The sequence below is a fragment of the Kutzneria buriramensis genome (assembly GCF_003387475.1).
GTDB lineage: Bacteria > Actinomycetota > Actinomycetes > Mycobacteriales > Pseudonocardiaceae > Kutzneria > Kutzneria buriramensis.
In genome coordinates this window covers 1-54,058 of the sequence record NZ_QUNO01000008.1, presented here as the reverse complement: position 1 = coordinate 54,058, position 54,058 = coordinate 1, and the positions used below count along the sequence as shown (strand labels likewise).

Genomic DNA, 54,058 nt, shown 5'->3' with positions numbered 1-54,058 from the left:
CAACGTCAGCGAGGCCACCCGGTCGGCGTGTTCGAGGCCGATGTACTGGGCGATCGCGCCGCCCATCGAGATGCCGACGATGTGCCCGCGCCGCGCGCCGAAGTGGTCCAGCAGCGCCACCGCGTCCTCGGCGAGGTCGCGGAAGGTGTAGTCCGGCTTGCCCACCGGGTAGGTCGTGGACTGGCCCGTGTCGCGCATGTCGTAGCGGATGACCTGGCCCACCTGCTCGGCCAGGCGCCGGCAGAACTCCGGCTGCCAGAAGTCCTTCGAGCTCGCCGAACCCGACAGCAGCAGCACCGGCGGCCGGCCCGGCTCACCGAAGGTGTCCGCCTCGATCTCGACGCCGTTGACGTGAACGATCATGTTTCCCCCTTGTCGGCCTTCGACCCTATCGCGTGACCTCCGCCACCGCCCGTCGAACACTTGTTCGATCCCGTGCTAGACTAGCCCCCGAGGCCCGGCGAGCCGTGAGGGGAAGTCACGGCTCACCGGGCCTCCCTCGTGCGCTCCACCTCGGTCCCAGCAGGATGTCCCCGTGGACATCGACACCGGCAACCTCCGCGAGCTCGCGCGCGTCATCGCGTCCCACCTGCACGCCAACGGCTTTCCCGCCGAGGGCGGCGCCAACCGCCAGGTGCTGGCCCTCGCCGAGGAGTGCGGGGAGTTCGTCGGCGCCTACCGCCGCTGGTCCGGCCAGGCCCGTCGCTCCGGCACCGCCGAGGAGATGCACGCCGAACTCGCCGACGTGGTGATCACCGCCTTCGTCGCCGCCGAGGAGCTGGGCATCGACCTGGACAAGGTCATCACCGACAAGGCCGGCGTGGTCCTCACCCGCGGCTGGCGAACCCCGTGACATCCGTGTCAGCCACCGACAGGCCTGACACCCGTCGCAACCCCACGCCGGCCACCGGTCGCGACCTCAGCGTCAGACCGCCGAAGACCGACCCCCGCGACCCTCGCACCCGTCCACCAGCGGCTGGCACCTGGTGACACTTCCGTCAGTCACTGACCACTGCCACGACCATCACACCGTTCGCCGTCTCCGCGACCTCCGGCCGGTCGGCAGCCAAGGCCGCCACCCCGTGGCCTCGCGTCAGTCACTGACAAGTTCGGCACCCGCCGCCACACTCCACAGCACGCCGACGCCCCGACACAAAACTGAAGGATTTCCACATTTCGTCACAGCGCCGCGACGCCGGAAAGTTGAATGTGAGACAACTCGAGCGGGGAGGGTGACTCACCCCCAGCGGGCCACCCTCCGCCAGCTCGTTTTCATCCATGAAACGCTTTTCTGCGATTTCCACGCAAGTGTAACCCAGCGTCGGTCGGCCTACTACCGACGATCGTCGCACCACCCACACCCTGGGACGATGCCCGATCCGGCAACCCTGTCGACACCGCGCCGGAATCCGCGACGCCGTTTCCCTACCACCGACAATTCGCCAGGTCGAGGCCCTATTTCCCGCACCCCACCCGGCGATCCGGTCAAGGCCGCCGCACGGTATTTCCGTCACACGCCAAAAGAGGAATCACCGTTCCGCCCGGGCACGACAGTGCGGGCAGGGCCTGGGCGGCTGCCGGCACTGCCGGGACCACGGCTCGGGCGCATGCGACCCGCTCCAGGCAGAGATCGGAGACTCGCACGATCGAACCTCCCACGGGGCGGCAGGCGACCACCGACACGGCGGCAACCCACTGTTCAGCGGACGCCACAGGGGCGTAGGCGACCGTCGACAGCGCCTCTCCGCGGTCCCCGATCGCCTTACGACTGGCGGGCCTTGGCGCGGGCGCGGTGGGCGCGGAGGTTCTCGAGGTTGCCGCAGACCTTGGTCTCGTGCCACACGCCGCTGTTGTTCTTGGAGCGGTCGTAGAAGGCGACCTGGCAGCGGGGGTTGCGACACACCTTGAGCCGCCGCCAGGTGTCGGCGCGCTGCGAGGTGAGCATCTCGATCAGCACGAGGGAGGAAACCAGGCGCGCGCCGGTGCCGCGCGGCTCGATGGCGACACGGCCGTCGGCGTCGAGCCGGAGGGTGGCGGTCTCGTGGGTAGGGACGGCGCCACCGCCGAGGGCGGCCTTGACGTCGGAGCGGAGGCCGCGGAGCTGGTCGAGGTCGCGGACGGTGAGCGTGACGGGAGGCGCGGGCTGGCCGGTCTCGATGGCCCAGGTGGCCAGGGCGCCGTCGAGCCAACGCTGGGCGTCGCCGAGGTCGGCCAGCAGGTCGGGCTCGGGCGGCCGGCCGGCCGGGATGGTGTTCAGCAGGTCGTGCACGAAGCCCAGGCCGGCCGGCGCGAGCTCCATCGCGTAACGTCCGCTCGCCATGCGACCACCTCTCGACGTGAAATAATCATCAATACTACAGTTCTTACGCCCTGTTGTGCCGACGGCGAACCGAACGGCGGTGGCGGCGAATACGCGCGCAGAATCGCCGTCATGGCGACGATCACGGAGCAACGGGGGCCGTCCACGTGGCGCGGCGACGAGATCACGGGCTGGCAGCTCCCGCTGTCCTCAACCGACAAAACAGAACTGCTGGCGGCCGTGGACGCGTCCACCGGAATCGACGCCAAGGACATCACCAGAGGGAACTTCCCCCTGCCCGGCCTGGCCACAACGCTGGCGGAGCTGTCGACGGAACTGCTGCACGGGCGCGGATTCGCACTGTTGCAAGGAGTTCCAACCGAAGGCCTCGAACCGGAGCAGGCCGAGCGGCTAGCGGTGGGCATCGGCGCGCACGTGGGAACCGTGATGCCGCAAGGATCATCGGTGCTCGAACATGTTCGGGACCGCGGTGTCGACCCGGCGGCGGCGACCAGCCGGAGCTTCCAGCACAGCGGCAAGCTCGGCTTCCATTCCGACCCATACGATTTCGTGGCACTGCTGTGCCTGCGGCCGGCGCTGTCCGGCGGACTCAGCACGATCGTCAGCTCTCCGGCCGTGCACAACGAAATCCTGCGGGGTCATCCCGAACTGGCCGAGGCACTGTACGAACCGTGGTGGCGCGACCGCCGAACCGGCGACGGCCCGGACAGCTTCTACACCGAGCCGGTCTACACCCTGACCCCCGACGGCCGGCTCCGCACCAACTACGGCCCCGACTACATCCGCTCCGCCCAGCGCGGCGAGCACGTGCCGCCGCTGACCGAGACCCAGCAGGCGGCCATGGGCGCCCTCGACCGCATCACCAACGATCCCCGGCTCGTGCTGGGCATGGATCTACGGCCCGGTGACATGCAGTTCCTCAACAACCACGTCACCATGCACAGCCGCACCGCCTTCCGGGACCACCCCGATCCGGCGCTGCGCCGCGACCTGATTCGCCTGTGGCTGGCGGCATGACCTCGAATCAGCCGGCCAGGTCCTCAGGCAGCGGCAATCCCAGCGCAGCAAGGAAACGGGCCGTCTTCACCTCGACGAAGACCTCGGCGTCGTCCAGCTCCGCACCGATCTCGGCGGCGTCGACGTCCTCGTCGGCGGAGATGTCCTCGGCGAGGTAACCCGCCAGCTCCTGCTGCTTGGCCGCCACCTCGGCGTCGGAAGCGGACGAGCGCAACCGCCACCAAGCGGCCAGCCCGGCGGCCTCCCGTGCGACGTCCGTCGGCGCGGAGGCGGCGTCGTCCTCGAAATAACTCCGAGGCGTGAAGCCGAGATAGGCGACGCCGCTGCCCGGCCCAGCCGGCCGGTACACGATCGTGGCGATGTCGCTGTCGTGGATGTCCACCAGCAGCGACGGTTCGCCGACGCGCTTCTCCGCACCCGGCTCGGTCAGCCACGCGCTGCCGTCGAAGACGAACGTCCCGAAGAACCCCATCGGCGCAGATTACCGTGCGGGGGAACCCCGGCTCCCCCGCACGGCAAACGGTCACGGATAGTCGTTCACGAAGACCGGCTGACCGATCTTGGTGGTGTCGGCCGGCCCGCCCACGCCGTTCACGACGTGGTCGATGGTGCCGGCGCTGAGGTTGACGGTCATGATGTGGTGCAGCCTCACCCCGGGCGTGTTCGGGGCCTCGAAGCCGTTCGCGGTGTGGATCGACGGGTTGTTCTGGTTGAACACGTACACCCCGGCGCCGTAGAGGTGGTGCGTCTTGACCTTGTCGCCCACCTTGTAACCGCCGTAGCCCAGCACGCTGCCGTTCATCCAGTCCGCCTGCGTCGGCGGGTCGTACGGCAGCTCGTTCTGGTACATGATCGTGGTGCCGTCGTTGCCGTTCCAGACGGTGTTGTACGTCTGGAAGTGCTCCACGAACATGCCGGTCGCGGTGACGTGATCGCCGTTGATGACCGCGCCCACGCGCCCGATGTTGGTGTTCCAGCGCTGGGTGTCGGTGAGGTTCTCCACGCCGTGGTCGGCGCGCCACACCCAGGTGTTGTCGATGATCACGTTGTCGCTGTTGACCTGCAACGCGGTGTCGGCGCTGCCGACGTGCGGGCCGCCCACCCGGAAGTACACATCGGACAGTGTGGTCGGGTCGTTCGCCGAGCTGAAGCCGAAGCCGTGCTGCTGGCCGACGCGCAGCAGCACCGGCGCCTTCTGCGCCCCGGCGTCGAAGGTGACGCCGGCGACGATCACGCCCGGCACGCTGGCGATGTCCAGCGGGATGGCACCGTGGTCGGAGGTGAGCGTGGCCTGGCCGAGCCCCAGCACGACGGTGTCGGGCCGGAACACGTGGATGCTCTGGGCGATGTCGTACACGCCCGGCGTGAGCAGTAGGTTCTTGCCCAGCAACAGTTCCGCGTTGATCAGCCACACCGGGTCGCCCGGCTTGGCCACGAAGAAGTCGGACAGCGGCACGGTGCGGCCGGGCGTCGTGCCGTTGGCCCAGGTGACGCCCTTGCTGTTGTGCTGCACGGACGGCACGCGCACGTTGTAGTCGCCGCGCGAGTCGACGAACAGGTACGACTTCTCGCGGCTGGCCGGCGTGGTGTCGAGCGTGGTGTACGGCGGATTCGGGAAGCCGGTCTCGGCCGGGGCGCCGACGACGCCGGAGAACACCTGGTTCCACACGCCGTTGGACCAGCCGGCGATCTCGCTGTTGCGGATCAGCCACTGCTGCTGCGAGCCGTTGACGACCGACGGCAGCTTGGAGTCGGCGATGAAGCCGCCGCTGGCGTACTGCGGGCCGGCGGTGCAGTAGTCCATCAGCGAGAGCCCGCCGCCGGTGATGTTCACCCTGCGGATGGACGCGGCCTGGGACACCGCCCAGAAGTCGGCGCTGGCGCGGCAGCCGTCCTGGCCGGTCGCGTTGACGTCGAGCGTGAGGTTGCCGACGGTGCGCCAGAAGTTGACCAGCGCCAGGCAGTTGCTGGTGCCCCCGCCGGCCAGGCAGCGGTTGTACGCCTCGATCTTGCCGTTGATCACGACGTCGTTGGGCGACGCGCCGAGGCCGGCGACCTCGGTGTAGTAGCCGACCTTGATCTGCAACGGCTGGGTGGCCGTGCCGTACGTGCCGGGCTTGAACAGGAACGCGAAGCGCTGCGTGCCCATCTCGTTGTCGACCTGTTGCGCGTTGGCCGCGTCCAGCTTGGCCTGGATCTGGCTGACCGGCATGCTCGGGTCGAACACCGTGACGTTCGCACCGAGGTCGGCGGCGCCGGGGTGGTACTGCGGCGCGGGGGCCGCCGTCGCCGCGGCCGGTGCGGCCGCCACCAGCGCGAGGCCGAGCACCAGCGCCCGGCCGAGTCTTCGGGCCGTGATCATGAGTTTCGTCCTGTCGTCTGCGGGACTGTCATTGGCCTGCCTGTCGTTCCGGACGACCGGGTCCACTCTGTGAGAGCGCTCTCGCGAACCCGGGTTGGCTAGTTCTACCCCGTGGATCGGTCCAGCGCTACGGTCCGCGGCGTTTTCCGGTGCGGACGGCCCGCCTGCGACGTTCGAGTGACCTCGGACCGCGGGCGGCCCGCGGCCGCTAGGGTCTGGGGCCGGCAAACCGACCGCGAGCGCCCCGGAGGACCAGGTGACCGACCTGCTGACCGCCAAGATCAGCCACGGCTTCGACCATCTGGACGTGGACGGCGACGGCCTGCTCACCGAGCACGACCACGTGCTGTACGGGCAGCGGGTGGCGGCGTCGCTGGGGCTCAGGCCCGGCACGGCCGGCGAGCGCCGGATCATCGACGCCTACCTGGCGATCTGGCGGAACCTGCACCTGCCGCACATCCCCGACGGCGGCACGGCGATCACCAAGGAGCACTTCGTGTCGTCCACCCGCACGCTGGCCGGGAACCCGGCGGCCGCGGCGGCGACGGTCGGCGCGCTGGCGGAGGCGTTCCTCGCGATCGCCGACACCGACGAGGACGGCCGGGTCGGGCCGAAGGAGTTCTTCCTGTTCCAGCGCGGGCACTTCCCCGGCATGACCGAGGAGTCGGCCGATCAGGCGTTCGGCCACCTGGACGCGGACGGCGACGGATACCTGTCGGCCGACGAGTTCGTGCGGGCGATCGTCGAGTTCTGGTCCAGCTCCGACCCGGCGGCGCCGGGCAACTGGTGGATGGGCGAGCCGCACTTCCTCGACTGAATTCTCCGCTCAGAGCCGCGAGACCTGGTAGTGCCGGATCTTCTCGCCCTCGACGACCAGGCTCAGCAGCACGTTCAGCGGGGGCCGGTCGGTGAATCCGAATTCGACGGCCATGTAGCCGAGGACCAGGTTCTCGCCGAGACGGCGCGTTTCCACGATCTCGTACGCGGCGGTCATGCCCAGCGGCTGGGAATCGTAGTACTCGGCGACTCCCTTCGGGCCGACCGTGTACGGGTGCAGCCCCTGGAAAATGGCGTCCTCGGTGAAGTTCTCGGCCACCCGCTCCGGATCGTGCGCGTCGACCGCGTCCTTCCACCGGTCCAGGACCGTCGTCAGGATCCGCTCGCCCGAATCGATTTCCGCTGCGCTCATCTTCAGTGCCCCGCGCTCTGGCCGCCGTCGACGTGCAGGACCTCGCCAGTGACGAACCGATTGTTCTCCAGGTACAGAATGGCGTCCACGACCTCGTCGATCTCGCCCAGCCTACCGACCGGGTGCAACGCCGCCAGGAACTCGTGCGTCTCCGGCGCGTGCATCGGCGTGCGGATGACGCCCAGCGACACCGTGTTGACCCGCACGTTCCGGCTCGCGTACTCCACGGCCAGGGACTTCGTCACCGCGTTCAGGCCGCCCTTGGTCAGCGACGCCAGCGCCGACGGGACCTGCGTCAGCGCGTGGTCGACCAGCGTCGTGGACACCGACACCACGTGCCCGCCGCCCTGCTCGACCATCGCCGCCACCGCGCCGCGGGAGATGTCGAAGAATCCGCGCAGGTTGATGCCGGTCACCGCGTCGTAGTCCTCGTCGTTGTAGTCCGTGAACGGCTTCGCGACGAAGATTCCGGCATTGTTGACCAGGGTGTCGATACGCCCGAAGCGCGCCAGCGTCTCGTGCACGACCCGCACACCCTCACCCTTTCGGGAAAGGTCGGCCTGGATCGTGAACACCTCCGGATCGTCCGATTCCTCGATACTCCGGGAAACCGCAACCACGCGGTATCCCAGCTTTCGATACGCCACCACCAGACCCTCGCCGATACCCTGCGATGCACCCGTGACAATGGCGACCCGTTGCGTTGTAGTCATAGTTCGATGGTGCTCCGACAAGCGAGCGGTTGCCACGACCGCTTTCCTCCCCTGTGGTAGGCCGCGCCTACCAGTACAGTCCGGCCATGCCTCAGCCTCGCAAGGACCTCAGCGGCTCCCGGTTCGACCGCGTCGACCTGTCCGGATCCGAGTTCCGCAACGTCGACATGTCCGGCGTGCGGTTCCGGGGCATCCTGATGCGCGACGCCTCGCTGCGCGGGCTCGAGATGCAGAACGTCGAGCTCAACGGCGAGTTCGTCAACGTCACGGTGAACGGCGTGGACATCGGCCCGTTGGTCGAGGCCGAACTGAACCGCCGCCACCCCGAGCGCGCCAAGATGCGGCCGACCGACCCCGACGGCTTCCGCGAGGCATGGGACGTCGTGGAACGGCTCTGGGACGGCACCCTGCAGCGCGCCCGCACGCTGGATCCATTGCTGCTGCACGAATCCGTCGGCGGCGAGTGGTCGTTCACCGAGACGCTGCGGCACCTGGCGTTCGCCACCGACAGCTGGATCCGGCGGTGCATCCTCGGCGATCCCGCGCCGTGGCACGAGCTGAGCCTGCCGTGGGACGAGATGCCCGACACGCCCGGCGTGCCGCGCGACCGGGCGGCGCGGCCGTCGCTGGACGAGGTGCTGGAGCTGCGGCGGGACCGGATGGCCACCATGCGCCGGGTCGTTGACGGCCTGACGGACGAGTTCCTGTGCAGCGACACCACTCCCGTCGAGGGGCCCGGCTGGCCGCCGGCGGTCAGCTTCCCGGTGCGGGAGTGCCTGCTGGTCATCCTCAACGAGGAGTGGGAGCACCGCCTGTACGCGGAGCGGGACCTGAATGAGCTATTCCGGAAGGAGAACGTCCGGAATGGGTCGTAACGTGGGCCGCATGCCCGACGAACTGCTCACCGAACCGCCGGTCGCCGGCAGCGAGTTGGACACGCTGCTCGGCACGCTCGAACGCAACCGCAGGACGCTGGCCTGGAAGTGCGCCGACCTGGACGCCGCCGCGATGGCGACGAGGATCGGCAGGTCGGCGATCACGCTGGGCGGGCTGCTTCGGCACCTCACCCGCTGCGAGGCGTCGTCGTTCGTGTGGAAACTGAACGGCGGCCCCGGAATCACCGCGGCGGAGTGGGACTCCGACTGGGAGTGGACCGCCGACAGCGACGTGGACAAGACATGGCGGGACTGGGAGGAGGCGATGGCCCGGTCGCGCAAGCTGGTCGCCGAGGCGCTGGCCGACGGCGGCCTCGACCGGGCCAAGGGGCACGAGTTCCCCGGCTGGGGCACGCCGAGCCTGCGCCGGATCCTCACCGACATGATCGAGGAGTACGCGCGGCACCTCGGCCACGCCGACCTGATCCGGGAGGCGATCGACGGTCGGGTGGGCGAGGACGCGCCGTGATGGAGCTGCGTTTCAGCGGCGAGGTCTGGTACTGGCGGGGGCCGTCGCCGTTCTACTTCGTGACGGTGCCGGAGCCGCAGTGCCGGGACCTCCGGGAGGTGTCCGCGGCCCTGACCTACGGCTGGGGCTGCCTGCCGGTGACCGTGACGCTGGGCGACAGCACGTGGAAGACGTCCATGTTTCCCAAGGACGGCGGCTACATCGTGCCGGTGAAGGCGAAGGTGCGCCGCGCCGAGGACATCGACGAGGGCATGGTCGTGGATCTCCGGCTAGCGGTCGACGCCCACTGACGGCTTGAGCACGTCCTCGCACCACTGGCGGAAACTGGTCGGCGTGGTGGATTCCGCGGTGCGGGGCTCGGCGTCGTCAAGGCCGTCCCGCTTGGCCATCATCATGTCGTAGAAGCCGTGGACCATCGCGTCGGACATGCCGGACGCCTTGGCCCGGGCCAGAAAGGCGTCGGGCGGCACCTCCTCGTGCCGGACGGGCCGGCCGAGCACGTCGGCCATGATCGCCGCCATGTCGTTGCCGGACAGGTCTTCCGGGCCGAGCACGGCGACGCGGCCCTGCCCGGTCCAGGTGTCGTCGAGCAGCAGCCGGGCGGCCGTGGCGGCGATGTCCTTGGTGGCACAGGTGGGATGCTTGGCGTCGCCGGGGAACGGTGAGCGGTACACGCCTTCGTTGACGATCTCCGGAATGTCGCGGAGGACGTTGTCCATGAAGCCGGGCAGGGCGAGTTCCCGGAAGGGCACGCCGGTGTCGGCGATCAGGTCGCACATCGCGAACGAGGCGGTGACGAGGCCGGCGCGGTGCTCCATCGGCGTGCCGCGGCCGGTCGCCGAGACGGCGACGACGCGCTGGGTGGTCAGCTTTTCGGCCGCCGGGCGGGTGAATTCGCGGTAGGCGGCGTCGAGGGTCTCGGTGCGGGGGTTGGGCGGCGCGAGCCAGAAGACGGCGTCCGCGCCGTCGAACGCGGTGGCGACGACGTCTCGGTCGCCGTGCGTGCCGGCCACGACCTCGACCCGGTCCCGCACGTCCGCGGGGAGGCGGGCCGGGTCGCGCACGATCACCCTGACCTTGGCGTTTTCGTCGAGAAGGTGCTGCACGAGCTGGCCGCCGATGGCGCCGGTGGGTGTGGTCACAACGATCATGGCTCTCAGTGAAGTCGGGTTCCGACCTAAACGGAATGACCAATCCGGTTCACATTGATACCCTGACGGTATGGGTGAGCCGCACAACTGACGGTCCCGAAACGCGCCTGCGTTCCGGGACCGTTCCAAACACCGCTAGATCAGCAGTCGATCTTCAGCGAGTAGATGTGATGCTTGATGCTCGGCGCGGCCGTCCTGAGATTCGACACGCGTTCGCCCGCCGGCAGCACATATCGCGCCCCACGGAATCGAACCTTCTCGTACAGGGTGACAGTGCAGTCGGTGTTGTTGTAGACCGACTCGGCGCTCGTGAAGAAAACTTCATGCTCCGGCTCGTCCGTCAGGTCGGGGTCGGTCACCCTGGTGAAACTCAGGTCGCCGAAGAGCTCCTCCTCGGAGTACGCGCACACGGCGTTGTCAGGACAGACCCCCGGAGGTTGGCGCAGGGAGTTGGCCGCCACGGCCGAACTCTCCCCCGCCAGGGCGAGGCCGGCCGCGAGAACGCCGGAAATGATCAGTGCCATACCGCGAAACGTGCCATTCATTAGACCACCCTTTCGCTCGAATCCCTTTCCGTTGACAGGACCCTGAATTCGCGGGCGCACGTGAGCGCGCCACAGGTCCCAATGGATTGCGTGCGCTATCCTGTTCGCCTCCCGCGAACAGCTTCCGCAGATTTCGCCTGTATTCAGTGATACTCGGACAACCGGCGGACGCAAGAGGCCAGCCGGCCGGCCTCGGCCGCGCAGCCCCCGGGTGGTCGTGGACGTCCGCGAGGCCGCGCCCAGCTGTGCTGCCCGGCGGCGTCGCACGGCAGGATGGGAGTGGCGGAGCAGCCGCGCGTGCACGAGTGATCGTTTCGCCCGTGCCGGCTGGCCGCGACGGGTCCAGGAGGGGCTGTGACGGATTACAGCAGGCCGACGCTCGATCTGGAGCGCGTGCGGAAGTTCGTGGTCGTCGCCGAGGAGTTGCACTTCGGGCGGGCGGCCGAGCGGCTCGGCATGGCGCAGCCGCCGCTGTCCCGCGCGATCCGCGACCTCGAGCGGCAGCTCGGCGTGCAGCTGTTGGAGCGCACCACGCGGCAGGTCGCGCTCACGCGTGCCGGCGAGGTCCTGCTCCGTGACGGCCGGGCCGCGCTGGACGCCGTCGCGGCCGCCGGTCGCCGCGCGCAGCATGCCGGCCGGGCCGAGCCGGGGCTGCGGCTCGCGCTCAAGGCGGACTACGACGCCGGGCTGCTGCCGCAGATCTTGGCTCTGTACGAGGAAGATGAGGCCGCTGTGCCGGTTTCCGTGCAGCTCGGCGGGCGCAACGACCAGGCGCCGGCGCTGCGGGAGGGGCGGGCCGACGTGGCGTTGATCCCGGTGGGTTTCGACGACCACGATCTGGACTTCGAGCCGCTGGTGACCGAGCCCCGGCTGGTCGCGCTGGCCGCCTCAGATCCGTTGGCGGCCAGGGAAAGTCTGTGTGTGGGCGATCTGGAGGGGTTGCCGCGGCCGGAGGATTTCGATCCCTCGGCGCGGTTGGATCTCGCGCAGATCTTCAGCCTCGTGGAGCTCGGGAGACTGGTGTGGTTCCCGCCCGTTTCGGTGGCACTTCGTCATGCGCGGCCGGGGATCGCCTACCGGCCGGTGGTGGACCTCGAACCCACCACGTTGACCGTCGCCTGGCCGCGGGAGGCGCGTTCGGCCGCGGTGGCGGCGTTTGTGCGGGCGGCCGGGACGGTGGCGAAGGCCGACCTGCGGGCGGCCACGGGCTAGGCTGGCGCGCATGTCCGACCGTCTTGACGTCGACGAGCTGGCCGCCGCGTTGCAGGACGGCATCGGCCTGCTGGCGCGGCGGCTGCGCCAGGCCCCGACGCCGGGCGAGCTGACCCTGCCGGAGCGGTCCGCACTGTCGCGTTTGGACCGTGGTGGGCCGGCGACGTCGGCGGAACTGGCGCGTGCGGAGCAGATCACGCCGCAGGCGATGGCGACGACGCTCGGCGGCTTGGAGCAGCGGGGGCTGGTGCGGCGGCACAACGACCCGCACGACGGGCGGCGGATCATCATGTCGCTGACGGAGGACGGGCGGGAGATGTTGCGGCGCAAGCGGGCGGCCCGCGCGCGACAGCTGGCGGCGACGCTCGCAACTGGATTCACGGGCGACGAGCTGGCGGCGCTGGCGGTCGCGGCGCCGCTGCTGGAACGGCTCGCGGAACGGATCTAGGGCGTCAGGACGATCTTGCCGAGGTTGGCGCGGGCCTCGATGACACGGTGCGCCTCGGCTGCGTCGGTGAGGTCGAGGACGGCGTGGACGGCCGGCCTGAGCTTCCCCTGCACGTTCAGGTCCCACAGTTCCCGGCGGTGCCGGGCGTAGACCTCGGGACGGCGCGAGGCGAAGTGCGCCATGGCGAAACCGATCACGCTGCGGGCGTGGAAACGCAGCTCGTTGACGTCGACGGGCTCGCCGGCGGCGTTGAAGCTCACGAACCGGCCGAACGGCGCCAGCAGTGGCAGGGTCGCGGTCTGGGCCTGGCCGCCCACCCCGTCCAGCACGATGTCGACGGGATCGGTGTCGGGCTTGTCGTAGCGAATGACCTCGTTCGCGCCGATTTCGCGGACGAAGGCGGCCTTCGTGTCATCGCCGACCGCGGCCACCACCCGGCTCGCGCCGAAGGCCTGCGCCAGCTGGACGGCGAGATGGCCGACCCCACCGGCGGCCGCGGTGACCAGCACGCTCTCCCCCGGCCGCATGGCCGCCGCCCACAGGGTGCCGAGCGCGACCTGGCCGCCACGGACCAGCGCGACCGCCGCGGCGTCGTCGACCTCGTCCGGAACGGGCGCGGCGAAGGGCGTCGCCACGGTCGCGAACTCGGCGTATGCGCCGGTGAAGGCCAGGCCGGCGACCCGCTGGCCGATCTCCCAGCCCGTGACGTCCGGGCCGGTCGCCGCGACGCGGCCCACGACGTCGCCGCCCGGCACCTCGCCGTTCGTCCCCTTCAGACGCACCACCGGCAGGCTGACGCCGATCGCGTCCACCTCGATCAGCAGTTCGCCCTGCCCCGGCGTCGGCCGCGGCGCCTCCTCCAGCTCCAGCCCGTGCTGGCGACAGGCGATTCGACGCACGTCCCCACCCCCTTCAACACTGTTCAACTTCAACGGCGTTGAACTTTGCGGCATACTGGTGCCTCACGTCAACTGGAGGTGCCGTGCGGATCAACCGCGAGCAGGTGCTCACCGCCGCGCTCGACCTGCTCGACGAGGTCGGCCTCGACCACCTCACGATGCGGCGGCTGGCCACCGCGCTGGGCGTCCAGAACGGGGCCACGTACTGGCATTTCCGCAGCAAGCAGGCCCTGTTGGAGGCGATGGCCGACGCCATGCTCGCCGGCGTTGCGACCGTCGCGCCGGGCCCGTGGGACGTCCGCGTGGCGGAGCTCGCGACCCGCCTCCGCCGCGCCCTCCTCGCCCGCCGCGACGGCGCGCGCGTCTTCTCCGGCGTCTTCTTCCCCCTGCCCAACGCCCTCGCCTACGGCGACGCCCTCATCGGCTCGCTGCTGGACGCCGGCCTCTCCCCCCGCGACGCCGCCTGGACCGCCGACACCATCACGTACCACGTCGTCGCGCACACCATCGAGCACCAGCTCGCGGCGTCCACTCCGGACACGGGCCGCCTCGCCGCCGCCGTCGATCCCTCGGCGCACCCCCACCTGCACGCCGCCCTCCCCCACGTGCCCTCGCCCCACCCCGACGAACACTTCCAGCACGGCCTCAACCTCATCCTCGCCGGCACCAAAGTTGCCGTTGCGGGCGGATCCGGTCACGTCGCCAGCATCCAACGGTGAGAGTGCTCGGACCTGGGCGTGCGTGGTGACGATCGCCGCCGGCCTGCCTTACCTTGTGCTGAAAGGGATCTGGCTGGCCGGGATGCCGGTCGGGGCCAGCACGCCGGGCGGCGCGGCGGAGCTCCTCGACACCCGGCACCTGCTCGGCGACGTGATCACCGTTGGCGTGCCGATCGGCCTCGTCGCGCAGGCCCTGGCCGGCGGGTCGCCCGCGCCCGCCGACAGCGGGCTCCAGGGCTGGGTGTGCGCCTGTGTCGACGGCGGATTCGTGGCGCAGGGACTGGCTTTGCTGGTCGCCTTCGTCGGTTACGCCCGTGAGCGCTGGCGATTCGTCGTCGGTGACGCCAGGCCACCGGGCATCGCCTCGGCGGTGGCCATTGTGTACGGCGTCGCGATGGTGTTGTGGTCCATCGGCGGCGAAGCCCGGGGCGGCCCGGGCGGCTTCGAGACCGTGACGCAGCGGAGGTTCCTCGCCGCGACCGGTCGTCGCCGGCCTGGTCCTCGGCGGCTCGGCGCTGCGGGCCTGTGGGCCGGCCGAGGCCGGCCCACCAGCCCCCGTCAGCCCTGCTGGAAGTCCTCGAACTCGACGACCTGGCGCACCTCGACCTCGATCTCGGTGAACAGGGCGGCGTACTCCTCGGCGTAGGCGACGGCCTGCTCGCGGCTCTCGGCGTTGATCAGCGCGAAGCCGCCGATGACCTCCTTGGCCTCGGTGAACGGGCCGTCGGTGGCGGTCGTCGCGCCGCTGCTGGTCTTGCGCACCAGCGCGCCCTTCGCCGACGGGTGCACGCCCTCCGCGGTGATCAGGATGCCGCGGGCGGTCCAGTCCCCGATCTTGGCGCCCATCTTCTCGATGAACTCCGGGCTGGGGTTCCACGCCTCGGGCAGGCTCTCGTCCATCCGGTGCATCATGAGAAACCGCATGACCAGCTCCCTCACGTCTCGAGGCCGATCCCTGTGACCGGCCTTCACCAGGGCGTCGAACGGATCCGCGCCGGATCGACACGTCCCCTGGACGAGATCTCATCAGACGACGCGCTGTAGCGGCCGGGCGCCACCGCCGATGATGGGGTGGGAGGTGGGCACTGTGGGGGATCGTGTGCCGTCGTTGCAGGAGCTGATCCGACGCCGTCAGGCCGGCGGATTCGTCGGGCGCGTCGAGCAGTTGGCCCAGTTCAAGGCCAATCTGGCGCTGCCGGACGAGCTCCGCCGGTTCGTGTTCTCGGTGCACGGCTCGGCCGGCGTCGGCAAGACGTTCCTGGTGCGGCAGTTCGTGCGGATGGCCCGTGACCGCGAGGTGCTCACCGGGTACGTCGACGAGTCCGCGTACGACGTGTTCACCGCCGTCGAGGCGGTGGTCGCCGACCTCGCCGGCCAGGGCGGGCGGTGCCGGGAGTTCCCCGGGCTGCTGGAGGAGTACCGGCAGCGGCGGCACGAGCTGGAGTCCGACCCGGCCGTGCCCGAGGAGGTGTCGTCGGCCCTGACCCGCACCGTCGCGCGGGTGGGCCTTCGCGTCGCCGGCGACATCCCCGTGGTCGGGGCGGTCGCCAAGGAGATCGACGGCGACACCGTCGCCCGGCAGCTCGACCGGGCGCGGGCATTCCTCGGCCGCAAGTTCCGCAGCCAGGAGGACGTGCGGCTGATCCTCACCCCCGTCGAGGTGCTGACCTCGGCGTTCGTCCGGGACCTGAGCGCCATCGCCGCCAGCCGGCCCATCGCGCTGTTCTTCGACACGTACGAGCGCACCGGGTCGTTCCTCGACGCGTGGCTGCTGGACCTGCTCGCCGGTCGGTACGGGGCGCTGCCCGGCAACCTGATCTTCGTCGTCGCCGGTCAGCGGCCGCTGGACGCCAACCGGTGGGGCGAGTACCTGCCCGTACGGACCGACTTCCCGCTGGAGATCTTCACCGACGCCGAGGCCCGGCAGCTGCTCGCCACCCATGGCGTGACCGATCCCCAGGTCGTCGAGGTCATCCTCGAGCTGTCCGGCCGCCTGCCGGTCTGGGTGGCCACGCTCGTCAGCACCCGCCCCGACAGCGCCGACGACGTCGGCGACCCCAGTGGCAGCGCCGTCGAGCGGTTCCTCAAGTGGGAGACCGACCCCCTGCGCCGCGCCGCCGCCCGCCACGGCGCCCTCCCCCGTCAGGTCGACCGCGACGTGCTGGCGGTCGTCGACCCCGACGCCGACCACTTCGACTGGCTCACCCGCCTGCCGTTCGTCGTCGAACACGCCACCAGCTACCGCTACCACGACGTCGTCCGCACCGCGATGCTCCGCGTCCTGCGCCGTGACTCTCCCACCGAGTGGCAACGCCTGCACCGAGCATTGGCCGAGCACTACGGCGCGGCCAAAGACGCGCTCGGTCTGACCCGACGGGACAATGTCGAATCCAAGGCGTGGCAACTACTCGCGTTGGAAGAGCGATACCACGACCTCTGCGGCCGAACGACCGCCGCGTTGCCCGCAGCACTCTGCGCGCTGGTCGACGCGATCGGCTGGAATTCCTCGTTGGTCCCGTCATGGCTCCAGACGATCAAGCAGGCCGGCAGGGACGCGGGCAGCATGGAGATCACCGCCCGGGCGGAGGAACTGGGCGATGGGAAGGACTTGGTCGACCTGCTCACGCAGCTGCTCGCCGGCCCCGGACTCGACCTCGAGCATCGGATGATCGCGCTGGCCGAACGCGGCAGTGAGTACCGCGAAGGCGACAGATGCGAGGACTCCGTCAGGGACCTGTCCGCGGCGGTCGCCATTCACGCCGCCAACGCATTTGAACTCAAACACTCCTGGGTCTTCGGCTACCGCGGCGAGACGTACCAGAAAATGAAACGGTTCGACGAAGCGATCGCAGACTTCAACAAGGCGGTCGAACTCAATCCAAAATATCAATGGGCGTTCGCCATGCGCGGCGAAACGTATCGAATAATGAAGCGATTCGACGACGCCATTGCCGACTTCAACAAGGCCGTCGAACTCAATCCAAAATATGGCTGGGCGTACGGCAGCCGCGGTCAGGCATATCAGGCGACGGGACGGAACGATGAAGCCATCGCCGACTTCACCAGGGCCATTGAATGCACCCCAAACTATGCATGGGCCTTCGCCATGCGCGGCGAGACGTACCGGTTAATGAAACGCTACAACGAAGCATTAACCGATTTCGACAAGGCAATCGAACATGACCCCATGTTCGCCTGGCCCGTCGTCGGCCGCGGCGTCACACACCGATCGCTCGAGCGACACGAGGAAGCCATCGCAGAATTCACCAGAGCAATCGAGTTGTTCCCCGAATACTCCTGGGCTTTCGTCGAGCGCGGCGAAACATACCATAAAACCACGCGCACCGCCGAAGCGATTGCCGATTTCACCAAGGCCATCGAGCTGACCCCCGACTACTACAGAGCCTTCGTCCGCCGCGGTCGCACCTACGGATGGCTCGGAAGGCACGAAGAAGCACTGGCCGACTTCAACAAGGCCATCGAACTCGCACCTGAGTCGTCGTGGGCGATCACCAGTCGTGGATGGACACTGCGACAAATGGGACAGTACGTCAGAGCGCTGGCCGACTTCAATGGCGCCATCGAACTAAACCCCGACTACGCCTGGGCCATCTCGGGCCGCGGCCAGGTGCACAGGCTGATGAACCAACACCACGAAGCGTTGACCGATTTGAACCGAGCCATCGAGCTCAATCCTTCGGACGGGTTTGCGAGTTACGAATCGGGGCTCGCTCTACAGGGACTCGACCGCCCAGATGAGGCGAAACGCCGAATCCGCAGCGCGATCGAGCACGATCGAGAAACTCTCAGAAATAATCCGAGGGCAACATATCAGGCCTTCAACATCGCCGTTTATCTCATCGCCCTCGGGGAGACGATGGAAGGACGGACTCAGCTCGAACAGAACTTGCGGCAAGGCGTTTCCACCCATGCCGTCCGAGTGGCCATCGGCGACTTCCGGGAGCTGGAGGAGTTCAGCGGGCAGGACCTGAGCGAGTTCATCGAGCTGCTGACGTCGTATCTGTGACACGGCGGAACAGGGCCGTCCACAGGAAGGGGACGCCGAACTGTGGGGAGTCGGCGGGCTGCTCGCGCATGGGCCGTATCTCCACCTCCGCCAGGTCGGCGAAGATGTGACGGAGGGAGTCGGGGGTGTAGCCGACGCCGCCGTCCAGGGTGAGAGTGCGATAGAAGTCGGCATCGGGACGGCTGGAGCCCTCGTCGGTGGTGAAACAGGTGAGGGCGAGGTGGCCGCCGGGGGCGAGGGCCCGGGCGACCAGGGCGAGGTAGCTGATCCGGCGGTGCGGCGGCAGGTGGTGGAAGCAGCCGGAGTCGTAGATCAGGTCGTACGTGCCGTCGACGGCGAAGACGTCGCCGCAGCGGAAGTGGACCTCGACGCCGGCCTCGCGGGCGCGGGAGGAGGCCCAGGAGATGGCCTCGGGCGACAGGTCGACGGCATCGACGGTGAAACCGGCGCGAGCGAGGTGGAGGGCGTTGCGACCGGGACCGCAGCCGACGTCCAGGGCCCGGCCGGGCCGGATGAGGCCGCGGTCGAGGTAGGAGACGAGGTTCTCGTCGGGTTTCAGGGCGAAGAACGGCACGGGGCGCGAGCGGTCGGCGTAGAAGCGGTCCCACCAGCCGGCGTCGGTGGTGTCGAACAAGCCGTCCAGCAGGCGCAGCAGGTCCTCGACGGAACGCACGTCCCGGTCCATGGAATCCCCCTCGCGAAGCCCCTTGATCTTATCATTTCCGCTGGTTGGATGGGGTGTGTGAGCGGATTCGCGATAGTCGGGACGGGCTGGCGGGCGGAGTACTTCTGGCGGCTGGCGGCGGAGCTGGACGGCCTGGACTGCACGGGCGTGGTGTCCCGGAGCAAGGACGGCCTCCCGGTGCCGGTGTACCGCACGCTGGACGAATGCCTGGCGACGAAGCCGGACTTCGTGGTGACGGCGACGCCCTGGGCGGTGACGCCGTCGCTGGTGGCGGAGCTGGCGGAGCGAGGTGTGCCGGTGTTGGCGGAGACACCGCCGGCGCCGGATCTGCTGGGGCTGCGGGAGTTGTGGGCGAAGGTGGGCCCGGGCAAGGCGCAGGTGGCGGAGCAGTACAGCCGGATGCCGGCGCACGCGGCGAGGGTGGCGTTGGTGCACAAAGGGGTGCTCGGCGAGCCGAAGCGAGTGGACGTCTCCTCCACGCACCAGTACCACGCGGTGTCGCTGATCCGGACGTTGCTGGGTGTCGGGCGCGGTCGGGCGGACGTGCGGGCGGTGCGGACGATCGCGCGGCTGGCGGATCCGTTGAGCCGCGACGGTTGGGCGGAGCCGGCAGAGATCAAGGACGCGACCACGACGATCGCGACCATCGAGTTCGACGGCGGCGGGCTCGGCCTGTACGACTTCACCGACAACCAGTGGCACAACCAGCTGCTGATGCGGCGACTCCTGGTCCGCGGCACGCTGGGTGAGTTGCGGGACAACGAGGTCGTGCGGTTGACGGCGCCGAAGACCATTGTCCGCACGGAGATCGTGCGCCGGCAGACCGGCTACGACCTCGACCTGGACGGCTACGACACCGACCACATCACCTTCGGCGACGAGGTGCTGTACCGCAACCCGTACCAGGGGAAGCGGTGGAACGACGAGGAGATCGCCATCGCCACCCTGTTGCAGGACATGGGGAACTGGGTGCGCGGCGACGGCCCGGAGCCGTACCCCCTGGCCGACGGCATCCAGGACCACCGCATCGCACTGGCGATCGAGGAGGCCGCCGACAGCGGTCTCCCCGTCCGAGTAGACGACGAACCCTGGCACTAACCCCCGCGAGTCGCGCTCACAGACATACCGAATGTACGTTTCAGGCAGAACTGAGATCCCGAGGCTCGTTTCTGCACGAAACCTACATTCAGTGTGTCGCTGAGCGCGACTCGCGGGGGTTCAGTAGACGTTGTGGAGGAGTTCCAGGACTTCGGGCTCGGTGGGGAGGCGGGGGGTGTTCTTGGTGACGGCGTCGGCCACGGCGGCGGCGGCCATGGACGGGAGGAGGTCCGTCGTGGCGCCGAGATCCCGCAGCGGGCGCCGGACGTCCACCACGCCGCAGAGGAACTGCACGGAGTCGATGGCGGCATCGGCGGCGGGCTCGACGCCCATGGCCCGGGCGGCCTCGGCGTACGCGTCGGCGGCCTCGGTGAGGCTGAACCGCATGACGTCCTCGAACACGGCGGCCAGCGCGATGCCGTGGGGCGTGCCGGTGTGGGCGGTGATGGCGTGCCCGATGCCGTGCACGAGACCGAGGCCGGAGATGGTCAGGGCCCGCCCGGCAAGGTGGGCGCCGAGCATGAGCTGGGACCGGGCCTCCAGGTCGGAGCCGTCCCGGTACGCGGTGGGCAGCCACCGGCTGACCAGGCTCACGGCCTGGAAGGCGTACGCCCGCGAGAACGCATTGGCGCCACGGGAAGCCAGCGACTCGACGCCGTGCACGAGGGCGTCGATACCGGTCGCGGCGGTGACCCGAGCCGGCAGGCAAAGCGTCAGCTCCGGGTCCAGCACGGCGATCCGCGGCCGCACCGACGAGTGTCCGATGTAGACCTTGCGGCAGGCATGGGCGTCCTCGATGACACCGAACCCGTTGGTCTCCGCGCCGGTGCCGGACGTCGTCGGCACGGCGATCAGCGGCAGTCCCGGCGCGGCGTCCCACAGGCTGTCGGCGTCGGCGGCGACCGAGGAGGCGTTGCCCACCAACAAGGAGATGCCCTTGGCGGCGTCGAGGGGAGAGCCGCCGCCAAGGGCGATGATCACCGCGGAGCCGAACTCGCGGGCACCCGCCGCACCCCGGTCGATCTCCACAGTGGACGGATTGGGGCTGATGTCCTCGTACACGGCGGTTTCCACGCCGGCGGGGTCGAGCACCTTCACCACGCGATCCACGATGCCGGCGGCCCGCAGCCCTCGGTCGGTGACGACAAACGCACGGGAGAAGCCGAGGTCCGCCACGAACTCGGGCAGCCGCTGCACGACACCGGGGCCGAACTCCACCCGAGCGGTGGGCTCGATGCTCAGACTGCCGACACCAGACACGGCGCGCCTCCCTCCGTGAGCCGGAACTCCTTGCCGGCAAGGGTTTCGTACAGCCGGACGGGACTCATCTCGCCGGCCAGGTCGCCGTACTGCGCCCGCGCCCGCCGGTAGATCTGCTCCACCAGCGCGGACAGCTCGGTGGACACGCCGAGGTCCCGCCCGAGGTCCACAGCCAGCCCGAGATCCTTGCACGCCAAGGCCATCGCGAAGGAGTCGTCGTAGTCGCCGTCGTTGAGCACGCACAACACGTCGCTGTCGAGGAAGTGGGACGCGGCCGGGCTGGCCAACAGCGAATCGCGCAGCACGCTGAGGTTGACGCCGGCCTTGACGCCCATCGCCAGCACCTCGGAGGTGGCGACCAGGTGGCAGAACCACAGCAGGTTGATCATGAGCTTCACGGTGTAGCCGGCGCCGAGGCCACCGACGTGCAGGACCTTCGACGGGTCGCCCATGACATGGAACAACGGCCGGGCGCGCTCGAAGTCCTCGGCCGCGCCGCCGACGAAGATCTGCAACATGCCGGCCTCGGCGCCGCGAGCCATGCCGCTGACCGGGGCGTCCAGCCGGCGGATGCCGACGTGCTCGGCGGCCGCCGGCGTGGAGGTGGACATGTCGATCCACAGCGCGCCTTCCGGCAGCGCGGCGGCGGCGCCGGCCCGCAGCATGACGTCCTCGACGACGCGCGGCGTCGGCACCATGGTGATGAAAACGTCGGCCGCGGCGGCGCATTCGGCCGGCGTGGCGGCCCAGGTCGCGCCCAGCGCGAGGTGTTCGGCGGCAGCCTTCTGGCGCACGTCGTGCACGGTCACCTGATACCCAGCCAGGATCAGGTGCCGGGCCATGTGTCGCCCCATGTTGCCCAGGCCGACGAAGCCGATTCTCATCTGCGAGCCTCTCAGGTCAGGTCGATCCAGGTGGTCTTGACGGCGGTGTAGGCGTCCAGTGCGTGCAGGGACTTGTCCCGGCCCGCGCCGGTTGCCTTGAAACCGCCGAACGGTGTGATCACGTCGCTGGCGTCGAAGGTGTTGACCCACACGGTGCCGGCGCGCAGCCGCCGTGCGACCTTGTGCGCCACCGAAATGTCCCGGGTCCACACCGACGCGGCCAGCCCGAAGTCGGTGTCGTTGGCCAGCCGGGTGCCCTCCTCGGCGTCCCCGTCGAAGCCGATCACGGCCAGCACCGGGCCGAAGACCTCCTCGCGGGCCACGGTGTCCGAATTGGACACGTCGGCGAGCACGGTCGGCGCCATGTAGTTGCCGTCCAGCACATCCCCGCCGAGCACGACCTTTGCTCCCTGCGCGACCCCGGTGCGCACGTAGCCGAGAACCTTGGCCAGCTGGGCGGAATCGACGATCGGTCCCATCACGGTGTCCGGATCGAGCGGGTCGCCGACCTTGAACGTGTCCCGCGTGACCTTGACGATCTCGTCGATCAGCTCGTCCCGCACCGAGTTGTGCACGATCACCCGCGAGCCCGCGTTGCAGGTCTGGCCGGCGTTGTAGAAGATGCCCCAGGCGATCGCCGACGCCGCCGCCGACAGGTCCGCGTCCGGCAGCACCAGCTGGGGCGATTTGCCGCCGGCCTCGACCGCGACCTGCTTGCCGTTGGACTCCCCCGCGTACACCTGGAACAGCCGCGCCACCTCGGCGGAGCCGGTGAACGCGATCTTGTCCACGTCCGGGTGCCGCCCCAGCGCCTGCCCGGCGACCTCGCCCAGGCCCGGCACCACGTTGAGCACTCCGTCCGGCAGCCCGGCCTCGGTTGCCAAGCGGGACAACACAAGCGCCGCCAGCGACGTCTGCTCGGCCGGCTTGAGCACCACCGAGTTGCCGGTCGCGATGGCCGGCGCGAGCTTCCAGGACGCGATCAGCAGCGCGTAGTTCCACGGCACCACCGCGCCGATCACGCCCAGCGGCTCGCGGGTGATCAATGCCAGCGCGTCGCGAGGCGCCGGCGCGATCTCGTCGTACGTCTTGTCGATCGCCTCGGCGTACCAGGTGATCGTCTCCGCCGCCTTGGTCACGTCCACGCGGATGGCCTCGCCGATCGGCTTGCCCATCTCCAGCGTGTCCAGCAGCGCCAGCTCCTCGGCGTTCTCCATGATCAGCGAGGACCAACGCAGCATGATCCGCTTGCGCTCCTTGGGCGGCAGCTCCCGCCACACCCCGCTGTCGAACGCCGCCCGCGCGGCGCGCACCGCCTCGTCGACATCCTCCTTGCCGCAGGCGGAAACGCTGGCCACCACGCTGCCGTCACGCGGCGACACGCTGTCGAACGTCCGCCCGGACCGGGCGTCGACGAACCGGCCGGCGATGTGCGGGCGGGTCTCCGGCTCGATCTTCGCGGCGGCGGTCAGCCAGTACTCGTGGTTCATCCGATCCTCCAGCGCCGCACGGCGTCCTCGTCCAGCTCGATGCCCAACCCCGGAGTCTGCGGCACTTCCAGCTCGCCCGCACGGTTGACCATGACCGGTTCGGCCAGCATGAAGTCGCGGCGCTGCGGGGTCCAGCCCGGCGGGTCGAACGGGAACTCGAAGTACGGGCCGCCGCCGACCCCCGCCGCGACGTGCAGGTTCGCCAGCACGCCGATGCCGTTGGTCCAGCTGTGCGGGGTGAACTGCCGGTGCTTGAGCTGGGCCAGCTCGGCCAGCGTGCGGGCGCGGTGCATGCCGATCGCCAGCACCACGTCCATCTGGTAGATGTCCAGCACGTCGTGCTCCAGGTAGCGGAGCAGCTCGGGCAGCGAATGCTGCATCTCCCCCGCCGCGATGCGCACACCGGGATTCTCCGCGCGCAGCACCTTGAAGCCGTCGAGATCGTTGTAAGGCAACGGCTCCTCGACCCAGAACACGTCGTGTTCGGCCAGCCGGCGGACGATCCTGCGCGTGGTGACCAGGTCGGAGGCGGTCGCGGTGTCGCCGGCCATCCGCCAGGACTGGTTGAGGTCCACCATGATCTCGAAGCCAGGGCCCAGCGCTTCCCGCACGGCGGCGACCGTGGCGATGCCGTCCTCGACGCGGTCGCGGTCGATCCGGATCTTCATCGCCCGGAAGCCGAGCTCCCTGGCGTGCAGCGCGACCTCGACACGCTCGGCCGGCGGCTTGAGCTCGGCCGACGACGCGTACGCGGGCACGGCCCGGGCGGCGTTGCCCAGCAGGGTGGCGACCGGCAGGCGCGCGACCTTGCCGATGATGTCCCACAGCGCGACCTCCAGCGGCCAGTAGTAGCCGCCGTGGAAGTTGGCCGTCTCGATCGCTTTGACGTGCCGGACGATGTCCAGCGGGTCCTGGCCGAGGAAGAGGTCCCTGAACGCGTCGAAGCCGTCCATGGTGTCGCCGGAGCCGATGCCGGTGACGCCCTCGTCGGTGTGCACGCGCACGATCGTGGCGTCGAAGCTGGTCCGCGGCTCGGGGTCCCAGGCCGCGCGCAGCGGCGGGTCGAGCTGGAGTCGCAGGCGGTCCAGCGTGATGTCGGTGATCTTCATCGGCTGTCCCCGGGGTTGTAGAACGGGTTGTACGCGCCTTGTTCGGCGGCCTGGAGCACGTCCTGGACGGTCGGCGTGCCGTCGATGGCCGCCTTGATCGCGCCGTGCGCGGCGTCCCGCTGGTTGCGGTACGACTCGTCCAGGTCGTCGACCGCCGGATTCACCCAGACCGCCGCGATGATCAGCAGGTCGTCGGGGTCTTGCAGCAGGTTCTTCGCGACGGCGTCGGCCACGCCCTGCGCCAGTCCCGCCTGCGCCGAGCCCCAGATCGCCCGCTCGTGCAGCTCGCCGGCCGGCGCGGCCTTGCTGACGAACAGCGTGAACGGCTTCACCGGCACCGACGGCCGCAGCACCGTCATGAACGGCACGTGGCCGGCGCTGGGCGTGGCCAGCGCGGTCGCCCACGCGGCCGCCACCGGGCCGTCCTTGCGGCCGAGCACGATGTTGGTGTGCGCGGCATTCGCGCCGTCGCCGACAAATGATTCGCCGATGAGAATCATGAATCCGAATTTAGGTCGCGGCGGTTCGCCGGGCAAGGAATCGCAACGACGGTTGCGCTCCCGACAACTCGGCTTAGTCTGACCGGATGGAACGCCACCAGGGCCACGGGCTGCGCCGGGACATCGAGCTGCTGGAGGCGCTCGGCTCCGCCGAGGCCCAGCGCGCCGGCGGGCTCGGCGTGGTGCGGCTGGGGCAGCTGGTCGGCCGGGAGAAGAGCCAGGTGTCGCGGGCGCTGCGGGCGCTGGCCGAGGAGGGACTGGTCGAGCGGGACCCCGACACCCTCGAGTACCGGCTCGGCTGGCGGCTGTTCGCGCTGGTCGCGCGGTCCGGGGAGAACCGGCTGGTGCGGGTCGCGGACCCGATCATGCGCGGGCTGTCCACCGACCTGGAGGAGACCGTGCACCTGTGCGTGCTGCGGGACCGGCAGGTGCTGACTCTGCTATCCGTGTCCGGGCACTCGTTCCGTGCTCACGGGTGGGAGGGGCGCGGCGTGCCCGTGCCGTGCACGTCCGCCGGGCGGGTGCTGCTGCTCGACTCCACCCCCGACGACCTGTACGTGCGCTTTCCCGCCGGCGTGGACCTGTCGGCCGGGCACCCGAACTCGACGGTGCGGACGCTGTCGGATCTGTGGGCGCGGATCCAGGAGGTCCGGCGCGACGGGTACGCGCGGGTGCGGGAGGAGTTCGAGGACGCCCTGGTCGGGGTGTCCGCGCCGATCCGGGACTTCCGGGGGCGGGTGGTGGCGGCGCTGAACGTGTCGGCGCCGGCGGAGCGGCTCGGTGCGCGGTTGGACGAGGCGGGGCGGGTGACGGCGGCGGCCGCGGCGACGGTGTCGGCGCACCTCGGGTGGGAGGGGCGGCCGGTGCGGCAGGCCCAGGCGCGGTTGACCTGAGGCCGGTTGTCCACAGGGGCCGAGTTGTCCACAGGCGACCCCGGTTCAAGATCGACAAAGCATCGCCGCGGGTAGGATGGGCTCGGGGCGGCCACCCCGGGAGTGGTGGGGGATGAAACCCGGTACCGGTTGCCCTGATCGCAACTCAGGTGTCGAATTCGTGCGATTCCTTGTTCGTATAGTTTTCCGGGTCGACAATTCCGGCCCATGGACGTGGACGGAATCGCCAAGGCCTCGGGAAGCGGTGACCTATTCATCGGCGGCCGGTGGCGCCCGGCCGCCGACGGGCGGACCTATCCGGTGTCCGATCCGGCGACGGGGACCGTGATCCGCGAGGTCTCCGCCGCCGGCCCGGCCGACTCGGCGGCGGCGGTCGACGCGGCGGCCGAGGCCCTGGACGGCTGGCGGTCGACGGCGCCGCGCCGCCGGTCCGAGATCCTGCACGACATGTTCGCGGCGATGCGGGACCACGCCGGCGAACTCGCCCGGCTGATCACCCTGGAGAACGGCAAGGCCCTCCGCGACGCCAGAGCCGAGGTGTTCTACGCGGCGGAGTTCTTCCGCTGGTTCGCGGAGGAGGCCGTCCGGATCGGGTCCAGCTTCGGCGACGCGCCGGCGGGCGGCTTCCGGCACCTGGTCCGCCGGCAACCCGTTGGCGTGACGGCATTCGTGACGCCCTGGAACTTCCCGGCGGCGATGGCCACCCGCAAGATCGCCCCGGCGCTCGCCGCCGGCTGCCCGGTGGTGCTCAAGCCGGCGCCGGACACGCCGCTGACCGCGCTGGCGGTCGCGGGCCTGCTGGCCGAGGTCGGTCTGCCGGATGGTGTATGCAATGTGCTGCCGACCGATCGCGCCGCCGAGGTGGCCGACGTCTGGTTCCGGGACGACCGGGTGCGCAAGTTCTCGTTCACGGGATCGACGGCGACCGGCCGCGTCCTGCTGCGGCAGGCCGCCGACCACGTCGTGAACGTGACGATGGAGCTCGGCGGCAACGCCCCGTTCATCGTCTGCCCGGACGCCGACGTCGACGCCGCCGTGCGTGGCGCGATGGACGCCAAGATGCGCGGCGGCGGCGAGGTGTGCATCGCCGCCAACCGCTTCTACGTGCACGAGGACGTCGCCGAGGAGTTCACCGCCAAGTTCGGCGCGGCGATGGCGTCCGTCCACATCGGCGCCGGCCTGGACGAGGGCGTGACGCTCGGGCCGATGGTGAACGAGGCGGCGGTGACCAAGATCCAGGGCCTCGTCGACGACGCTCTGGACAAGGGCGCGAAGATCGCCGCCCAGGGGCCGACGCCGGAAGGCCCCGGCTGGTACTTCCCGGCGACCGTGCTCACCGATGTGCCCGACGACGCCGAGATGCTGCACACCGAGGTGTTCGGGCCGGTGGCGCCGATCGTGACGTACCGGGACGAGGACGAGATGCTGGCCCGGGCCAACGACTCCGAGCACGGCCTGGCGTCCTATGTGTACTCCGGCAGCCTATCGCGCGGGCTGCGGATCTCCGACCGGCTGGAGGCCGGCATGGTCGGGCTGAACCGGGGGCTGATCTCCGACCCCGCCGCCCCGTTCGGCGGCGTGAAGCAGTCGGGACTGGGGAGAGAGGGCGGGCGCGAGGGCATCGACGCCTTCCTCGAGACGAAGTACATCGCTGTCGACTGGCCGAACATCCCCTGACAGAACAGGATCTCCAAGATGGCAACGAAGCCCGACAGATCCACCGCGAGCGTCCGCTTCCGGCTCACCCTGGCCACCCAGGTCGGCGAGGGCATCGACGGGTACATCCTGGGCGGCCTGGGCGCGGTGGTGCCGGCCGTGACGACCGCGCTGAACATGTCCGCGTGGATGGTCGGGCTGATCGGCTCGTCCGCGCTGGTCGGCATCTTCGTCGGCGGCCCGCTGTTCGGCTGGTTCGCCGACCGCTACGGCCGGCGCATCGTGTTCCTCACCGACATGCTGATCTTCCTGGTCGGCTCGATCGCGCAGTTCTTCGTGCAGGACGCGTGGCAGCTGTTCATCATCCGGCTGCTGATGGGCATCGCGATCGGCGGCGAGTACGCGATCGGCGCGCCGCTGCTGTCCGAGTACGCGCCGAAGGCCAACCGCGGCCGGCTGCTGGCCAGCCTCGAGGTCAGCTGGTACGTCGGATACATGGTGGCCTTCGCGGTCGGCTACGCGCTGGTCGACGTGCCCGACGGCTGGCGCTGGACGTTGGCCAGCAGCACCGTGATCGCGGTGGCCTGCGTGTCGCTGCGGGGCGGCATCCCGGAGTCCGCGCGGTGGCTGCTGAGCAAGGGCCGGCGGGCCGAGGCGCAGGCGCTGATCGAGCGTTTCGACATGGACGTCGACGTGGACGCCGAGGTGGCGGATGCCGAGCCCCGCAACAGTCTGCGGGCGCTGTTCACCCGGGAACACCTGCGCAGCACCATCTTCGCCAGCACCTTCTGGGCCGCGCTCGTGCTGCCGTACTTCGCGATCAGCACCTTCTACCCGCAGGTCCTCGGCGCGCTCGGACTCGGCGACGACGCGCTGGCGGGTTCCTTGGCCAGCAACGGTTTCGCGGTGCTGGGCGTCGCCGTCGGCTGCCTGCTGGTGGAGCGGATCGGCCGGCGCAGGCTGCTCATCCCGCCGTTCTGGATCACCGCCGTGGCGCTGGCCGTCGTCGGGATCTGGCCGAACGCGCCGATCGCCGTCGTGGTGATCTGCTTCCTGGTGTTCTCGTTCCTCAACGCCGCCTCCAGCGCGCTCACCGCCGTGTACCCCCTGGAGGTGTTCCCCACGTCCATCCGCACCACCGGCGTCGGCTTCGCCACCGCGATGAGCCGGGTCGGCGCGGCGATCGGCACCTTCCTGCTGCCCATCGCGCTGACCTACGTCGGCGTCGGGTTCACCCTGTTGATCGGCGCCGCCGTGCTGGCGCTGGGCGGTGTGGTGTCGCAGTTCCTGGCGCCGGAGACCACCGGGCTCGACCTCAGCCACGCGGTGCGCGCCGCGCACAAGGCGACCGTCAGCGCCAGTTGACGCCCTCGGCGATGAGGATCTTGCGGAGCTGGCCCGTGCCGAGGTCGACGCCCTCGGCGCGGACCGCCTCCGCCAGGGTTTCCAGCGTCCACCGGCCGCGGCGGGCGAACGCGACGATCCGGTCGCGGTCGTCCTCGGTCACGTTGGAACGCCGCCCCGAGCCCGGCTGCGCCATCAGTCCCGGCACGCCGTGCTCGTCGAAGGCCGTCAGCCAGCGCTTCACCGTGTGTGGGGTCAGTCCCGCCCGCGCCGCGATCGACGTCACCGACTCTCCGCGCCAGGCCGCCAGCACCAGTTGGGCGCGGCGGGCCCACGCGTTGGTGCCCGCGCCGTCGGCCAGCGACCGCACCGCGTGCTCCTCCCAGGCTCCCACCGGCGGCCTCATGGCATCCGGGCCTCCTCTCCCGGACACACCGTAACCCCGCGGTGCCGTTCGATAGGGTCTGCCGTCATGGGGGCGGACGTCCGGTTGGTGGAGATCACCGATGAGAACCGGGAAGCGGTGTGCGCGCTGCGGGTGCACCCGTCGCAGGAGCGGTTCGTCGGGTCGGTGCCGAGTTCGCTGGCCGACGCCGCCAAGACGCCGGAGGCGGAACCCTGGTATCGGGCGGTGTGCGCGGGCGACGAGCCGGTGGGCTTCGTGATGCTGAGCTGGAACGTGCCGCCGGGGCGACCGGGGATCATCGGCCCGTACTTCCTGTGGCGCCTGCTGATCGACGGCCGGCACCAGGGCCGCGGTTACGGCCGGGCGGCGCTCGACGCGGTGGTGGAGCTGATTCGGGCCGACGGCGCGGCAGAGCTGCTGACGAGCCACCAGCCGGACGGGGACGGGCCGGGGCCGTTCTACCACAAGTACGGGTTCGAGCCGACCGGCGAGGTGGACAACGGGGAGCCGGTGCTGCGGCTGAGGCTGACCACCCGGCCGGGTATGCGCACCACCCCGCCGCGACCGGTCGACGTGGCGGCGGTGTTCCCTGAGCTGGCGGCGTATCGGAGGGACGCCGTCCGACTGCATCCACGCCGCGGCAGGCCGAGCGCGTGGGAGAGCTCGATGGGCGGGCCGATGGTGTGGCCGGCCGAGCCGTGGCCGCACTGCGCCACCCACGAGGCTCCGCTGGTTCCGATTCTCCAGATCTTCGAGCGGCAGGTGCCGGAGCTGCCGTTCCCCCACGGCACGGATGTGTTGCAGGTGCTGTGGTGCGCGTTCGACCATCCCGACACCTGGACGGTCCGTACGGAGATCTTCTGGCGTGACAGCGCCGGGCTCGGACCTGTGACACCACCGATGCCGCTCTGGGCCGACGAGGACTATCTGCCGGCTCCGTGCGTCCTGCACCCGGAGCGGGTCGTCGACTATCCGAGCTGGGACCTGCCCAGCGCCGTCTGGGATGTCCTCGAACCGCGACTCACCCAGCTCGAGATGGAGACCGGCTGGTCCTACCAGCACCATCTGTCGGTGTCGCCCGGCGTCAAGGTCGGCGGCTACCCGACGTGGACGCAGGAGGCGGATTGGCCCGGCTGCCCCGGCTGCTCCAACCCCATGGCGCATCTGCTGACGGTCGGCAGCGCGGAATTCGACGGCGGGAGCTGGCAGACCTGGCTCCCGGTCGAGGACACGCCGGCCTCGGGCACCGTGCTGGACCTGGATCTGCCCGCCCGGACGGCAAGCCAGTCCGCACCGGGTCTCATGCTCGGGGACATGGGCGGTGTCTACCTGTTCGAGTGCCTCACCTGCCCGGACCGGCCGTTCGAGCAGCGCTTCGACTGCTCTTGATTCGACGAGGGGGTTGACCGGATATGCCTGACAGGCGGACGTTCCTGCGCGGCGCCGCGGTCGCCGGGATGGCGGCGGTGCCGCTGCTCGGGTCGGCCGGCACGGCGTCGGCCGCGACCTGGACCAAGCGGCTGACCGGCGCGGATCTGGACACCAACAGCCGCTGGCAGGTCGCGGGCACCGATCTCGGCATTCCGTACGTGCTGGAGAACGGCTCCATCGGTTACCTGTTCGGCGACACGTTCGGCGGCCCCTGGCCGGAGGACGGCATCGACTGGCGAGCCCCGGTGATGCTGCGCTCGAACATCCATCCCGGCGCGGCCGGCGGCGTCGTGTTCGACAGCGCCGCGAAGGTCGCGGGCAGTGGGCGGGCGCCGGAGCTGATGGTCAACGGACACCGCGGGGTGGGCATCGACGGCGTCTGGGAGGTGACCGTCATTCCCAACGACGGCATCAGCTTCCCGGAGACGGGGCGTCAGATCATCTCGTACATGAGCATCCAGAACTGGGATTCCGCCGGCCCGAACGGTCCACAGTGGAAGTCCAACTACGCCGGCCTGGCCTCCTCGGACAACGGAAACGACTTCACGCGGACCACCCTGAAGTGGCAGAACACCGCCGACAACACGGACCCGTTCCAGATGTGGACCATGCAGCGGGACGGCGACTACGTCTACATCTTCTCGGTGCGGTCGGGCCGCCAGGACGGGCCGATGATGCTGCGCCGGGTGCTGTGGTGGCAGTTGTTCCACCCCGACGCGTACGAGGGTTGGGGCTGGAACGGCACGGCCTGGTCCTGGGGCCGTGGCCCCGCGTGCACCGCCATCCTGTCCGGCCGTTTCGGCGAGCCCTCGGTCCGGAAGCTGAGCGACGGCACCTGGGTGATGGCGTACCTGAACTGCGTCACCGGTTGCATCGTCACGCGCACCGCCACCGGCCCGGACCGCGTGTGGTCGGACGAGAAGGTGCAGGTGTTCCCATGGCAGGAACCCGGGCTGTACGGCGGTTTCATCCACCCCTGGTCGACGTCGCAGCCGAACGGCTTGCACCTGATGGTGTCCAAGTGGACCCATGACCAGAACGGGCATTCCACCGCGTATCACATGAGCCAGTACGTCGGCAGCGTGTGATCTCACCGCTGAAGCAGCACGGGCTTGAGCACCTCCCCGGACTCGGCCGCCGTGAAGGCCTCGCCGATGCGGTCGAACGGGAAGTACGTCACGAGCTCGTCGAAGGGGAACCGCCCCTGCCGGTACAGGTCGATCAGGGAACCGATGAGGCCGACGCTGCGCCCCTCGCCGCCGAGAATGCCGATGACGCGCTTCCCCCACAACAAGCCGAGATGGTCGAACTGGACCTCGGCGCCGGCCGGCGCGCCGCCGATCAGGGCACAAGTCCCCCGCATGCCAACGGAATCCACGGCCTGCCGGCACACCGCCACAACGCCGGTGCATTCGAGGCCGAAGTCGGCGGGACCGCCGCAGATCTCGTGCACGGCGGCGACGGGATCGGTCTCCAAGGCGTTCACGGTGTCGGTGGCGCCGAAACGCGACGCCAAGGCGAGTCGGGAAGCGTGCCGGTCGACGGCGATGATCCTGGTGGCGCCGGTGTTCCGAGCGGCCATCACGGCGGCAAGTCCTACGGAGCCGGCGCCGAAGACGACCAGGCTGGCGCCGACAGAAGGGCGGAGCACGTTGAGAACCGCCCCGGCGCCGGTGGACAGGCCACAAGCCAAGGGGCCCAACAGCTCCAACGGCAGTGAAGGATCAACGGGGACGAGCCCGCGACAGGGCACGACGGCGTGGGACGCGAAGGAGGACTGGCCGAAGAAGTGGCTGGCCAGAACCGAACCGTCCGGCATCCGCAGCGCGGTCGAACCGTCGGCACGTCCACCGCCGACGAGAAGGTCGCTCAACCGCAGGCAATACCGGGGCTGACCGTCGAGACAGTTGCGACAGGAACCGCACCACGGCCAGCCCAGCACCACATGATCACCCTCGCGGATGCCCTCGACGTTGGGGCCGACGGCCTCGACGACACCGGCGCCTTCGTGGCCCAGGACACCGGGCAGGGGGAACGGGAGGTCTCCGTGACGCGTGATGGAATCGGTGTGGCAGATGCCGGTCGCCACGATCCGCACCCGCACCTCACCCCAGCGCGGCTCCCCGAGCAGGACTTCCTGCGGCACGAACTGCCCGTGTCGCCCCTCCACGACGGCAGCGGTGATCTTCATCGTGCCGCCTTTCCGCAGCGGGCCAACAAGGTTGCCGCGTCGTACGGCACGGACAGTGCCCGGTCCGACAGATCGCCGGGAATGCGCGGATGCCCCTGGTTGACGCGGATCAGGCGAGCGCCGGACGTGCCGCGCACGATGGCCTCGGCGGGCCGGCGAATCACGGTCGGCGTGCTGAGGCCGGCGCCGATCTCCAGCACCACCAGGCCGCCACTTGCCGCACGATCTTCCAGCCATTTCGCGAGCCGCCGACCGGTCGCGACGTAGGGGTCCTCGATGAACTCGGGGCCCTTGCGCACGTTGAGGAACACCCGGCCACCACAGTTGGGGCAGGTGGGCGGGCTGGTGACGGTGCCGGATTCCGGGTCGTACGTGGCCAGGGCGGCCTCGACGATCGGACGGCTGGCCCAGGTCTGCCGCGTGCACGGGAGTTCGCACTGGTACCGGGCGTAGTCGCCCTGCGGCGTCCAGATTCGCTCCCGCGAGAAGCCGTTCCGCTCGAACAGGCCGTCCACATTGGACGTCATGACGAAGTGGTCGCGGCCTCCGACGATCTCCCGCAGCTGCTGGTAGACCGGATTGGCGCCGGGGCCGAAACGGATGTCGTCGACGTGGACGGACCAGTACCCCCACAGCAGCGGCTGCGGCAGCGGCAGCCCGATCAGCTGGTAGCGGGCGCGCAGCCCGGCCTTGTGCAGTGCGGGAAAGAGCTCGGCGAACCGGGCGGCGTCGCCGTAGTCGTAGCCGGCGGCGGCCGAGAGGCCGGCCCCGGCGGCGACGAGCACGTGCTCGGCCTCGTCCAGCCACCGCCGGCAGGTGTCGATCAGCGGGTCCATGCGGTCAGGTGCTCCAGGTAGGCGGCGTGGTCGTGCGCGCCGAAGGTGTCGAAGACAACACGGTCGAAGCGGCCCGGATGGGCGTCCAGCCAATCGACCACAGTGGACAGTGCGACGCCGGCGGCCCGGTCGACGGGAAAGCCGAACACGCCGGTGCTGATCCCGCAGAACGCGATGGTGCGGATCGGCGAGAACTCGGCGGCCAGGTCCAGGCAGGCCCGGTAGCACGAGGCCAGGGCCCGATCGTGCGCAACCGTGACGGCGTCGTGCACGATCGGCCCCACGGTGTGCAGGACGTACCGGGCCGGCAGGTGGTAGCCGCGGGTGATCTTCGCGGACCCGGTCGGCTCCGGCGCGTCGGCGATCTCCAGGCAGGCCGCCCGCAGCCGGGGCCCGGCGACGGTGTGGATCGCGTTGTCGACGCAGCCGTGCATCGGCAGGAAGCAGCCGAGCAGCGAACTGTTGGCCGCGTTGACGATCGCGTCGGCGGCCAGCGTGGTGATGTCGCCGCGCCACACCGAGATCCCGGGCAGCGCGACCGGAAGCCGCAACGGATCGACCACCGGTCGCAGCCGGTTTTCCCCGCTCAGCAAGGCATCCAGTAGCTCGATGACGGAGGAGGGAACTGTCTCGCGGACGGTCAGGGCGGCGCGAAGGACCGAGCGTGGCGACGAATCCCACTCCACACCGAGTCGCCGCAACGCTTCCTCGGTCAGGGCGTCGAACCGGTCCGGTGACGCGGCCGGGACGGCCGGACGAAACGGCTCGTCCAGCCGGAGTGAGCCCGGCATGACGTCAGAACAGACCGTTGCGGTGGGGCAGCTCGGCCGGGATGGGCGCGATCACGTCCCAGTGCTCGACGATCTTGTCGTCCTGCACGCGGAACAGGTCCCAGTACGCCACCGGCTGGCCGAACTCGCCCTCGGACTGCACGAGCACCAGGTCGCCGTCGGCGACGATCCGGTGGATCGTCTTGTACACCAGGTTCTTGCCCTGCTTGGCCCACTCGGCGGCGGCCGCGCCGAAGCCGTCGAGGCCGTCGGCGGCCTCCGGGTTGTGCTGGTGGTAGGTCTCGGTGGAGATGTAGTCGGTCAGCACCGAGTAGTCGGCGTCCTGCAACACCTTCTGCGCGAAGCCGGCGACGACGGCCCGGCTGCGCTCGGTCCGGCCGGACGCGTAGGGCGTGGCCGGGCCGTCGGTCTGGGAGCGACCACTGGCCGTCTGCTCCACCAGAGGCGTCAGGGCGTCCCAATGCTCGGCGAGCTTGCCGTTCTCGACCCGGAACAGGTCGAAGGCGACCAGCGGCGTCGGGCCGAAGCCGTGGTAGACGCCGTGCAGGGCGACCAGGTCGCCGTCGGCGATCACGCGGGCCAGCTCGTAGCGGAAACCGCTGGGCAGGTTCGACACCAGGCTGCGCAGGCCCTCGGGGCCGTCGGCGGCGAGCGCGCTGTGCTGACGGTAGTCCGGCGCCACCCAGCGGTCCACGGCGGCCGGGTCCTTGTCGCCGAACAGTTCGCCGGCGGCCTGAAGCACGAGATCCTTGTTGCTCACGGGAGTGTCCTCGTCGGTCGGGACGGCGGGCCTTGTCGCCCGCCGATCACCGCTCAACCTTCTCCCCAACGCAGCCGCCGAACCAGGTCGGAATCACGCCCCGGCATGGTCAGAAGTGGACATCCCCACCGGCGACGTCTTGTTCTCGGCCACCCAGCGCTCGAAGTCGGCGGACCCGACCGGCGGCGGCAGGTGGCCGTCGATGGTCCAGAAGTCCGTCGGCGTGTTGTCGACGTGGATCTCCGAGCTGAGGCCGCGCTCGGTCAGGAACGCCGCCAGCCAGCCGTTCAGCGTGCCCATCCAGCGCCGCTGCCGCTCGGGATCGGTGTTCTGGTAGGCGATCTGGTCGATCCAGATCCGCACGAACCGCTCGGCCGGCTCGCCGCCGACGAAGAACTGGTCCGGCTCGTACTCGTGGAAGGCCACGCTCACGTAGAACCTGGGCAGCCCGGCCCGGCCGTGGTAAAGCTCGGTGACACGGGCGGAGAACGCTTTCCGGTCGGCGGCGTCATACACGCCCCGGGGGTAGTGGACATGCCACATCGGCATGGTACGGCTCCTGTTCCGTGGTTACGGCAGGCTCGGGTACAGCACCCGCAGGTCCTGCGCGAGCCCCTGCTTGATCCGCCGGCTGGTCTCGTCGGCGACGATCTCGTAGTCGCCGGTGATCAGCCCGGCGACGGCCTTGTCCACGACGGACTCGGCCGTCACCTTGGGCCGGTCGATGTGCGCGACCATGTCGGTGTCGACGAAGCCGACGTGCAGGCCGACGACGCGGACCTTGCGCGGCGCGAGCTCCAGACGCAGCGAGTTCGTCAGCGACCACAGGGCGGCCTTGGACGCGCAGTACGCGCCGGCGCCGGGCGCGCTGGTCCAGGAGAACATCGACAGCATGTTCAGGATCGCGCCGCCGCCGTTGCCCTCGATCACGCCGGCGAACGCGCGGATCATCGCCAGCGTGCCGAAGAAGTTGGTGTCCAGGTCGGCGCGGACGTCGGCGAGGTCGCCGGTCAGCAGCGACGCCTCGGTGAGCACGCCGGCGTTGTTGATGAGGAGGTTCACGTCCGGCGCGGCCGCGGCGGCGGCCGCCACATCGTCCGGATCGGCGATGTCCAGCCGCAGCGGGGTCACGCCCGGGCGGACTTCGACGGGCTTGCGCGCGCCGGCGTAGACCTTGGCGCCATGCGCCAGCAGCTTGTCGACATACAGCTTGCCCAGGCCGCGATTGGCGCCGGTGACCAACGCGGTCGCGTGGCTCAGATCCATTACCGCTCCTCCAAGACCTGCTCGAACAGGGCCCGGGCGGCGGCCTCGGGGCCTGCGCCCGGCCGGGTGCCGCGCTGGGCCAACATGCCTTCGACGATCAGTTGCAGCCGGTCGGCCGCGCCGGCGCCGTCGGGGTGCCCCAGCGCGGAGAGTTCGATCATCAGGAAGTCGCGCATCCGCTCGTAGTGGAGGCGGGTGCGGACGTGCACGGGGTGCTCGGGATCGGGCAGGCCCAGGTCGGCGGCGACGAACCGGCAGCCGCGGAAGTACGTCTGCGCCGACCGGTCGAGGTAGAAGTCGAGGAACGCCAGCAGCCGGGCGCGCGGGTCCGTGCCGGCCCGGTCCATCCGCTCGGCGATCATGTCGAGGTCGGCCCGCGACGCCTCGCCGATGGTCTCGGCCAGCAGGTTGTCCTTGCCGCCGAAGTGCTGGTAGACGGACCGGCGGGCGACGTCCGCGGTCCGGAGGATGGCGTCCAGCCCGACGCCGACGCCCTCGGTGTAGCTCAGCGTCGAGGTCGCGGCCAGCAGCCGCTCCCGGGGTCCCGGTCTGGTCATTCTCGGTCACCACCCGTGGTAGATCGACCGGTCTATCTATACCCCGATCGGTGTCCACTGACAAGCGGTGATGCCCGACACGCATGGGCCGGTGCGATACGGGCCTTGGACGTGCCGGTTCCCGACGACGCAGGCTGAAGGCATGACGAAACCCGCGCTCGGACCGGTGGGCGCGCTGCTGCCGGTCTCCTTCACCGAGTTGCCGCCGATCGACCTCCAGCGCGAGGCGGTCCGGCGGCTCGAACGCGCCGGTTACGGCGCCGCCTGGACGAACGAGGTGATCGGCGGCAAGGACGCCCTCGTGCAGCTGGCGGTGCTGCTCGCCGAGACCGAGCGGATGGTGTTCGGCACCGGCATCGCCAACATCTGGGCCCGGCACCCGCAGACCATGCACGGGGCGGCGACCGTGCTGGCGCAAGCGTTTCCGGGGCGGCTGGTGCTGGGCCTGGGCGTCGGATACCCCGAGCAGGCGGCCAGCGCCGGCCTGGAGTTCGGCAAACCGCTGGCCACCATGCGGGACTACTACGGGCGGATGACGGCCGAGAGCCGGCCGCCCGCGCCGGACGTGCGCTACCCGAGGATCATCGCCGCCAACGGGCCGAAGATGCTGGCGCTGGCGGCCGAGATCGCCGACGGGGCTCTGCCGGCGTGGCAGCCGCCGACATTCACCGCGCAGGCACGGGCGGCCCTCGGCCCGGACAAGCTGCTGGTCGTGGGATTGCCCGTGACGGACGACGTCGCCGTGCAGGTGCGGGAGCACCTGGACGCCGGGGCGGACCACGTCGAGCTGACGCTGCCCATCGGCACGGACTTCGCGACCGGGATCGATCAGCTGGTGGAGCTGGCGCCGGCGGTGCTGGGCTGAGGCGTCCTGATCAGCTTGGCCACCAGGGGAATCGCCAGCAGCACCAGCACGCCGACCTCCGCCAGCAGGGACAACAGCGCCTGCGGGGCCGGGTCGAGGCCGCGCTCGATGAACGTCCCGATGCCGACGGTGCGTGACAGGGCGAATCCGACCAACGCACCGGCGGCCAGCCCGGCGGCGGCGAGCCTGAGCAGGAACACGTTGCCCAGCAGCAACAGGAGGGCGATGGCGAAGGAGCCGCTGGCCTGGAGCAGGAATGCCGGCCCGACAAGGGGAATCGCGCGATAGCCGTGCAGGTACAGGTCGGCGTGGATGTAGCCGCTGGCGGCCAGCAGGACGGCGGCTGCGTATCGGGTCATGCGAGCTTCACGTCCTTCACGGCGAGGCCCGGGGTTCCGGGCCGGTAGGCGACCTCGCGGATGCCGAGGGCGTCGGCGAGCTTGCCGGCGGGCAGGGTGACCGGCGTCGGCGCGGGCCCGACGCCCGGCTTGGGCAGCGGATACGCCGTGGTGGTGGCGCTGTGGAAGGTGATGTTCCCCTCGGTCTTGGTGAACAGCTGGTGCACGTGCCCGTTCAGGCAGGTCACCGAGGAGAAGCGGCGCAGGTACGACAGCGCCTGCACGGCGTCGTCGGTGCCCCAGCCCCACGCGGGATACATTGCGAACAAAGGGATGTGGCTGAAAACCACGATCGGCGTGTCCGAGGACAGCTTAGCGACGTCGGAGCGGATGAAGTCCAGCTGGTCCGGGCCGAGGTGCCCGAGCTTCTCCAGGCTCAACGTGTTGACCAGGGCCAGGAAGTGCACGCCCTTCATGTCGAAGCTGTACCAGCCGTCGCCGGCGGTGCCCGCGCCGAAGGCGGCCCGGTACTTCTGGCCGGCGTCGTCGACGGAGTCGTGCTCGCCGGGCACCGTCAGCGTGTGCCCGGTGTTCAGCTTGCTCATCATCTGCTTGACCTGGTCGAACTGGGCCGGCGTGGACAGGTGGCTGAGATCGCCGGTGTGCATGACGAAGTCGGGCCGGAACGGCAGCGCGTTGACCTGGTCGATGGCGTGCTCGAAGGACTGCTCGACGGCGGTGTTGGCCGGCCCCTTGAAGCCGATGTGGCTGTCGCTGACCTGCACGAACCGCAGCGCGTGCGGGTCGGCGAGCGGGTCCGGGGCGGCGGCCTGGGCCGGGTCCGAGATGTGGCTGATGACCTCGCCGCCGGCCACCGTCAGCACCACCGCGGCGCCGAACCACGCGGTGTGGCGCAGCAGCTGCCGCCGGGTCATGCCGTGTTCTTCGTCCACAGTGGAGTCGCTCACGGCGTCACCGTCACGGTGGCGGTCATGAACGGGTGGATGGTGCACAGGTACGAGAACGTGCCGGGCACGGTGAACGTGTACTGGTAGGTGTCGCCCTGGTTGAGCGGCTTCGAGTTGAGCGGGCCGGCCTTGCCGTCGCTGGTGACGGTGTGCGGGTCCTGGTCGGAGTTGGTCCAGGTGACCGTGGTGCCGGCCTTGACGGTGATCACCGCCGGGTCGAAGGCGAAGTTCTTGATGGCCACAGTGTTCGTGGCGACCGCCGCGTCCGCTGTGGACTGCGTGGTGGTCGGCATGGACATGCCGGTCATCGACTGGCTGGGCGCCGTCGGTGTCTGGGCCGGGCTGCACGCGGCGAGCGCGACGACCGCCATGCCGACCACCACGATCCCCCTCGCCCCTTGAAGTTTCCTCATGCCAAGGGATACGGGGCGGGGTTACGCCGGCGGCGGCACGAACACCTCGACCCGGCCGGCGTTCTCCCGCACCAGGATGTGCGGCAGCGGCGGCGGGGCGACCGGGAGTTCGTGCGTCGACAGCGAACCGTCCACATTGAACGACGTGCGGTGGCACGGGCAGTTCAGCTGCCGCGCCGGGGCGTCCAGCCGCAGCCGGCAGCCGAGGTGGGTGCAGATGGCCGACACGGCGCTCACCTGTCCCCCGCTGCGCCGCAGAAAACCCGTCACCGCGCCGAGGTCGAACGCCTGCACGGCGCCGTCCGGCAGGTCCGTGGAGGCGACGACCGCACGCCACTCCCCGTTGTCCGGCACCAGGTTCTGTTCCTTCGGCGCGGCCGCCGTCAGGCCGTCCGTGAGCACGTGATCGAGACCCGCCCCGACCGCTGTTGCCGCGGCGGCCGCGGCGCCGATCTTGACGAATCGCCGCCGGTTGCTCCCGGGCTTCTCCCCCGACAGCTCGCCCGCCAGCCGATCCCGCAGCCCCTCGACGAAGTCCTCGGACGGCTCGCCGTCGTCGTCGGCGCTGTTGAGCAGGATCGCCGCCCGCACCTCGGCGGCCTCCTCCTCGCTCGCCTTGAACGGGCGGGGCTTGCGCTGCCGCAGCAGATCCTCGACATACCGCCAAACCGGAGTGTTCACGACAGCATCCCTTCCGCTACCGCCGCGGCCTGCCGAAGCGCCCGGTGTTGCAGCACCTTCGCGTTGCCGATCGTTATCCCCAGTTCGGCGGCGGCCTCCCGGATCGAGCAGGCGCCGAGGAAGCGCAGCTCCAGGATCCGCCGATAGCGTTCGGGCAGCGCGGCGAGGATCGCCGCCGCCCGCGCCGGCGCGCTCGGGTCGCCCGACGCCGGCTCCGGCGTCGAGATGCCCAGCTCCTCGTCCAGCGTCGTGACCTCCCGGCCGAGCGTGCGCCGCCAGTAGTCCGCGAGCACCGTGCGCGCCGTCGCCAGCAGGTAGGACCGGACCTCGCCGATGGTCGCGGTGACCCGCAGCGGCTTGAGCGCCGTCAGGAACACCTCCGTGGTGAGATCCTCCGCGTCCGGCCGGTTGCCGACCTTGGCGTACATCAGTTTGTGGATCCGGCCGACGTTGTCGCGGTAGACCGCTTCCCAGTCGGCGTAGACCTCCTCGCCCACCAGGTGCAGCCCCCTCGGCTCCGCCCGCTGCTCACGCCGTGCACGCTCGCCCACGCGACACCATCCTCCACCCGTCCCGTGAACAAGTACGGAGGCGGGTTACGCGAGCAGCCCGTGCAGCAGCAGATCGATCAGGCGGACGGCCAGGTCGCGCCGGTTCTCGCTGGTCGCGATGAGGCTGATGCCGCCCAGGGCCAGCAGCACGTCGTCGGCGTCGACCCCGGGCCGGACCTCGACGGTGATCAGCGAGGCGATGGCCCCGGCCAACATCGCCCGGGTCTCCAGCCGCTCACCCTCGTCGGTCAGCACCACCCGCAGCACGTCGCCCATGCCGTACTTGGTCGCCATGAAGTCGATGAACCGCTCCATCCACGTCCGCAGGGCCTCGACCGGCGGCAGCTCCGCCGCCAGGTCCGGGGCCGCGTCGCACAGGCGCCGCACCTCGTGGCGGTAGGTCGCCTCGATCAGCAGCTCCTTGGACGGGAACCGCCGGTAGAGGGTGCCGATGCCGACCCCGGCCTCGCGGGCGATGTCCTTGACCGAGGCGTTCGCGCCGTCCCGGCCGAAGGCCGCGGCCGCCGCGACCAGCAGGCGGTCCTCGTTGCGCTGCGCGTCCGCCCGCAGCTTGCGGCGCTGTTCCGGCACCGTGTCCCTTCCCGGCTCCGCCTAACCGGAACGGAGTCCGGATACAGTCTAGGCCGATTCTGACCAAGGTTCGAAGGCGTGACGGACCTGAACGCGGCCGGGCGCATGGTGGAGGCGGCCTCGGCCTGGCTGGACAGTCTGGACGACGAGCAGCGCGCCGCCGGCGCCTGGCCGTGGCCGGCGGAGGAGGAAAGACACCGCTGGTTCTACACGCCGACCGACCACGGCGGTCTGCCGCTGACCCGGATGCGGCCGGCGCAGCAGCAGCTGGCGATGCGGCTGGTCGCCACCGGCCTGTCGACGGCGGGTTTCGTGACGGCGTCGACGATCATGGGCCTGGAGAACGTGCTCGACCGGCTGGAGGGCTGGCGGGTGGACTGGGGCCGGGAGCGCGGCCGCGACCCGCAGCTGTACTACCTGCGGGTCTTCGGCACGCCGACGCTGCGCGGCCCCTGGTCGTGGCGGTTCGGCGGGCACCACGTGTCGGTGCAGCACCTGGTCGCGGACGGTGAGGTGCAGGCCAGCACGCCGTGCTTCCTGGGCGCCGACCCGGCGGCGTCGCCGCTGCTCGGCGGCCATCTGCTGCGGCCGCTGGGGGCGGTGGAGGACCTCGGGCGGGACCTGGTTCGCTCGCTGAACGACGAGCTGGCCGCACGGGCGGTGATCAGCTCGGTGGCGCCGGTGGACATCGTCACCGGCAACCGGGCCCGGGTCGGGGACGGCGACACCGCGATGCGGCTGCCGGACGTGTGGCGCGGGCGGTTCACCGAGCCGCGGCTGGCCGACTCGGTGGAGGAGATCCAGCGCCGGGCCGAGGCCAACGCCGGGATGCAGCCCCGGCACCACGAGGAGGTGTCGCTGACGGCCGCGCCGAAGGGGGTGCCGGCGGCGGACCTGTCACCGGAGCAGCGGGAACAGGTGCGAGCCCTGCTCATGGTGTTCCTCGGGCGGGTGCCGGACGAGCTGGCCGCGCGGGAGGCGGCGAAGTTCGCCGGCGACCGGCTGCTCGACGTGCACTTCGCGTGGGCGGGCGGGGTCGAGCCCGGGCAGCCGCACTACTACCGGCTGCAGGGTCCGCGGCTGCTCGCCGAGTACGACAACACGCAGCGGAACGTGAACCACGTGCATTCGGTGTGGCGGGACCCCGAGGGCGACTTCGGCGACGACGTCCTGGCCCGGCACCTGGCCGAGCACCACTCGGCATAGGGCCGCACGGGTGGCGCATGGAGGGACGCCACCCGTGCGGGTCACTTCGCGCGGGCGGCGGCGGTCGTGGGTCCGCCACCGCCCGCGCCGGCGCGGATCACGCCTTGCGGTCGGCTGCGAGCCAGGCCGCGAGGCGGGTCTGCGCCAGACGGGCGTCCGGACCGGGCAGCAGGGCGGTCTGCCCCGGACGGCCGCCGAAGAACAGGGCGTCGGCGTCGGCGACCACCTTGCGGGGGTCCTGACGCCACTCGAGCACGGTGCGGATCCACACGTCCACCGGCATCGGCTCGGGGCCGGCGACCTCGAAGATGCCGTTGAACGGCTCGCCGGCCGCGGTGCGCGCGACGGCGGTGGACACGTCGTCGGCGGCCATCGGCTGGGCGCTGACGTGCGGCAGCCGGACCTCGCCGTCGACGGTGCAGGTGTCGGCGATGGAACCGGCGAACTCGAAGAACTGGGTGGCGCGCACGATGGTGTGCGGCAGCTCGGAGTTCCGGATCAGCTGCTCCTGGGCGACCTTGGCCCGGTAGTAGCCGACCTCGGCCTCCCGGTCGGTGCCGACGATGGACAGCGCCACGTAGTGCCCGACGCCGGCGTCCTTGGCCGCGGCGATGAGGTTGGTGGTGGACGTGGTGAAGAAGTTCATCACGTCGTCGTCGGCGAACGACGGCGAGTTGGAGACGTCCACCAGCACGTCCGCGCCCTGGAGCGCCTCCTTGAGCCCCTCGCCGGTCAGCGTGTTCACGCCGGTGCTGGGCGCGGCCGGCACCGCCTCGTGGCCGTGTTCGTTCAGCTTCTTCACGGCGTTCGAGCCGATCAGGCCGGTGCCCCCGATGACCACGATCTTCATGGTTGTCCCTTCCCGCTTCTCGCGTTGCTCACCAGTCAAGACCGGGCAGCCGTCTCATGTGTGACAGGTTCGCCGCCACCGACGAAGGCGTCCCGCGGATGTTCCACCGACGCCAGCGAGACGATGTCCCGTCCGAACAGCGCGGCGGTCAGCCAGACGGCGAGCACCCGCACCTTGCGTTCCCAGGTCGGCACGGCGAGCACGTGGTAGCCGCGGTGCATCAGCCACGCCGGCAACCCCTTGATCGTGATCTTCTTGTACTGGAAGATGCCGCGGCCGATGCCCAGCGTGGCAACGGATCCGAGGCCGTGGTGCGCGTACGGCCTCACCTTGCGGCCCCGCAGCGACGCGGCGATGTTGCGGGCCAACAGCTTTCCTTGCCGGACGGCGTGCTGCGCGTTCGGCACGGTGTATCCGCCGTGGACGACATCCGGCACGGCGGCGTCGTCGCCGGCGGCCCAGGCGTCCGGCACGGCCTCCACGTCCGTCCCGACTCGCAGATCGGCCCGAACGACGACCAGCCCGCGCTCGGTGATCGGCAGGTCGGTGTGCTTGCGCACCACGGGATTGGCGTCGTTGCCGGCGGTCCAGACGATCAGCTCCGTGTCGAACTCGACGCCGTTCGACAGCACCACGTGACCGTCCACAGCGGACTTGACGACCGTGTTCAGGTGAACCTCGCCGCCGCGACCCTCGAGCGACCGCACCACCCAGCGCCCCGCTTCCGGCGACACCTCGGGCAGAATGCGGTCCGACGCCTCGACGAGGTGGAACCGCAGCTCGTCACGGGTGATCTCCGGGTACTTCTTGAGCAGTGCCGTCGCCAGCGACAGCAGCTCGCCGAAGCCCTCCACGCCGGAGAAGCCGCCGCCGACGAACGTGACGGTGAGCAGTCTCTGCCGCATCGCCCCCGGCGGCAGCACGGCGGCCCGGTCGAAGGAGGTCAGGAGGCTGTCGCGGACGGCCACCGCCTCTTCGACGTGCTTCAACCCGATCGCCCGCTCGACGATGCCGGGCACCGGGAACCGTCGCGTCACCGCGCCCGCGGTGACCACGATCAGGTCGTAGCCGACCTCGAAGGCGTCTCCGTCCGGCGGCTGCACGGTCACCGACCGCCGCGCGTGGTCGACCACCGTCACCCGCCCGGCGATGATCTTCGCGCGGCGCAGGTGCCGGCGCATGGACACCGCGGCGTGCCGTGCCTCGATCGAGCCGGCCAGCACCTCCGGCAGGAACGGCTGGTAGGTCAGGTACGGCCGGGGGTCGACGACGACCAGCTCGGCCTCGCCCGGCCGCAATCGTTTGCCCAGCTTCCAGGCGGCGTAGAAGCCCGCATACCCGCCGCCCACGATCAGGATGCGCTTCATACCAGGTGGACAACACAGCCACCCGGGGTGTGACAACGGCGGGCCGGGAACGTGACCGGCGTCTCCGTCACAGATCCGGGGCCTGCCCGGTCATGACTGTCGTAGGAGTCCACGCCCCGGAAGGCGGTCAGGCAGTGAGCATGACACACGATGATCCGAGCATCTTCCGCCCCGGCGGCCCGCCGCCGAAGCTGGAGGTGGTCTCGACCGTGGCGGGCGTCCCGCAGATCCACGAGAAGGCCGAGGCGATGACGATCCTGGTCACGCTGCCACCCGGTAGCCCCGGCGCGGTGCCGCACCGCCACCCCGGCCCCGCCTACGGCTACGTCCTCAAGGGGGCGCTGCGGTTCGAGCTGGAGGGCGAGCCGGAGCGGGTGGTCAGGCCCGGCGAGACGTTCTGGGAGCCGGGCGGCGACGTCATCCACTACCAGGACGCCAACGCCCTGGACGACGAGGAGTCGATGTTCGTCGTCACCATGTTCTGCGTGCCCGGTCAGCCGATGCTGATCCCGGTGCCCGAGGAGGAACTCGAGGCGCGCAAGGACCGGCGCGCACCGCGGCCGTGAAAACGCTGCGGCGCAAGGCGGATCAGCCCAACGGATGATCCGTCGGGACGGGGAAGGCGGCCGGGTGGGCGTACGCTGCGAGAGCGGTGCGCCACCCGGCCCAGCCGCGTTCCGACGGCGAAGGGGAGCGGGAAGCATGGGCACGACCGGCGCCTCGACCCTGGACGACGCGGCCGCGGTGTTCGCGGCGGTGCGGCCCCGTCTCTTCGGCATCGCCTACCGCATGCTGGGTAGCGCGGTCGACGCCGAGGACCTGTTGCAGGAAGTGTGGGTGCGGTGGCAGACCTGCGACCGGTCGGTGGTGGAGAACCCGGCCGCGTACCTGGCCACCACGACCACCCGGCTGGCCATCAACGCCACGCAGACCGCTTACGCCAGAAGGGAAAGCTACGTCGGGCCGTGGCTGCCGGAGCCGGTGGACACCTCGGCCGACCCGGCTCTGGGCGCCGAGCGCGCCGCCGCGCTGGAGCTGGCGGTGTTGCTGCTGCTGGAAAAGCTCACGCCGACCGAGCGCGCCGCGTACGTGCTGCGGGAGGCGTTCGACTATCCGTACAGCCAGATCGCCGAGATCGTGCAGACGACCGAGGTCACCGCGCGGCAGTACGTGAGCCGGGCGCGCAAGCACCTCGCCGCCGAGCGTCGCGCGCCGGTCGATCCGACCGAGCAGCGGCGGCTGCTGGCCGCGTTCGTCGCGGCGGCGCAGGCCGGCGACCTGTCCGCGCTGGAGGACCTGCTCGCGGCCGACGTGGTCAACTACGCCGACGGCGGTGGCGTGGCCCGCGCGGCGAAGGTCGTGGTCACCGGCGTCACCACCGTGGCGAAGCTGGTCGCGGCCTGGGGCAGCGGCACGTTCTGGGACGGCATCGAGGTCGCGACGACGGTCGTCAACGGTGTGTACGCGATGACGATGCGGCGGGGCGGCGAGCTGATCGGCGTGGTCACGGTGGCCGGCTCGGCCGGCCGCATCGACGAGGTGATGTGGATGGTCAACCCGGGCAAGCTCACGGCGGTGTGACCATCCACAGTGGACGTCACAGCCAGCGCAGGGCGGCGTCGGCCATGTCGTCGGGGGTGGAGTTGAAGGCGATGGCGGCGTTCGGCGCGTGCCGGCGGACCAGGTTCACCACCCGCTCGAACAGCTCCACCAGCGGCTCGTCCTTGCGGATGCCGCCGCCGATCACCACGCAGGCGTACTCGCCGCCGGCCAGCGCCGCGACGATCGCCGCCTCCGGCTCGTCGTCCGGCGCGACCAGGCACATGTCCGCCGGCACGCCGAGTTCGTCGAACCTGCGGCGGCCGCGCGCGATCGCAGCCACCACCGGTTCGGGGTCGTAGCCGGGAATCCGCACCGGATCGAGCCCGATCACGAGCACCCGCGCCATGCGGCGAGGGTACCGCTACACCTCGGCCAGACGGGCCCGAATCCGCGCCGCCTCCGGCGCGTCGAGCTCCTCGAAGATCTCCAGGGCCGCCCGCCAGCGCTCGCCGGCGTCGTCGCGCCCCAGGGCCTCGGCGGTCTCCGCGAGGCCGGCCAGCGACCGCGCCTCCTCGAGCCGGTCGCCGGTCTGGACGAACAGTTCCAGCGCGGCGGCGTAGTCGGCGTGCGCCGCCGCCAGGTCGCCGATGCCGTGCCGCGCCTTGGCCAGCCCGTGACGTGAGTACGACTCACCGGACCGGTCGCCGGCGGCATGGAACAGCGCCAGTGACCGCTCGTAGAAGCCGACCGCGGTGTGGTGATCGCCCTGGCGCACGGCGAGTTCGCCGAAGCCGTCCAGCACCGACGCCTCGCCGATCGAGTAGTCGAGCTCCCGGAACACGGCGAGCGACTGGTCGAAGTACGCGACCGCCTGCGGGTACCGGTCGCGGTTCATCTCGGCGTCGCCGAGACTGTTCAGCACGAACCCCTCCATCGTGCGGGCGCCGACCTGGCGGTACAGCGGCAGCGCGGTGGTGAAGTACTCGACGGCCACGTCGTAGCGGCGGCGGTACTGGGTCTCGATCATGCCGAGGTTCGCCCACACCCGGGCCTGCCCGAGCACGTCCCCCGTCTCCTGCAACAGGTCCAGCGCGCGGCGCAGGAACGTGCCGGCCTCGTCGGGCCGGCCCAGCCGCCGGTGCGCGCTGGCGATGCTGATCAGCGCCGCCGCCTCGGCGGTCTTGTCCCCCGCCTCGCCGGCGGCCCGCGCCGCGTTCCGGTACAGGGCGAGCGATTCCACGCCGTGGCCGCCCACGTCGAGGTAGCGGAACAGCACCGTCGCCAAGCCGCTGGCGTGGTCGACGCCGGCGTGCGCGGAGACCGCGACGAAGTTGGCCCGCTCGCTGTCCAGCCAGGCCCGGGCGACGTCGGGATCGGCCAGCTCGGGGCCGGTCGCCGGCTTCGGCAGGCTCGGCCGGTTGTCGCGCTCGGCCGGGAACACGGTGTCCATCGCGGTCGCGGCGGCGTGCAGGTAGTGGTCGTACAGCCTGGTCAGGGCCTCGTCGCGCTCGGTCGCCAGCTCCACGGCGTACGCCCGCAGCAGGTCGTGCATGCCGTACCGATCGGGCGGCACCTGGATCACCAGGTGGGCGGCGGCGAGCGCGTCCAGCAGCCCGCGGGCGGCCGCCGGCGTCGTGTCGGCGAGCGCGGCGGCGGCGTGCACGTCGGCGTCGGCCCCCGGATGCAGGCCCATCAGCCGGAACATCCGCGCCTGGTCCTCGTCCAGCTGCTGGTACGACCAGGAGAACACCGCCCGCACGGAGGTCAGCGGGTCGCCGTCGGCGTCGAGCAGGTCCAGCCGCCGCTGCCGGTCCGCCAGCTCCTCGGCCAGCTCCGCCAGCGGCACCTTCGGCCGGCTGACGGCCAGCTCCGCCACCACACGCAGGGCCAGCGGCAGCCGCGCGCACAGATCGGCCAGCTGCGCGGCGGCCGCCGCCTCCGCGTCGACGCGGGGCCCGATCAACGCGCGCAGCAGCGTCGCCGATTCCTTCTCCGACAGGGTGTCCAGGTTGACCCGCCGCGCCCCGTCCCGGGCGACGAGGCCGGCGAGCCGGTCCCGGCTGGTCACCAGCAGCACCGATCCCGGCGCGCCCGGCAGCAGCGGGCGGACCTGGTCGACGCTGCCGGCGTTGTCGGCTACCACCAGCATCCGGCGGCCCGCCATCAGGCTCCGGTACCGCACGGCCCGCTCCGCGGTGTCGACGGGGATCTGGGCGCCGGCCAGGCCCAGCGCGCGGAGGAAGCCGGCCAGCGCGTCGCCGGCGGAAACCGGCTGCTCGAGGTCGTAGCCGCGCAGGTTCACGTAGAGCTGGCCGTCCGGGAAGCGGTCGGCCACGCGGCGGCCCCAGTGGATCGCCAGGGCCGTCTTGCCGACGCCGGCCGTGCCGTCGATCGCGGAGATCACCACCGCGCCCTCGGCGGCCGCGTCCAGCAGGGTCGTCAGCGTCCGCAGCTCGTGCTGACGGCCGGTGAAGTTCAGCACGTCGGAGGGCAGCTGGCGAGGCACCGCCCGCTGGTCGACGGAGCCGGCCAGCACCTGCTCGTGCAGGGCACGCAGCTCGGGGCCCGGTTCGACGCCGAGCTCGTCCCGCAGCGTGCGGCGGGCCCGCTGGTAGGCCTCCAGCGCCTCGGCCTGCTCACCGGCGGCGGCCAGCGCGCGCATCAGCTGGGCGTGCAGCCGCTCACGCAGCGGGTGGCGCTCGATCAGCTCCCGGAGCTCCGGCACCAGCTGGCGGTCGCCGCCGCGTTGGAGGTCGGCCTCCACGCGGTCCTCGACGGCGTGCAGGCGCAACCGCTCCAGCCGGGGCACCTCGCGTTCCCGCAGCAGCTCCGACGGCACGTCCACCAACGGCGTCCCGCGCCACAGGGCCAGCGCCCGGGCCAGCACGTCGGCGGCGGTCTCCCACTCGCCGTTGCGCGTGGCCTCGGCGCCCCGGCGGCACAGGTCCTCGAACTCCAGCAGGTCGGTGTCGGCCCGCCACACGTAGCCCGGCCCCTGGGTGACCAGCCGCTCCGCCAGCTCCGGGGTGAGCGCCTGGCGCAGTCGGGTGACGTAGACGCGGATGCTGCGGGTCGCGCCGGCCGGTGGCGCGCCGTCCCAGACGAGTTCGGCCAGCTCATCGACCGTGACGATCTGGTTCGCGCGCACCGCGAGCGAGGCCAGCAACGCCCGCGGCCTGCCGCCGGTGATCGTCAACGCCGCCCCGCTGCCGTCGACGACAAGCAGCGGCCCCAGAACCCCGACGCGCACGCAAACCCCTCCTCGCGCCACCAGAATACGCATTTCGTCGCTCGACCACGCGGACACGGGCTACAGTTGCGTCATGACCTTCGCCGTGTGCCTGAACTGGTGGCGTCCCGCATAAGGGACGGCTCCTTCACGCGCACGCGTGCCGTCCGGATGGACGGCAGGTCTCCCCTCCTCGGCGGGGTGGTGTCCGTTCATCGGGCGTGACCACCTCGATCCGTTGGGAGAGAACAATGTTGGCGAACCAGATCCAGGCGGACCCGGCCCGCTTCCGCGTGCTCACCGGCGACCGGCCGACCGGGCCGCTGCACCTCGGGCACCTGTTCGGCACGCTCCAGAACCGGGTGCGGCTCCAGGACATGGGCGTCGAGCTGTTCGTGATCGTCGCCGACTACCAGGTGCTGACCGACCGGGACGTGGCCGACCGGCTGCGGGAGACCGTGGAGGGCCTGGTGCTGGACTATCTGGCGGTCGGCATCGACCCGGAGCGTGCCACCGTGTTCACGCACAGTGCGGTGCCGGCGCTCAACCAGCTGCTGCTGCCGTTCCTGAGCCTGGTGTCGGTGCCGGAGCTGAGCCGGAACCCGACCGTCAAGGACGAGATCGCGCACTCCCGGCAGTCCTCGGTGAGCGGCCTGATGTACACCTACCCGGTGCACCAGGCGGCGGACATCCTGTTCTGCAAGGGAAACCTGGTGCCGGTGGGCCGGGATCAGCTGCCGCACGTGGAGATCACCCGTACTGTGGCGCGCCGGTTCAACGAGCGCTACGGGCCGGTCTTCCCCGAGCCGGAGGCGTTGTTGTCGGCGGCGCCGGTGCTGCTCGGCACGGACGGCCAGAAGATGAGCAAGAGTCGGCAGAACGCGATCAGCCTCGGCGCGACGGCAGACGAGACGGCGCGTCTACTCAAGGGCGCCCGCACCGACGCGGACCGGCACATCACGTACGACCCGGTGAACCGGCCCGAGGTGTCGAGCCTGGTGCTGCTGGCGGCGCTGTGCTCGGACCGTGCACCGGAGGAGGTCGCGGCGGAGATCGGGGACGGCGGCGCGGCGGCGCTCAAGCGGACCGTCACGGAGGCGGTGAACGAGTTCCTGGCGCCGATGCGGGCCCGTCGGGCGGCCTACGGCGCCGACCTGGCGTACGTGCGCAAGATCGTCCAGGTCGGCAACGAGCGGGCCAACGCGATCGCGGACCGGACGTTGGCCGAGGTCAGGGCGGCGATGGGGATGGACTACTAGACGATGCCGGGCAGGCCGCTCGACTCGAAGGTCTCCAGGTCGCAGCGGGCCCTGCGGGTCTGCTCGTGCTCGGGGCCCAGCGCGCGGGCCATGTCCGCGACCACCTCGCGCAGCAGCCGGACCGCCTCGGCCCGATCACCGTCCGCGCCGACGTTGACCGCCAGGAGCCTGGTGGTGACCAGCGTCTGCTGGTGGTCGGGCCCGAGCGTCCGGGTCAGGTCGGCGATCAGCCGCTGGAACATGGCCGTGGCCGCCGACCGGTCGCCGCGCTCGCCCAGGTTGAACGCCAGGTGACCGGTCGCCTTCAACGTCAGCTCGTGGTCCGGGCCCAGCACCCGGGCCAGGTCCGGCACCACCTCGCGCAGCAGGCGCACCGCCCCCTCGCGGTCCCCGCCGTCGCCGACGCACACCGCGAGCCGGTGCCGCGCCGTCAACGTCTGCCGGTGGTCGGGGCCCAGCAAGCGCGTCAGATCCGGGATCAGCTCCGAGTACAGCCCGATCGCGAGCGCCCGGTCGCCGCCGGCCTCGGTGAAGCGGCGCCGCGCGACCAGTATCGGCTCGTCCTCGGTCATCTGTTCTCGTCCCCCTGAGGTGCGTGTGGTCCAAACCTTATCGCCGCGGCTCCAGCGCCGCCGCGATCGCCGGCTCCACGGTCTCGTGCTCGAAGGTGAACCCGTGCCGCAACAGGGCTTCCGGCATCGCCCGCTGGCCGGTCAGCGCGCCGGCGTCGGCCAGCTCGCCGACCATCAACCGTAGCAGGCCGGCCGGGTACACCCACGGCGTCGGCCGGCGCAGCGACTTGCCGACGGCACGGGTCATTTCGGCGTTCGTGACCGGATTCGGGCCGGAAAGGTTGAGCGGGCCACGGATCTCGTCGTGCTCCAGTGCGAAGTGGATGGCCGCCACCTCGTCGTGCAGGGAGATCCAGGACAGGTACTGGCGACCGTCGCCGATCCGGCCGCCGGCGCCCCACGCCACCATCGGACGCAGCTGGCCCAGCAGACCGCCCGTGGGCGAGAGCACGATTCCCGTGCGCAGCAAGACAACCCGCGCGCCGGCGTCCACCGCCGGGCCGGTCGCCTCCTCGCGGTCACGGTCCATTTCGGCCAGGAAACCGTCGCCGGCCGGCGCGGACTCGGCGACCGGGCTGTCGCCGGTGTTTCCGTAGTAGGCGACCGAGGAACTGTTCAGCAGCGCGGGAACTCCCGTCGCGGCGACCGCCTCCGCCAGCACGCGGGTCGGCGCCACGCGGCTGTCGTACAGCTCGGTCTTGAACGCCGGCGTCCAGCGCTTCTCGGTGGTGTCGACGGCGCACAGGTTGATCACCGCGTCGACGCCGTCCAGCGTGGCCCTGTCCAGCACGCCGGCGGCCGGGTCCCACGGCCGCTCGTCGGCCGCCTTCGGGGCGCGGCGCACCAGGCGCAGCACCTCGTGGCCGGCCGCGCGGAGCACGGGGGTCAGGGCGGTTCCGATCACGCCGGATGCCCCGGCGACGACAACGCGCATCAGTGTTCTCCGGCTCAGCCGCGCACGGCGGCGATCAGGGCGTCCAGGGTCCGGCCGACGGGCTTCGCGCCGCCGGTCCGCGTCCACTCGTCCACGGCATTGTTCAGGCAGGCCAGCGCGGCGAAGGCGATCGCCCGGGCCTTGAGCGGGCGCAGGTTGAGCGGCCCGTCCAGCCGCTGGGTGAGGTTCGGCGCCAGGCCGTCCACCCAGCGGGCCTGCTTGGCCAGCAGCGCCGGCAGCAGGCTGGGGGCGTCGATGAGCATCGTGGCGATCGCCAGGTTGGTCTCCGGGTCGGCGGCGAGTTCCTCGATGTGGTGCTTGAGGGCGTGCCGCACCGCCGTCCAGGCCGACTCCGTCGTCGGCCGGGCCTCGAGCGCGTCGGCGATCTTCACGCCGACCTCGTCCAGGTGCCCGACGACCATGTCCTCCTTGGTCGGGAAGTACCGGAACACGCTGCGCGCCGACATGCCGACCGACTCGGCGACGTGGTCCACGGTCGTCCGCTCGTACCCGTTCGCCACGAACAGCGCCATCGCGGCCTCGGCGATCCGCGCCCGCACCGCTTGGCGGGTCAGCTCCCGCAGCGCCGAATTCCTCCGGGTGTCCGCCACGGGGCCAGCATAGCGTCTCCCACTGACGGACTTGTCAGTCACTGACACGCATTGCGAATGCGTCCGGCATCACGACGTGACCGGGCCTCGGCGCCCGACCGTCGAGGCGATCGTTTCGACGGCCGGGTACCGGTACATGGACACACGCCGGCCCGATTCGCCGCCACGCTGCACGGTCCCGGCGAGGACCCGTGGTGGATCTACGCCTGTGCCGGCATGTTCGAGTCCATCCGGCGGGGACGGCGGGCCCCGGAAGCCCATTAGCGTCACCGTCCCGTGACGCCGTCGACCAGCTCCCGCAGGATGTCGGCGTGTCCCGCGTGCCGGGCGGTCTCCTCGATCAGGTGGGTCAGCGTCCACCGCCGTGACGGCCTCGACCGGCCGCGCCTGGGCCCCGGCTCGGCGAGGTCGTCCCAGGACGCGATCTCACGGTTCGCCTCGGCGATGGTTTCCTTGTAGGCAGCCAGAATCGTGCCGACAGTGTCGCCCGGAGCGGCGTGGAACGTGGCCTGCCAGTCGGTCACGTGATGGCCCAGCAGCCAGTGCCGCTCCACGTACGTGAGGTGCTTGACCAGCCCGAGCAGATTCGTGCCGGACGGCACGCCGGCGGCCTTGGCCCTCGCCTCCGGCACCCCGTCGACCTTGGCCGCGAGGCCGTCGCGGAGGTAGTCGAGGAACCCGACGAGCACGTCCCGCTCGCCGGTGCCGGTCGAGGGTGGCCTTGCGTCGTGTCTGCCGCTCATGCGCACGACGATCGCAGCGGGCCACCTCGATCGGCACGTGAAGTTGCCGGAGCAGCAAACGTTCAGAGGCTGTGGGCGGCGATGTCGCCGTACGAGGTGGTCGCGTGGATGTCCAGCTCGGCGGCGCCGTCGGTGTTGCGCAGGGCGTTGCTGATCCGGCCGTAGGAGGTGCCCG

At 70.7% G+C, this 54,058-nt stretch carries 60 protein-coding genes (1 of these 60 cut by a window edge); 22 read left to right on the top strand and 38 right to left on the bottom strand.

The features are described 5' to 3' along the window. On the bottom strand, window positions 1-363 hold the 5' end (the start) of the coding sequence (locus BCF44_RS23565) for an alpha/beta fold hydrolase (protein ID WP_116176533.1). 1,065 nt of this gene lie to the left of the window's left edge; 363 of the gene's 1,428 nt are visible here — the first part of the coding sequence; its start codon is at window positions 361-363; the stop codon falls past the left edge of the window. A 172-nt stretch (window positions 364-535) separates the two neighbouring features. Here BCF44_RS23565 and BCF44_RS23560 point away from each other — a divergent pair, with 172 nt between their 5' ends. Beyond that, on the top strand, window positions 536-853 hold the full coding sequence (locus BCF44_RS23560) for a MazG nucleotide pyrophosphohydrolase domain-containing protein (protein ID WP_116176532.1): 318 nt from the start codon (window positions 536-538) through the stop codon (window positions 851-853). A gap of 909 nt (window positions 854-1,762) precedes the next feature. Here the strand turns inward: BCF44_RS23560 and BCF44_RS23555 are convergent. Further along, window positions 1,763-2,320, bottom strand: a complete 558-nt coding sequence (locus BCF44_RS23555) for a CGNR zinc finger domain-containing protein (protein ID WP_116176531.1) — start codon at window positions 2,318-2,320, stop codon at window positions 1,763-1,765. 111 nt (window positions 2,321-2,431) lie between these two features. Between BCF44_RS23555 and BCF44_RS23550 the strand changes: the two genes are divergently transcribed. Continuing rightward, window positions 2,432-3,337, top strand: a complete 906-nt coding sequence (locus tag BCF44_RS23550) for a TauD/TfdA family dioxygenase (protein ID WP_116176530.1) — start codon at window positions 2,432-2,434, stop codon at window positions 3,335-3,337. A 7-nt stretch (window positions 3,338-3,344) separates the two neighbouring features. Here the strand turns inward: BCF44_RS23550 and BCF44_RS23545 are convergent, their stop codons facing one another. Next, window positions 3,345-3,809 (bottom strand): hypothetical protein, encoded by a 465-nt coding sequence (locus BCF44_RS23545; protein WP_116176529.1) that lies wholly within the window; start codon window positions 3,807-3,809, stop codon window positions 3,345-3,347. Window positions 3,810-3,860: 51 nt separating this feature from the next. Beyond that, window positions 3,861-5,699 carry an adenylyl cyclase gene (locus tag BCF44_RS23540; protein ID WP_116176528.1) on the bottom strand — a complete coding sequence of 613 codons (1,839 nt, stop codon included), beginning with the start codon at window positions 5,697-5,699 and terminating at the stop codon, window positions 3,861-3,863. A 256-nt stretch (window positions 5,700-5,955) separates the two neighbouring features. On the opposite strand from BCF44_RS23540, the gene BCF44_RS23535 reads away from it, so the two are divergent. After that, window positions 5,956-6,516: an EF-hand domain-containing protein gene (locus tag BCF44_RS23535; RefSeq protein WP_116176527.1), complete on the top strand. Its 561-nt coding sequence runs from the start codon at window positions 5,956-5,958 to the stop codon at window positions 6,514-6,516. 9 nt (window positions 6,517-6,525) lie between these two features. Here BCF44_RS23535 and BCF44_RS23530 read toward each other — a convergent pair whose 3' ends face one another. Both BCF44_RS23530 and BCF44_RS23525 read right to left on the bottom strand, forming a co-directional pair. Beyond that, window positions 6,526-6,888: a nuclear transport factor 2 family protein gene (locus tag BCF44_RS23530; RefSeq protein ID WP_116176526.1), complete on the bottom strand. Its 363-nt coding sequence runs from the start codon at window positions 6,886-6,888 to the stop codon at window positions 6,526-6,528. Window positions 6,889-6,890: 2 nt separating this feature from the next. Continuing rightward, a complete protein-coding gene (locus BCF44_RS23525; protein WP_116176525.1) occupies window positions 6,891-7,601 on the bottom strand; it encodes an SDR family NAD(P)-dependent oxidoreductase in 711 nt (236 codons plus the stop codon). Between the two features lie 86 nt (window positions 7,602-7,687). On the opposite strand from BCF44_RS23525, the gene BCF44_RS23520 reads away from it, so the two are divergent. The 3 genes from BCF44_RS23520 to BCF44_RS23510 are packed head-to-tail and all read left to right on the top strand — an operon-like array spanning window position 7,688 to window position 9,295. Then, window positions 7,688-8,476 (top strand): DinB family protein, encoded by a 789-nt coding sequence (locus BCF44_RS23520; RefSeq protein ID WP_116176870.1) that lies wholly within the window; start codon window positions 7,688-7,690, stop codon window positions 8,474-8,476. Between the two features lie 10 nt (window positions 8,477-8,486). After that, the gene (locus BCF44_RS23515; RefSeq protein ID WP_116176869.1) at window positions 8,487-9,005 is read left to right on the top strand and encodes a mycothiol transferase; all 519 of its coding nucleotides are present in this window, start codon (window positions 8,487-8,489) and stop codon (window positions 9,003-9,005) included. Beyond that, window positions 9,005-9,295 carry a DUF1905 domain-containing protein gene (locus BCF44_RS23510; RefSeq protein ID WP_116176524.1) on the top strand — a complete coding sequence of 97 codons (291 nt, stop codon included), beginning with the start codon at window positions 9,005-9,007 and terminating at the stop codon, window positions 9,293-9,295. Before BCF44_RS23515 ends, BCF44_RS23510 begins: the two co-directional genes overlap by 1 nt. Here the strand turns inward: BCF44_RS23510 and BCF44_RS23505 are convergent. Beyond that, window positions 9,275-10,156, bottom strand: coding sequence for an NmrA family NAD(P)-binding protein (locus BCF44_RS23505; RefSeq protein ID WP_116176523.1), 882 nt, complete (start codon window positions 10,154-10,156; stop codon window positions 9,275-9,277). The two genes, BCF44_RS23510 and BCF44_RS23505, sit on opposite strands and share 21 nt — an antisense overlap. A gap of 140 nt (window positions 10,157-10,296) precedes the next feature. Next, window positions 10,297-10,680, bottom strand: a complete 384-nt coding sequence (locus BCF44_RS23500; RefSeq protein WP_170217701.1) for a peptidase inhibitor family I36 protein — start codon at window positions 10,678-10,680, stop codon at window positions 10,297-10,299. 375 nt (window positions 10,681-11,055) lie between these two features. On the opposite strand from BCF44_RS23500, the gene BCF44_RS23495 reads away from it, so the two are divergent. Together BCF44_RS23495 and BCF44_RS23490 are read left to right on the top strand one after the other, a co-directional pair. Then, a complete protein-coding gene (locus BCF44_RS23495; protein ID WP_246015467.1) occupies window positions 11,056-11,913 on the top strand; it encodes a LysR family transcriptional regulator in 858 nt (285 codons plus the stop codon). A gap of 10 nt (window positions 11,914-11,923) precedes the next feature. Further along, complete coding sequence (locus tag BCF44_RS23490; RefSeq protein ID WP_116176521.1) at window positions 11,924-12,361, top strand: MarR family winged helix-turn-helix transcriptional regulator; 438 nt, start codon at window positions 11,924-11,926, stop codon at window positions 12,359-12,361. Here BCF44_RS23490 and BCF44_RS23485 read toward each other — a convergent pair. Further along, on the bottom strand, window positions 12,358-13,260 hold the full coding sequence (locus tag BCF44_RS23485) for a quinone oxidoreductase family protein (protein WP_211353191.1): 903 nt from the start codon (window positions 13,258-13,260) through the stop codon (window positions 12,358-12,360). The genes BCF44_RS23490 and BCF44_RS23485 overlap by 4 nt on opposite strands. Before the next feature lie 83 nt (window positions 13,261-13,343). Here BCF44_RS23485 and BCF44_RS23480 point away from each other — a divergent pair, with 83 nt between their 5' ends. Both BCF44_RS23480 and BCF44_RS23475 read left to right on the top strand, forming a co-directional pair. Continuing rightward, window positions 13,344-13,979, top strand: a complete 636-nt coding sequence (locus tag BCF44_RS23480; protein WP_211353190.1) for a TetR/AcrR family transcriptional regulator C-terminal domain-containing protein — start codon at window positions 13,344-13,346, stop codon at window positions 13,977-13,979. 22 nt (window positions 13,980-14,001) lie between these two features. After that, entirely contained in the window at window positions 14,002-14,625 is a 624-nt protein-coding gene (locus BCF44_RS23475) for a hypothetical protein (protein WP_116176519.1), read from the top strand. Here BCF44_RS23475 and BCF44_RS23470 read toward each other — a convergent pair. Continuing rightward, entirely contained in the window at window positions 14,538-14,903 is a 366-nt protein-coding gene (locus tag BCF44_RS23470) for a YciI family protein (RefSeq protein WP_116176867.1), read from the bottom strand. The genes BCF44_RS23475 and BCF44_RS23470 overlap by 88 nt on opposite strands. Before the next feature lie 163 nt (window positions 14,904-15,066). Here BCF44_RS23470 and BCF44_RS23465 point away from each other — a divergent pair, with 163 nt between their 5' ends. After that, a complete protein-coding gene (locus tag BCF44_RS23465; RefSeq protein ID WP_147328606.1) occupies window positions 15,067-18,006 on the top strand; it encodes a tetratricopeptide repeat protein in 2,940 nt (979 codons plus the stop codon). Here BCF44_RS23465 and BCF44_RS23460 read toward each other — a convergent pair. Further along, complete coding sequence (locus tag BCF44_RS23460) at window positions 17,978-18,691, bottom strand: class I SAM-dependent methyltransferase (RefSeq protein ID WP_116176517.1); 714 nt, start codon at window positions 18,689-18,691, stop codon at window positions 17,978-17,980. The two genes, BCF44_RS23465 and BCF44_RS23460, sit on opposite strands and share 29 nt — an antisense overlap. 57 nt (window positions 18,692-18,748) lie before the next feature. Here BCF44_RS23460 and BCF44_RS23455 point away from each other — a divergent pair, with 57 nt between their 5' ends. Further along, window positions 18,749-19,789 carry a Gfo/Idh/MocA family protein gene (locus BCF44_RS23455; RefSeq protein ID WP_211353189.1) on the top strand — a complete coding sequence of 347 codons (1,041 nt, stop codon included), beginning with the start codon at window positions 18,749-18,751 and terminating at the stop codon, window positions 19,787-19,789. 120 nt (window positions 19,790-19,909) lie between these two features. On the opposite strand, the gene BCF44_RS23450 is transcribed toward BCF44_RS23455, so the two are convergent. From BCF44_RS23450 to fae, 5 genes are read right to left on the bottom strand one after another with little or no spacing between them, the layout of a single operon-like run. Next, window positions 19,910-21,049: an iron-containing alcohol dehydrogenase family protein gene (locus BCF44_RS23450; RefSeq protein ID WP_116176515.1), complete on the bottom strand. Its 1,140-nt coding sequence runs from the start codon at window positions 21,047-21,049 to the stop codon at window positions 19,910-19,912. After that, complete coding sequence (locus tag BCF44_RS23445) at window positions 21,028-21,933, bottom strand: NAD(P)-dependent oxidoreductase (protein WP_116176514.1); 906 nt, start codon at window positions 21,931-21,933, stop codon at window positions 21,028-21,030. The genes BCF44_RS23450 and BCF44_RS23445 overlap by 22 nt, the downstream gene beginning before the upstream one ends. 11 nt (window positions 21,934-21,944) lie before the next feature. Further along, complete coding sequence (locus BCF44_RS23440; RefSeq protein ID WP_246015465.1) at window positions 21,945-23,423, bottom strand: aldehyde dehydrogenase; 1,479 nt, start codon at window positions 23,421-23,423, stop codon at window positions 21,945-21,947. Further along, on the bottom strand, window positions 23,420-24,532 hold the full coding sequence (locus BCF44_RS23435; protein WP_116176513.1) for a mandelate racemase/muconate lactonizing enzyme family protein: 1,113 nt from the start codon (window positions 24,530-24,532) through the stop codon (window positions 23,420-23,422). Before BCF44_RS23435 ends, BCF44_RS23440 begins: the two co-directional genes overlap by 4 nt. Then, window positions 24,529-25,032 (bottom strand): formaldehyde-activating enzyme, encoded by a 504-nt coding sequence (gene fae / locus BCF44_RS23430; RefSeq protein ID WP_116176512.1) that lies wholly within the window; start codon window positions 25,030-25,032, stop codon window positions 24,529-24,531. The genes BCF44_RS23435 and fae overlap by 4 nt, the downstream gene beginning before the upstream one ends. An 86-nt stretch (window positions 25,033-25,118) precedes the next feature. Here fae and BCF44_RS23425 point away from each other — a divergent pair, with 86 nt between their 5' ends. The 3 genes from BCF44_RS23425 to BCF44_RS23415 all read left to right on the top strand — a co-directional run bounded on the left by BCF44_RS23425 (window position 25,119) and on the right by BCF44_RS23415 (window position 28,946). After that, window positions 25,119-25,925, top strand: a complete 807-nt coding sequence (locus tag BCF44_RS23425; RefSeq protein WP_116176511.1) for an IclR family transcriptional regulator — start codon at window positions 25,119-25,121, stop codon at window positions 25,923-25,925. A gap of 207 nt (window positions 25,926-26,132) precedes the next feature. Then, entirely contained in the window at window positions 26,133-27,602 is a 1,470-nt protein-coding gene (locus BCF44_RS23420) for an NAD-dependent succinate-semialdehyde dehydrogenase (protein ID WP_116176510.1), read from the top strand. Between the two features lie 18 nt (window positions 27,603-27,620). Next, entirely contained in the window at window positions 27,621-28,946 is a 1,326-nt protein-coding gene (locus BCF44_RS23415; RefSeq protein WP_116176509.1) for an MFS transporter, read from the top strand. Here the strand turns inward: BCF44_RS23415 and BCF44_RS23410 are convergent. Beyond that, complete coding sequence (locus BCF44_RS23410; RefSeq protein ID WP_116176508.1) at window positions 28,933-29,331, bottom strand: helix-turn-helix domain-containing protein; 399 nt, start codon at window positions 29,329-29,331, stop codon at window positions 28,933-28,935. The genes BCF44_RS23415 and BCF44_RS23410 overlap by 14 nt on opposite strands. 66 nt (window positions 29,332-29,397) lie before the next feature. Between BCF44_RS23410 and BCF44_RS23405 the strand changes: the two genes are divergently transcribed. After that, window positions 29,398-30,720 carry a GNAT family N-acetyltransferase gene (locus tag BCF44_RS23405; protein WP_116176507.1) on the top strand — a complete coding sequence of 441 codons (1,323 nt, stop codon included), beginning with the start codon at window positions 29,398-29,400 and terminating at the stop codon, window positions 30,718-30,720. A 23-nt stretch (window positions 30,721-30,743) separates the two neighbouring features. Continuing rightward, window positions 30,744-31,850, top strand: coding sequence for a glycoside hydrolase family 183 protein (locus BCF44_RS23400; protein ID WP_116176506.1), 1,107 nt, complete (start codon window positions 30,744-30,746; stop codon window positions 31,848-31,850). A 2-nt stretch (window positions 31,851-31,852) separates the two neighbouring features. Here the strand turns inward: BCF44_RS23400 and BCF44_RS23395 are convergent, their stop codons facing one another. The 7 genes from BCF44_RS23395 to BCF44_RS23365 form a co-directional block, all read right to left on the bottom strand. Continuing rightward, window positions 31,853-32,953, bottom strand: coding sequence for an NAD(P)-dependent alcohol dehydrogenase (locus tag BCF44_RS23395; protein ID WP_116176505.1), 1,101 nt, complete (start codon window positions 32,951-32,953; stop codon window positions 31,853-31,855). After that, a complete protein-coding gene (locus BCF44_RS23390) occupies window positions 32,950-33,789 on the bottom strand; it encodes an SIR2 family NAD-dependent protein deacylase (protein WP_116176504.1) in 840 nt (279 codons plus the stop codon). The genes BCF44_RS23395 and BCF44_RS23390 overlap by 4 nt, the downstream gene beginning before the upstream one ends. After that, window positions 33,777-34,580 (bottom strand): macro domain-containing protein, encoded by an 804-nt coding sequence (locus BCF44_RS23385; protein ID WP_116176503.1) that lies wholly within the window; start codon window positions 34,578-34,580, stop codon window positions 33,777-33,779. The genes BCF44_RS23390 and BCF44_RS23385 overlap by 13 nt, the downstream gene beginning before the upstream one ends. A gap of 4 nt (window positions 34,581-34,584) precedes the next feature. Continuing rightward, window positions 34,585-35,340, bottom strand: a complete 756-nt coding sequence (locus tag BCF44_RS23380) for a nuclear transport factor 2 family protein (RefSeq protein WP_116176502.1) — start codon at window positions 35,338-35,340, stop codon at window positions 34,585-34,587. Window positions 35,341-35,433: 93 nt separating this feature from the next. Further along, complete coding sequence (locus BCF44_RS23375; protein ID WP_116176501.1) at window positions 35,434-35,889, bottom strand: tautomerase family protein; 456 nt, start codon at window positions 35,887-35,889, stop codon at window positions 35,434-35,436. A 21-nt stretch (window positions 35,890-35,910) separates the two neighbouring features. Continuing rightward, window positions 35,911-36,606, bottom strand: coding sequence for an SDR family oxidoreductase (locus BCF44_RS23370; RefSeq protein WP_116176500.1), 696 nt, complete (start codon window positions 36,604-36,606; stop codon window positions 35,911-35,913). Continuing rightward, the gene (locus BCF44_RS23365; RefSeq protein ID WP_116176499.1) at window positions 36,606-37,163 is read right to left on the bottom strand and encodes a TetR/AcrR family transcriptional regulator; all 558 of its coding nucleotides are present in this window, start codon (window positions 37,161-37,163) and stop codon (window positions 36,606-36,608) included. Before BCF44_RS23365 ends, BCF44_RS23370 begins: the two co-directional genes overlap by 1 nt. A gap of 142 nt (window positions 37,164-37,305) precedes the next feature. Here BCF44_RS23365 and BCF44_RS23360 point away from each other — a divergent pair, with 142 nt between their 5' ends. Further along, window positions 37,306-38,028, top strand: a complete 723-nt coding sequence (locus BCF44_RS23360; RefSeq protein WP_116176498.1) for an LLM class flavin-dependent oxidoreductase — start codon at window positions 37,306-37,308, stop codon at window positions 38,026-38,028. On the opposite strand, the gene BCF44_RS23355 is transcribed toward BCF44_RS23360, so the two are convergent. From BCF44_RS23355 to BCF44_RS23330, 6 genes are all read right to left on the bottom strand, one after another. Continuing rightward, a complete protein-coding gene (locus tag BCF44_RS23355) occupies window positions 37,992-38,387 on the bottom strand; it encodes a hypothetical protein (protein ID WP_116176497.1) in 396 nt (131 codons plus the stop codon). The two genes, BCF44_RS23360 and BCF44_RS23355, sit on opposite strands and share 37 nt — an antisense overlap. Next, entirely contained in the window at window positions 38,384-39,334 is a 951-nt protein-coding gene (locus BCF44_RS23350) for a metallophosphoesterase family protein (RefSeq protein WP_246015464.1), read from the bottom strand. The genes BCF44_RS23355 and BCF44_RS23350 overlap by 4 nt, the downstream gene beginning before the upstream one ends. Then, window positions 39,331-39,705: a cupredoxin domain-containing protein gene (locus tag BCF44_RS23345; protein ID WP_246015463.1), complete on the bottom strand. Its 375-nt coding sequence runs from the start codon at window positions 39,703-39,705 to the stop codon at window positions 39,331-39,333. Before BCF44_RS23345 ends, BCF44_RS23350 begins: the two co-directional genes overlap by 4 nt. A gap of 63 nt (window positions 39,706-39,768) precedes the next feature. Beyond that, window positions 39,769-40,428, bottom strand: coding sequence for a Rieske (2Fe-2S) protein (locus BCF44_RS23340; protein WP_116176495.1), 660 nt, complete (start codon window positions 40,426-40,428; stop codon window positions 39,769-39,771). Continuing rightward, window positions 40,425-40,979 carry an RNA polymerase sigma factor gene (locus BCF44_RS23335; RefSeq protein WP_246015461.1) on the bottom strand — a complete coding sequence of 185 codons (555 nt, stop codon included), beginning with the start codon at window positions 40,977-40,979 and terminating at the stop codon, window positions 40,425-40,427. Before BCF44_RS23335 ends, BCF44_RS23340 begins: the two co-directional genes overlap by 4 nt. Window positions 40,980-41,024: 45 nt before the next feature. Beyond that, window positions 41,025-41,570, bottom strand: coding sequence for a TetR/AcrR family transcriptional regulator (locus BCF44_RS23330; RefSeq protein WP_116176494.1), 546 nt, complete (start codon window positions 41,568-41,570; stop codon window positions 41,025-41,027). A 78-nt stretch (window positions 41,571-41,648) separates the two neighbouring features. Here BCF44_RS23330 and BCF44_RS23325 point away from each other — a divergent pair, with 78 nt between their 5' ends. After that, on the top strand, window positions 41,649-42,776 hold the full coding sequence (locus BCF44_RS23325) for a DUF3500 domain-containing protein (protein WP_246015459.1): 1,128 nt from the start codon (window positions 41,649-41,651) through the stop codon (window positions 42,774-42,776). Between the two features lie 97 nt (window positions 42,777-42,873). Here BCF44_RS23325 and BCF44_RS23320 read toward each other — a convergent pair whose 3' ends face one another. Next, window positions 42,874-43,626 (bottom strand): SDR family oxidoreductase, encoded by a 753-nt coding sequence (locus BCF44_RS23320; RefSeq protein ID WP_116176493.1) that lies wholly within the window; start codon window positions 43,624-43,626, stop codon window positions 42,874-42,876. Between the two features lie 35 nt (window positions 43,627-43,661). Next, window positions 43,662-44,993, bottom strand: a complete 1,332-nt coding sequence (locus BCF44_RS23315) for an NAD(P)/FAD-dependent oxidoreductase (RefSeq protein ID WP_116176492.1) — start codon at window positions 44,991-44,993, stop codon at window positions 43,662-43,664. Window positions 44,994-45,133: 140 nt separating this feature from the next. Here BCF44_RS23315 and BCF44_RS23310 point away from each other — a divergent pair, with 140 nt between their 5' ends. Then, window positions 45,134-45,559 (top strand): cupin domain-containing protein, encoded by a 426-nt coding sequence (locus BCF44_RS23310; RefSeq protein ID WP_116176491.1) that lies wholly within the window; start codon window positions 45,134-45,136, stop codon window positions 45,557-45,559. Window positions 45,560-45,695: 136 nt separating this feature from the next. After that, window positions 45,696-46,574 (top strand): sigma-70 family RNA polymerase sigma factor, encoded by an 879-nt coding sequence (locus tag BCF44_RS23305; RefSeq protein ID WP_116176490.1) that lies wholly within the window; start codon window positions 45,696-45,698, stop codon window positions 46,572-46,574. A 16-nt stretch (window positions 46,575-46,590) separates the two neighbouring features. Here BCF44_RS23305 and BCF44_RS23300 read toward each other — a convergent pair whose 3' ends face one another. Both BCF44_RS23300 and BCF44_RS23295 read right to left on the bottom strand, forming a co-directional pair. Beyond that, the gene (locus tag BCF44_RS23300; RefSeq protein ID WP_116176489.1) at window positions 46,591-46,941 is read right to left on the bottom strand and encodes a hypothetical protein; all 351 of its coding nucleotides are present in this window, start codon (window positions 46,939-46,941) and stop codon (window positions 46,591-46,593) included. A 15-nt stretch (window positions 46,942-46,956) separates the two neighbouring features. Then, complete coding sequence (locus tag BCF44_RS23295) at window positions 46,957-49,785, bottom strand: AfsR/SARP family transcriptional regulator (RefSeq protein WP_170217699.1); 2,829 nt, start codon at window positions 49,783-49,785, stop codon at window positions 46,957-46,959. A gap of 230 nt (window positions 49,786-50,015) precedes the next feature. Between BCF44_RS23295 and trpS the strand changes: the two genes are divergently transcribed. Continuing rightward, window positions 50,016-51,023: a tryptophan--tRNA ligase gene (trpS, locus tag BCF44_RS23290; RefSeq protein WP_116176487.1), complete on the top strand. Its 1,008-nt coding sequence runs from the start codon at window positions 50,016-50,018 to the stop codon at window positions 51,021-51,023. Here trpS and BCF44_RS23285 read toward each other — a convergent pair. From BCF44_RS23285 to BCF44_RS23270, 4 genes are all read right to left on the bottom strand, one after another. Then, window positions 51,020-51,595: a tetratricopeptide repeat protein gene (locus BCF44_RS23285; RefSeq protein WP_116176486.1), complete on the bottom strand. Its 576-nt coding sequence runs from the start codon at window positions 51,593-51,595 to the stop codon at window positions 51,020-51,022. The genes trpS and BCF44_RS23285 overlap by 4 nt on opposite strands. Before the next feature lie 37 nt (window positions 51,596-51,632). Further along, window positions 51,633-52,529, bottom strand: coding sequence for a TIGR01777 family oxidoreductase (locus tag BCF44_RS23280; protein ID WP_116176485.1), 897 nt, complete (start codon window positions 52,527-52,529; stop codon window positions 51,633-51,635). Between the two features lie 14 nt (window positions 52,530-52,543). Beyond that, complete coding sequence (locus BCF44_RS23275; RefSeq protein WP_147328605.1) at window positions 52,544-53,140, bottom strand: TetR/AcrR family transcriptional regulator; 597 nt, start codon at window positions 53,138-53,140, stop codon at window positions 52,544-52,546. Window positions 53,141-53,406: 266 nt separating this feature from the next. Continuing rightward, window positions 53,407-53,883: a DinB family protein gene (locus BCF44_RS23270; protein WP_116176483.1), complete on the bottom strand. Its 477-nt coding sequence runs from the start codon at window positions 53,881-53,883 to the stop codon at window positions 53,407-53,409. Window positions 53,884-54,058: the final 175 nt, after the last annotated feature.

Coding starts and splice junctions, on each gene's coding strand:
- BCF44_RS23435 (WP_116176513.1), bottom strand. CDS start 24,532: ATGAAGATCACCGACATCACGCTGGACCGCCTGCGACTCCAGCTCGAC.
- BCF44_RS23415 (WP_116176509.1), top strand. CDS start 27,621: ATGGCAACGAAGCCCGACAGATCCACCGCGAGCGTCCGCTTCCGGCTC.
- BCF44_RS23540 (WP_116176528.1), bottom strand. CDS start 5,699: ATGATCACGGCCCGAAGACTCGGCCGGGCGCTGGTGCTCGGCCTCGCG.
- BCF44_RS23510 (WP_116176524.1), top strand. CDS start 9,005: ATGGAGCTGCGTTTCAGCGGCGAGGTCTGGTACTGGCGGGGGCCGTCG.
- BCF44_RS23420 (WP_116176510.1), top strand. CDS start 26,133: ATGGACGTGGACGGAATCGCCAAGGCCTCGGGAAGCGGTGACCTATTC.
- BCF44_RS23530 (WP_116176526.1), bottom strand. CDS start 6,888: ATGAGCGCAGCGGAAATCGATTCGGGCGAGCGGATCCTGACGACGGTC.
- BCF44_RS23470 (WP_116176867.1), bottom strand. CDS start 14,903: ATGCGGTTTCTCATGATGCACCGGATGGACGAGAGCCTGCCCGAGGCG.
- BCF44_RS23320 (WP_116176493.1), bottom strand. CDS start 43,626: ATGAAGATCGTGGTCATCGGGGGCACCGGCCTGATCGGCTCGAACGCC.
- BCF44_RS23545 (WP_116176529.1), bottom strand. CDS start 3,809: ATGGGGTTCTTCGGGACGTTCGTCTTCGACGGCAGCGCGTGGCTGACC.
- BCF44_RS23505 (WP_116176523.1), bottom strand. CDS start 10,156: ATGATCGTTGTGACCACACCCACCGGCGCCATCGGCGGCCAGCTCGTG.
- BCF44_RS23315 (WP_116176492.1), bottom strand. CDS start 44,993: ATGAAGCGCATCCTGATCGTGGGCGGCGGGTATGCGGGCTTCTACGCC.
- BCF44_RS23460 (WP_116176517.1), bottom strand. CDS start 18,691: ATGGACCGGGACGTGCGTTCCGTCGAGGACCTGCTGCGCCTGCTGGAC.
- BCF44_RS23490 (WP_116176521.1), top strand. CDS start 11,924: ATGTCCGACCGTCTTGACGTCGACGAGCTGGCCGCCGCGTTGCAGGAC.
- BCF44_RS23285 (WP_116176486.1), bottom strand. CDS start 51,595: ATGACCGAGGACGAGCCGATACTGGTCGCGCGGCGCCGCTTCACCGAG.
- BCF44_RS23550 (WP_116176530.1), top strand. CDS start 2,432: ATGGCGACGATCACGGAGCAACGGGGGCCGTCCACGTGGCGCGGCGAC.
- BCF44_RS23385 (WP_116176503.1), bottom strand. CDS start 34,580: ATGCCGGGCTCACTCCGGCTGGACGAGCCGTTTCGTCCGGCCGTCCCG.
- BCF44_RS23390 (WP_116176504.1), bottom strand. CDS start 33,789: ATGGACCCGCTGATCGACACCTGCCGGCGGTGGCTGGACGAGGCCGAG.
- BCF44_RS23370 (WP_116176500.1), bottom strand. CDS start 36,606: ATGGATCTGAGCCACGCGACCGCGTTGGTCACCGGCGCCAATCGCGGC.
- fae (WP_116176512.1), bottom strand. CDS start 25,032: ATGATTCTCATCGGCGAATCATTTGTCGGCGACGGCGCGAATGCCGCG.
- BCF44_RS23425 (WP_116176511.1), top strand. CDS start 25,119: ATGGAACGCCACCAGGGCCACGGGCTGCGCCGGGACATCGAGCTGCTG.
- BCF44_RS23400 (WP_116176506.1), top strand. CDS start 30,744: ATGCCTGACAGGCGGACGTTCCTGCGCGGCGCCGCGGTCGCCGGGATG.
- BCF44_RS23345 (WP_246015463.1), bottom strand. CDS start 39,705: ATGGCGGTCGTCGCGCTCGCCGCGTGCAGCCCGGCCCAGACACCGACG.
- trpS (WP_116176487.1), top strand. CDS start 50,016: ATGTTGGCGAACCAGATCCAGGCGGACCCGGCCCGCTTCCGCGTGCTC.
- BCF44_RS23520 (WP_116176870.1), top strand. CDS start 7,688: ATGCCTCAGCCTCGCAAGGACCTCAGCGGCTCCCGGTTCGACCGCGTC.
- BCF44_RS23500 (WP_170217701.1), bottom strand. CDS start 10,680: ATGGCACTGATCATTTCCGGCGTTCTCGCGGCCGGCCTCGCCCTGGCG.
- BCF44_RS23355 (WP_116176497.1), bottom strand. CDS start 38,387: ATGACCCGATACGCAGCCGCCGTCCTGCTGGCCGCCAGCGGCTACATC.
- BCF44_RS23310 (WP_116176491.1), top strand. CDS start 45,134: ATGACACACGATGATCCGAGCATCTTCCGCCCCGGCGGCCCGCCGCCG.
- BCF44_RS23360 (WP_116176498.1), top strand. CDS start 37,306: ATGACGAAACCCGCGCTCGGACCGGTGGGCGCGCTGCTGCCGGTCTCC.
- BCF44_RS23305 (WP_116176490.1), top strand. CDS start 45,696: ATGGGCACGACCGGCGCCTCGACCCTGGACGACGCGGCCGCGGTGTTC.
- BCF44_RS23270 (WP_116176483.1), bottom strand. CDS start 53,883: ATGAGCGGCAGACACGACGCAAGGCCACCCTCGACCGGCACCGGCGAG.
- BCF44_RS23525 (WP_116176525.1), bottom strand. CDS start 7,601: ATGACTACAACGCAACGGGTCGCCATTGTCACGGGTGCATCGCAGGGT.
- BCF44_RS23440 (WP_246015465.1), bottom strand. CDS start 23,423: ATGAACCACGAGTACTGGCTGACCGCCGCCGCGAAGATCGAGCCGGAG.
- BCF44_RS23555 (WP_116176531.1), bottom strand. CDS start 2,320: ATGGCGAGCGGACGTTACGCGATGGAGCTCGCGCCGGCCGGCCTGGGC.
- BCF44_RS23365 (WP_116176499.1), bottom strand. CDS start 37,163: ATGACCAGACCGGGACCCCGGGAGCGGCTGCTGGCCGCGACCTCGACG.
- BCF44_RS23515 (WP_116176869.1), top strand. CDS start 8,487: ATGCCCGACGAACTGCTCACCGAACCGCCGGTCGCCGGCAGCGAGTTG.
- BCF44_RS23300 (WP_116176489.1), bottom strand. CDS start 46,941: ATGGCGCGGGTGCTCGTGATCGGGCTCGATCCGGTGCGGATTCCCGGC.
- BCF44_RS23375 (WP_116176501.1), bottom strand. CDS start 35,889: ATGCCGATGTGGCATGTCCACTACCCCCGGGGCGTGTATGACGCCGCC.
- BCF44_RS23405 (WP_116176507.1), top strand. CDS start 29,398: ATGGGGGCGGACGTCCGGTTGGTGGAGATCACCGATGAGAACCGGGAA.
- BCF44_RS23395 (WP_116176505.1), bottom strand. CDS start 32,953: ATGAAGATCACCGCTGCCGTCGTGGAGGGGCGACACGGGCAGTTCGTG.
- BCF44_RS23280 (WP_116176485.1), bottom strand. CDS start 52,529: ATGCGCGTTGTCGTCGCCGGGGCATCCGGCGTGATCGGAACCGCCCTG.
- BCF44_RS23410 (WP_116176508.1), bottom strand. CDS start 29,331: ATGAGGCCGCCGGTGGGAGCCTGGGAGGAGCACGCGGTGCGGTCGCTG.
- BCF44_RS23445 (WP_116176514.1), bottom strand. CDS start 21,933: ATGAGAATCGGCTTCGTCGGCCTGGGCAACATGGGGCGACACATGGCC.